Source organism: Paenibacillus sp. ALJ109b, from assembly GCF_010747435.1.
Lineage (GTDB): Bacteria > Bacillota > Bacilli > Paenibacillales > Paenibacillaceae > Paenibacillus > Paenibacillus taichungensis.
Map to the genome: position 1 here is coordinate 1 of NZ_JAAIFP010000012.1, position 57028 is coordinate 57028.

The 57028-nt window shown below is 46.3% G+C and carries 65 protein-coding genes and 1 other annotated feature; of the genes, 60 read left to right on the forward strand and 5 right to left on the reverse strand.

Features of this window, described 5'->3' with window-relative positions; all coding sequences use genetic code 11:
• On the forward strand, positions 1 to 1447 hold a 1447-nt coding region (locus G3352_RS13760), incomplete at its 5' end, for a BclA C-terminal domain-containing protein (RefSeq protein WP_163757284.1).
• 102 nt (positions 1448 to 1549) lie between these two features.
• Here G3352_RS13760 and serA read toward each other — a convergent pair.
• On the reverse strand, positions 1550 to 3145 hold the full coding sequence (gene serA, locus G3352_RS13765; protein ID WP_099858410.1) for a phosphoglycerate dehydrogenase: 1596 nt from the start codon (positions 3143 to 3145) through the stop codon (positions 1550 to 1552).
• Positions 3146 to 3345: 200 nt separating this feature from the next.
• Positions 3346 to 3576 (reverse strand) — a binding site (T-box leader).
• A 346-nt stretch (positions 3577 to 3922) separates the two neighbouring features.
• Between serA and G3352_RS13770 the strand changes: the two genes are divergently transcribed.
• The 3 genes from G3352_RS13770 to G3352_RS13780 are packed head-to-tail and all read left to right on the forward strand — an operon-like array spanning position 3923 to position 5777.
• Positions 3923 to 4516 (forward strand): CPBP family intramembrane glutamic endopeptidase, encoded by a 594-nt coding sequence (locus G3352_RS13770; RefSeq protein WP_163757285.1) that lies wholly within the window; start codon positions 3923 to 3925, stop codon positions 4514 to 4516.
• Positions 4513 to 4965 carry a hypothetical protein gene (locus G3352_RS13775; protein ID WP_163757287.1) on the forward strand — a complete coding sequence of 151 codons (453 nt, stop codon included), beginning with the start codon at positions 4513 to 4515 and terminating at the stop codon, positions 4963 to 4965. Before G3352_RS13770 ends, G3352_RS13775 begins: the two co-directional genes overlap by 4 nt.
• Complete coding sequence (locus G3352_RS13780) at positions 4953 to 5777, forward strand: metallophosphoesterase (RefSeq protein WP_163757289.1); 825 nt, start codon at positions 4953 to 4955, stop codon at positions 5775 to 5777. The genes G3352_RS13775 and G3352_RS13780 overlap by 13 nt, the downstream gene beginning before the upstream one ends.
• Before the next feature lie 107 nt (positions 5778 to 5884).
• On the opposite strand, the gene G3352_RS13785 is transcribed toward G3352_RS13780, so the two are convergent.
• The gene (locus tag G3352_RS13785; RefSeq protein WP_481856292.1) at positions 5885 to 6793 is read right to left on the reverse strand and encodes a polysaccharide deacetylase family protein; all 909 of its coding nucleotides are present in this window, start codon (positions 6791 to 6793) and stop codon (positions 5885 to 5887) included.
• Positions 6794 to 6914: 121 nt separating this feature from the next.
• Here G3352_RS13785 and G3352_RS13790 point away from each other — a divergent pair, with 121 nt between their 5' ends.
• The 18 genes from G3352_RS13790 to G3352_RS13870 all read left to right on the forward strand — a co-directional run bounded on the left by G3352_RS13790 (position 6915) and on the right by G3352_RS13870 (position 20206).
• Positions 6915 to 7271, forward strand: coding sequence for a hypothetical protein (locus G3352_RS13790; protein ID WP_163757298.1), 357 nt, complete (start codon positions 6915 to 6917; stop codon positions 7269 to 7271).
• A gap of 187 nt (positions 7272 to 7458) precedes the next feature.
• Positions 7459 to 8073, forward strand: coding sequence for a genetic competence negative regulator (locus G3352_RS13795; protein WP_091000230.1), 615 nt, complete (start codon positions 7459 to 7461; stop codon positions 8071 to 8073).
• 43 nt (positions 8074 to 8116) lie between these two features.
• Positions 8117 to 8812 carry a glutamic-type intramembrane protease PrsW gene (gene prsW / locus G3352_RS13800; RefSeq protein WP_076288920.1) on the forward strand — a complete coding sequence of 232 codons (696 nt, stop codon included), beginning with the start codon at positions 8117 to 8119 and terminating at the stop codon, positions 8810 to 8812.
• 118 nt (positions 8813 to 8930) lie between these two features.
• The gene (locus G3352_RS30900) at positions 8931 to 9101 is read left to right on the forward strand and encodes a hypothetical protein (protein ID WP_167666101.1); all 171 of its coding nucleotides are present in this window, start codon (positions 8931 to 8933) and stop codon (positions 9099 to 9101) included.
• A 122-nt stretch (positions 9102 to 9223) separates the two neighbouring features.
• Entirely contained in the window at positions 9224 to 10570 is a 1347-nt protein-coding gene (ypeB, locus tag G3352_RS13805; RefSeq protein WP_163757300.1) for a germination protein YpeB, read from the forward strand.
• A gap of 155 nt (positions 10571 to 10725) precedes the next feature.
• Positions 10726 to 11379 carry a flagellar brake protein gene (locus G3352_RS13810; protein WP_163757301.1) on the forward strand — a complete coding sequence of 218 codons (654 nt, stop codon included), beginning with the start codon at positions 10726 to 10728 and terminating at the stop codon, positions 11377 to 11379.
• Positions 11380 to 11448: 69 nt separating this feature from the next.
• Positions 11449 to 11664, forward strand: a complete 216-nt coding sequence (locus tag G3352_RS13815) for a hypothetical protein (protein WP_163757303.1) — start codon at positions 11449 to 11451, stop codon at positions 11662 to 11664.
• A 112-nt stretch (positions 11665 to 11776) separates the two neighbouring features.
• Positions 11777 to 12481: a (d)CMP kinase gene (cmk, locus tag G3352_RS13820; protein ID WP_163757305.1), complete on the forward strand. Its 705-nt coding sequence runs from the start codon at positions 11777 to 11779 to the stop codon at positions 12479 to 12481.
• The gene (locus G3352_RS13825) at positions 12478 to 13065 is read left to right on the forward strand and encodes a lysophospholipid acyltransferase family protein (protein WP_090807401.1); all 588 of its coding nucleotides are present in this window, start codon (positions 12478 to 12480) and stop codon (positions 13063 to 13065) included. The genes cmk and G3352_RS13825 overlap by 4 nt, the downstream gene beginning before the upstream one ends.
• Before the next feature lie 144 nt (positions 13066 to 13209).
• Positions 13210 to 14424, forward strand: coding sequence for a 30S ribosomal protein S1 (gene rpsA / locus G3352_RS13830; protein ID WP_163757307.1), 1215 nt, complete (start codon positions 13210 to 13212; stop codon positions 14422 to 14424).
• 184 nt (positions 14425 to 14608) lie between these two features.
• Entirely contained in the window at positions 14609 to 15931 is a 1323-nt protein-coding gene (gene der, locus G3352_RS13835) for a ribosome biogenesis GTPase Der (RefSeq protein ID WP_024630683.1), read from the forward strand.
• Between the two features lie 11 nt (positions 15932 to 15942).
• Complete coding sequence (gene plsY / locus G3352_RS13840) at positions 15943 to 16566, forward strand: glycerol-3-phosphate 1-O-acyltransferase PlsY (protein WP_076288925.1); 624 nt, start codon at positions 15943 to 15945, stop codon at positions 16564 to 16566.
• Positions 16559 to 17599 (forward strand): NAD(P)H-dependent glycerol-3-phosphate dehydrogenase, encoded by a 1041-nt coding sequence (locus G3352_RS13845; RefSeq protein ID WP_163757309.1) that lies wholly within the window; start codon positions 16559 to 16561, stop codon positions 17597 to 17599. Before plsY ends, G3352_RS13845 begins: the two co-directional genes overlap by 8 nt.
• Positions 17600 to 17698: 99 nt before the next feature.
• Positions 17699 to 17974, forward strand: a complete 276-nt coding sequence (locus G3352_RS13850; RefSeq protein ID WP_024630680.1) for a stage VI sporulation protein F — start codon at positions 17699 to 17701, stop codon at positions 17972 to 17974.
• A gap of 171 nt (positions 17975 to 18145) precedes the next feature.
• Positions 18146 to 18325: a DUF2768 family protein gene (locus G3352_RS13855; protein WP_053780676.1), complete on the forward strand. Its 180-nt coding sequence runs from the start codon at positions 18146 to 18148 to the stop codon at positions 18323 to 18325.
• A gap of 83 nt (positions 18326 to 18408) precedes the next feature.
• Positions 18409 to 19026 (forward strand): hypothetical protein, encoded by a 618-nt coding sequence (locus tag G3352_RS13860; protein WP_163757311.1) that lies wholly within the window; start codon positions 18409 to 18411, stop codon positions 19024 to 19026.
• A 16-nt stretch (positions 19027 to 19042) separates the two neighbouring features.
• Positions 19043 to 19396, forward strand: a complete 354-nt coding sequence (locus G3352_RS13865) for a 2Fe-2S iron-sulfur cluster-binding protein (protein WP_076288929.1) — start codon at positions 19043 to 19045, stop codon at positions 19394 to 19396.
• 36 nt (positions 19397 to 19432) lie between these two features.
• The gene (locus G3352_RS13870; protein WP_240343074.1) at positions 19433 to 20206 is read left to right on the forward strand and encodes a DUF3939 domain-containing protein; all 774 of its coding nucleotides are present in this window, start codon (positions 19433 to 19435) and stop codon (positions 20204 to 20206) included.
• 154 nt (positions 20207 to 20360) lie between these two features.
• Here G3352_RS13870 and G3352_RS13875 read toward each other — a convergent pair whose 3' ends face one another.
• Positions 20361 to 20750 (reverse strand): tautomerase family protein, encoded by a 390-nt coding sequence (locus G3352_RS13875; RefSeq protein WP_163757313.1) that lies wholly within the window; start codon positions 20748 to 20750, stop codon positions 20361 to 20363.
• A 456-nt stretch (positions 20751 to 21206) separates the two neighbouring features.
• Here G3352_RS13875 and spoIVA point away from each other — a divergent pair, with 456 nt between their 5' ends.
• From spoIVA to G3352_RS13900, 5 genes are all read left to right on the forward strand, one after another.
• Positions 21207 to 22685, forward strand: coding sequence for a stage IV sporulation protein A (spoIVA, locus tag G3352_RS13880; RefSeq protein WP_076288931.1), 1479 nt, complete (start codon positions 21207 to 21209; stop codon positions 22683 to 22685).
• A gap of 217 nt (positions 22686 to 22902) precedes the next feature.
• Positions 22903 to 24000, forward strand: a complete 1098-nt coding sequence (locus G3352_RS13885; protein ID WP_163757315.1) for a sugar ABC transporter substrate-binding protein — start codon at positions 22903 to 22905, stop codon at positions 23998 to 24000.
• A gap of 114 nt (positions 24001 to 24114) precedes the next feature.
• Positions 24115 to 25632 (forward strand): sugar ABC transporter ATP-binding protein, encoded by a 1518-nt coding sequence (locus tag G3352_RS13890; RefSeq protein WP_163757316.1) that lies wholly within the window; start codon positions 24115 to 24117, stop codon positions 25630 to 25632.
• Positions 25629 to 26615 (forward strand): ABC transporter permease, encoded by a 987-nt coding sequence (locus G3352_RS13895; protein WP_063566763.1) that lies wholly within the window; start codon positions 25629 to 25631, stop codon positions 26613 to 26615. Before G3352_RS13890 ends, G3352_RS13895 begins: the two co-directional genes overlap by 4 nt.
• 219 nt (positions 26616 to 26834) lie before the next feature.
• On the forward strand, positions 26835 to 27107 hold the full coding sequence (locus G3352_RS13900) for an HU family DNA-binding protein (protein WP_024630670.1): 273 nt from the start codon (positions 26835 to 26837) through the stop codon (positions 27105 to 27107).
• Between the two features lie 66 nt (positions 27108 to 27173).
• Here the strand turns inward: G3352_RS13900 and G3352_RS13905 are convergent, their stop codons facing one another.
• Entirely contained in the window at positions 27174 to 27335 is a 162-nt protein-coding gene (locus G3352_RS13905; RefSeq protein ID WP_163757318.1) for a hypothetical protein, read from the reverse strand.
• A gap of 147 nt (positions 27336 to 27482) precedes the next feature.
• Between G3352_RS13905 and mtrB the strand changes: the two genes are divergently transcribed.
• The 33 genes from mtrB to G3352_RS14070 all read left to right on the forward strand — a co-directional run bounded on the left by mtrB (position 27483) and on the right by G3352_RS14070 (position 55931).
• Positions 27483 to 27704 (forward strand): trp RNA-binding attenuation protein MtrB, encoded by a 222-nt coding sequence (mtrB, locus tag G3352_RS13910; RefSeq protein ID WP_024630669.1) that lies wholly within the window; start codon positions 27483 to 27485, stop codon positions 27702 to 27704.
• Between the two features lie 98 nt (positions 27705 to 27802).
• A complete protein-coding gene (locus G3352_RS13915) occupies positions 27803 to 28354 on the forward strand; it encodes a hypothetical protein (protein ID WP_163757320.1) in 552 nt (183 codons plus the stop codon).
• Positions 28355 to 28455: 101 nt separating this feature from the next.
• A complete protein-coding gene (locus G3352_RS13920; RefSeq protein ID WP_163757321.1) occupies positions 28456 to 29319 on the forward strand; it encodes a heptaprenyl diphosphate synthase component 1 in 864 nt (287 codons plus the stop codon).
• 15 nt (positions 29320 to 29334) lie between these two features.
• The gene (locus G3352_RS13925) at positions 29335 to 30063 is read left to right on the forward strand and encodes a demethylmenaquinone methyltransferase (protein ID WP_076288936.1); all 729 of its coding nucleotides are present in this window, start codon (positions 29335 to 29337) and stop codon (positions 30061 to 30063) included.
• Positions 30056 to 30922 carry a UbiA-like polyprenyltransferase gene (locus tag G3352_RS13930; RefSeq protein WP_063566766.1) on the forward strand — a complete coding sequence of 289 codons (867 nt, stop codon included), beginning with the start codon at positions 30056 to 30058 and terminating at the stop codon, positions 30920 to 30922. Before G3352_RS13925 ends, G3352_RS13930 begins: the two co-directional genes overlap by 8 nt.
• 2 nt (positions 30923 to 30924) lie before the next feature.
• Complete coding sequence (locus tag G3352_RS13935) at positions 30925 to 31542, forward strand: UbiX family flavin prenyltransferase (RefSeq protein WP_163757323.1); 618 nt, start codon at positions 30925 to 30927, stop codon at positions 31540 to 31542.
• A gap of 339 nt (positions 31543 to 31881) precedes the next feature.
• The gene (locus tag G3352_RS13940; RefSeq protein ID WP_053780687.1) at positions 31882 to 32856 is read left to right on the forward strand and encodes a polyprenyl synthetase family protein; all 975 of its coding nucleotides are present in this window, start codon (positions 31882 to 31884) and stop codon (positions 32854 to 32856) included.
• Between the two features lie 191 nt (positions 32857 to 33047).
• A complete protein-coding gene (ndk, locus tag G3352_RS13945; protein WP_063566769.1) occupies positions 33048 to 33491 on the forward strand; it encodes a nucleoside-diphosphate kinase in 444 nt (147 codons plus the stop codon).
• Positions 33492 to 33515: 24 nt separating this feature from the next.
• Positions 33516 to 34310, forward strand: coding sequence for a CheR family methyltransferase (locus G3352_RS13950; protein ID WP_076288938.1), 795 nt, complete (start codon positions 33516 to 33518; stop codon positions 34308 to 34310).
• A gap of 246 nt (positions 34311 to 34556) precedes the next feature.
• The gene (gene aroC, locus G3352_RS13955; protein ID WP_063566771.1) at positions 34557 to 35726 is read left to right on the forward strand and encodes a chorismate synthase; all 1170 of its coding nucleotides are present in this window, start codon (positions 34557 to 34559) and stop codon (positions 35724 to 35726) included.
• Position 35727: 1 nt separating this feature from the next.
• A complete protein-coding gene (aroB, locus tag G3352_RS13960) occupies positions 35728 to 36822 on the forward strand; it encodes a 3-dehydroquinate synthase (RefSeq protein ID WP_163757326.1) in 1095 nt (364 codons plus the stop codon).
• Between the two features lie 5 nt (positions 36823 to 36827).
• The gene (gene aroH, locus G3352_RS13965) at positions 36828 to 37205 is read left to right on the forward strand and encodes a chorismate mutase (protein ID WP_063566773.1); all 378 of its coding nucleotides are present in this window, start codon (positions 36828 to 36830) and stop codon (positions 37203 to 37205) included.
• A 49-nt stretch (positions 37206 to 37254) separates the two neighbouring features.
• Entirely contained in the window at positions 37255 to 37416 is a 162-nt protein-coding gene (locus G3352_RS13970; protein ID WP_205524871.1) for a hypothetical protein, read from the forward strand.
• A 488-nt stretch (positions 37417 to 37904) separates the two neighbouring features.
• Positions 37905 to 39476, forward strand: coding sequence for an anthranilate synthase component I (gene trpE / locus G3352_RS13975; protein WP_063566774.1), 1572 nt, complete (start codon positions 37905 to 37907; stop codon positions 39474 to 39476).
• Between the two features lie 86 nt (positions 39477 to 39562).
• Positions 39563 to 40585 (forward strand): anthranilate phosphoribosyltransferase, encoded by a 1023-nt coding sequence (trpD, locus tag G3352_RS13980; RefSeq protein ID WP_397333630.1) that lies wholly within the window; start codon positions 39563 to 39565, stop codon positions 40583 to 40585.
• Positions 40575 to 41366, forward strand: coding sequence for an indole-3-glycerol phosphate synthase TrpC (gene trpC / locus G3352_RS13985; RefSeq protein WP_163757330.1), 792 nt, complete (start codon positions 40575 to 40577; stop codon positions 41364 to 41366). The genes trpD and trpC overlap by 11 nt, the downstream gene beginning before the upstream one ends.
• Positions 41363 to 42100 (forward strand): phosphoribosylanthranilate isomerase, encoded by a 738-nt coding sequence (locus G3352_RS13990; protein WP_163757332.1) that lies wholly within the window; start codon positions 41363 to 41365, stop codon positions 42098 to 42100. The genes trpC and G3352_RS13990 overlap by 4 nt, the downstream gene beginning before the upstream one ends.
• Positions 42097 to 43296 (forward strand): tryptophan synthase subunit beta, encoded by a 1200-nt coding sequence (gene trpB, locus G3352_RS13995; protein WP_063566776.1) that lies wholly within the window; start codon positions 42097 to 42099, stop codon positions 43294 to 43296. The genes G3352_RS13990 and trpB overlap by 4 nt, the downstream gene beginning before the upstream one ends.
• Entirely contained in the window at positions 43293 to 44099 is an 807-nt protein-coding gene (trpA, locus tag G3352_RS14000; protein ID WP_090900565.1) for a tryptophan synthase subunit alpha, read from the forward strand. The genes trpB and trpA overlap by 4 nt, the downstream gene beginning before the upstream one ends.
• Before the next feature lie 87 nt (positions 44100 to 44186).
• A complete protein-coding gene (gene hisC, locus G3352_RS14005; RefSeq protein WP_163757334.1) occupies positions 44187 to 45287 on the forward strand; it encodes a histidinol-phosphate transaminase in 1101 nt (366 codons plus the stop codon).
• Positions 45288 to 45314: 27 nt separating this feature from the next.
• On the forward strand, positions 45315 to 46409 hold the full coding sequence (locus tag G3352_RS14010) for a prephenate dehydrogenase (protein ID WP_163757336.1): 1095 nt from the start codon (positions 45315 to 45317) through the stop codon (positions 46407 to 46409).
• A gap of 729 nt (positions 46410 to 47138) precedes the next feature.
• Positions 47139 to 47732 (forward strand): RNA polymerase sigma factor, encoded by a 594-nt coding sequence (locus tag G3352_RS14015; RefSeq protein ID WP_163757338.1) that lies wholly within the window; start codon positions 47139 to 47141, stop codon positions 47730 to 47732.
• Positions 47729 to 48364, forward strand: coding sequence for an anti-sigma factor family protein (locus G3352_RS14020; RefSeq protein ID WP_163757340.1), 636 nt, complete (start codon positions 47729 to 47731; stop codon positions 48362 to 48364). The genes G3352_RS14015 and G3352_RS14020 overlap by 4 nt, the downstream gene beginning before the upstream one ends.
• A 40-nt stretch (positions 48365 to 48404) precedes the next feature.
• A complete protein-coding gene (locus G3352_RS14025; RefSeq protein ID WP_163757342.1) occupies positions 48405 to 49004 on the forward strand; it encodes a histidine phosphatase family protein in 600 nt (199 codons plus the stop codon).
• A gap of 466 nt (positions 49005 to 49470) precedes the next feature.
• Positions 49471 to 50589, forward strand: coding sequence for a hypothetical protein (locus tag G3352_RS14030; protein ID WP_163757344.1), 1119 nt, complete (start codon positions 49471 to 49473; stop codon positions 50587 to 50589).
• A 44-nt stretch (positions 50590 to 50633) separates the two neighbouring features.
• Positions 50634 to 51140: a gamma carbonic anhydrase family protein gene (locus tag G3352_RS14035; RefSeq protein WP_163757346.1), complete on the forward strand. Its 507-nt coding sequence runs from the start codon at positions 50634 to 50636 to the stop codon at positions 51138 to 51140.
• Between the two features lie 23 nt (positions 51141 to 51163).
• On the forward strand, positions 51164 to 51343 hold the full coding sequence (locus G3352_RS14040) for an IDEAL domain-containing protein (protein ID WP_024630643.1): 180 nt from the start codon (positions 51164 to 51166) through the stop codon (positions 51341 to 51343).
• A gap of 163 nt (positions 51344 to 51506) precedes the next feature.
• Positions 51507 to 51929, forward strand: a complete 423-nt coding sequence (locus G3352_RS14045; RefSeq protein WP_163757348.1) for a DUF2487 family protein — start codon at positions 51507 to 51509, stop codon at positions 51927 to 51929.
• A gap of 193 nt (positions 51930 to 52122) precedes the next feature.
• A complete protein-coding gene (locus G3352_RS14050; RefSeq protein ID WP_076288950.1) occupies positions 52123 to 52665 on the forward strand; it encodes a QcrA and Rieske domain-containing protein in 543 nt (180 codons plus the stop codon).
• Between the two features lie 15 nt (positions 52666 to 52680).
• Positions 52681 to 53352 carry a menaquinol-cytochrome c reductase cytochrome b subunit gene (gene qcrB / locus G3352_RS14055; protein WP_017687726.1) on the forward strand — a complete coding sequence of 224 codons (672 nt, stop codon included), beginning with the start codon at positions 52681 to 52683 and terminating at the stop codon, positions 53350 to 53352.
• 21 nt (positions 53353 to 53373) lie between these two features.
• Positions 53374 to 54255, forward strand: a complete 882-nt coding sequence (locus tag G3352_RS14060; RefSeq protein WP_163757350.1) for a menaquinol-cytochrome c reductase cytochrome b/c subunit — start codon at positions 53374 to 53376, stop codon at positions 54253 to 54255.
• A 113-nt stretch (positions 54256 to 54368) separates the two neighbouring features.
• Complete coding sequence (locus G3352_RS14065) at positions 54369 to 54995, forward strand: DUF1405 domain-containing protein (RefSeq protein WP_163757352.1); 627 nt, start codon at positions 54369 to 54371, stop codon at positions 54993 to 54995.
• A gap of 66 nt (positions 54996 to 55061) precedes the next feature.
• On the forward strand, positions 55062 to 55931 hold the full coding sequence (locus tag G3352_RS14070; RefSeq protein WP_163757354.1) for a sporulation protein YpjB: 870 nt from the start codon (positions 55062 to 55064) through the stop codon (positions 55929 to 55931).
• Positions 55932 to 56037: 106 nt separating this feature from the next.
• Here G3352_RS14070 and G3352_RS14075 read toward each other — a convergent pair whose 3' ends face one another.
• A complete protein-coding gene (locus G3352_RS14075; RefSeq protein WP_099858391.1) occupies positions 56038 to 56907 on the reverse strand; it encodes a YitT family protein in 870 nt (289 codons plus the stop codon).
• Positions 56908 to 57028 lie beyond the last annotated feature (121 nt).

Below are 57028 nucleotides of genomic sequence, written 5' to 3' on the forward strand. Positions count from 1 at the left end.
AGCGACTGGAGTTACCGGCGATACAGGGGCTGCGGGGGTAACTGGAGCCACAGGTGTTAGCGTAACGGGAAGTACTGGAGCCACGGGTGATACAGGTGTAACCGGAGCGACTGGAGTTACCGGCGATACAGGGGCTGCGGGAGCAACAGGAGTAAACGGAATAACAGGAGTTACGGGAGAGACAGGGATAACCGGAACCACTGGGGCTACAGGAATAACAGGAGCCACGGGAGTCGGAGTCACTGGATCGACAGGGGCCACCGGAATAACAGGAGTAACCGGAGAGACAGGAATAACCGGAACCACGGGGTCTACAGGAATAACCGGAGCGACTGGAGTTACCGGCGATATAGGGTCGACAGGAGCCACCGGAATAACAGGAACCACCGGGGATACGGGCTTAACGGGTGCAACAGGAATTGGTATCAGTGGCGCAACAGGAGCAAGCGGAACAACTGGGGTTACCGGAGCAACAGGGGCTAGTGTAACTGGAGGCACGGGCGCTACTGGAGTCACTGGTGCAACAGGTGCAACCGGAATAACAGGAGTTACGGGAGAGACAGGAGAGACAGGGATAACCGGAACCACTGGGGCTACAGGAATAACCGGAGCCACGGGAGTCGGTGTCACTGGATCGACAGGGGCCACCGGAATAACAGGAGTAACGGGAGAGACAGGAATAACCGGAACCACGGGGGCTACAGGAATAACCGGAGCCACGGGAATCAGCGTTACAGGGTCGACAGGAGCCAACGGAATAACCGGAACCACCGGGGATACGGGCTTAACGGGTGCAACAGGGATTGGTGTCACTGGCGCAACAGGAGCAAGCGGAACAACTGGGGTTACCGGAGCAACAGGGGCTAGTGTGACTGGAGGCACGGGCGCTACAGGAGTCACCGGAGTTACTGGGGCAACAGGAGCTAGTGTAACAGGAAGCACAGGAGCGACAGGCGTTACGGGGGATACTGGAACGACGGGAGTAACAGGTGCTACTGGAGTGAGCGTCACAGGAGCAACTGGGGCAACCGGAGCCACAGGAACCTCTGTAACATCTAATTCAGCTTTTGGTGAAAACACAAATGGAACCATCGTTGTTATTTTGGGTGGAACACTAATACCATTACCAAACAACCAAAATATAGGCACTGGCATAACCATCAATGGAGCGAATGATACTTTCACTCTTGCCAATGCAGGGCGTTACTATATCTCTTACAAAATAAATCTGACAGCCGCACTTGCTATCCAATCCCGTATATTACTTAACGGGGCAGCAATTCCAGCGAGTGTAGTTTCACCATTACTTTCCCTCAGTCAGTTACAGTCTGACTTTATTGTGACGGTAACTGCTGGATCTACAATACAGTTCCAATTATTTGGGCTTATTGCTACAGCTGTCCTCTCTCCACCAGGAGCTACAATAAACATTATTCAATTATCTTAATGCATGAATTGCGCTCTTAAAAAAAGTTTGAGTTTTAAAAAAGAGACGAACCCAATAAGGGTTCGCCTCTTTTTATCTTATAAGTGATTAATCCGACAATAATTAATTCAGAACGATTTCAACGGCTGTATTGATTTCCTGAAGAGCTGCGAGTTGCACAAGCACATCTTTTGGAACTTCTTTGTCAACAGTCAGAATCATGATAGCTGCCCCACCAATGATTTTACGTCCGACCTGCATGGAGGCGATGTTAACTTCGTTCTCTCCAAGCAAAGTTCCAACACGTCCGATAATACCCGGTTTATCATTATGAGAAATCAGAACTTGGTGACTTTCTGGAGCAATATCCACTGGGAATTTGTCCAGACGCACGATACGCTCTCCATAACCTGCAAGCAGTGTGCCCGCAACGCGACGCTCCTCAGCATCCTGATTCGTCACAAGTGTGACGGTAATCAGATTAGTAAATCCTTTCGTCGCCGAAGTTTGGCTAACCACTACGTTGAGATCCCGCACTTTAGCCAAATGCATGGAGTTGACAATATTGGCTTCTCCGCCTAAATGCCTTGCCAGAATACCTTTTACAATGTAACGAGTCAAAGGCGAAGTATCCACTTCCGACAGATCACCAGCGTAGTCGATCCGAATCTCCTGAACTGCATTTTGAGTGATCTGAGCTGCAAAGCTACCCAGTGTTTCACCCAGTTTAAAGTACGGCTGCAGTTTGTTCATTACAGTTGGGGCTACTGCAGGCATGTTAACTGCGTTTTTGAACGGTTCATTGCGCAGAATATGCAGGACTTGCTCGGATACGTCGATCGCGACATTTTCTTGTGCTTCTACTGTGGATGCACCAAGATGAGGCGTCACAATAATGCTAGGATGATTCAGGAACGGGTGATCAGCAGCTGGTGGTTCACTCTCGAATACGTCGAATGCTGCACCAGCAACGATACCTTCATCAATTGCTTCTACAAGTGCCATTTCATCAACAACTCCGCCACGGGCACAGTTGATAATACGCATCCCTTTTTTCATCACTTCGAATTGTGGGCGGGAAATCATATGGCGTGTCTCAGGTGTTAATGGTGTGTGAACAGTCATAAAGTCGGCATTACGAATGATGTCATCTACACTAGCCAGCTTAACCTGAAGTTTCTCTGCGCGATCTTGAGTGAGGAACGGGTCGTAAGCCAGAATATCCATTCCGAATGCTTTTGCACGTTTAGCTACTTCGCTACCGATTCGTCCCATACCGAGCACACCCAACGTTTTATTTCTTAACTCCACACCCAGGAAAGTTTTACGATCCCAAGTACCTTGAATGGTTTTGGCATATGCCTGAGGAATATGTCGTGCCAGCGCCATCATCATGGCAAATGTATGCTCACATGTCGTAATCGTGTTACCGTCAGGGGCGTTAATAACAATGATACCGCGTTGGGTAGCAGCTTCCAAATCAATGTTATCTACACCTACGCCAGCACGTCCGATGACTTTAAGGTTTGTACCTGCCGTCATAATACGATCCGTTACACGAGTCTGACTTCGAACTAGAAGGGCATCATAATCGCCGATAATTGCAACAAGCTCATCTTCGCTAAGACCTGTTTTCTTCTCAACTACAACATCATTTGCATCCACCAGTTGCTGGATACCCAGATCACTAATGGGGTCCGACACTAACACTTTGTACATGGTTTCTTCCTCCTTAGGTATGTGTATCTATATCGTCAAGGTCTCACCTCACGAAAGAGGCATTCCTTAAAACCAATTAAACTCTTCCTTCCAACAACGCGGTGTCGCAGTAGAGGAGGAGGGTGTAGCAAATAGGGCGATTCCCACGTTTGTACTCTAAAATAAATCAAAAAACTCTCAATCCACATACTGCTTGCGCAATAAGGGACGAGAGTTGTCGTGGTACCACCCTAATTCACCGCCGTTTCGCAACGACAGTCTTAGCGGTCAATGAAGACCGAAGAGGATAACGGGTCTAAACCGATTGCACCTACTCCAATTTCAATGCAATAACTCAGGAGCGCTCAAGATCATCTGCCTGCCACCGATTTACACCATCCATCGGCTCTCTGTAAGACAAAGCAATGTCTTTTTTCCATCATCGTGTTTAACGTGACTAATTTTTTCATAATGTATCATGGCTGACATGAGCATGTCAATAGGCTTAAATGTTTTAATTCGATTTGCTAATGTAATTTTCTTCAGTGGAAGAGAAGGCGTACAGATGATAAAAATTGACTTCCTTAATCGATTAAAATAGCTCGATTACAAGCTGTTTTGTGAATCGGATTTTAACACATTAATGCACTAATTCATTGGATAAAACTTCGTTGGAAAACCGGGACTTGGGGCAGGCCTTGAACCTATTTGGTTTTTTGGCTATCATTTAGTATACTATCCGATTGGACAACGAAATTGTTATCCATCAAATATAAGTCAAGAGGACAGACACAGGCGATGAAAAAATTAAAGTTTCCCAAGTTCAAGATTCAGAAGGCTGAACCACAGCAGCTTACCGAGCGTTTGCTTCTGATCAATCTATACTTTACACAAGGGTTAACTTTGATCATTGGGGTTGTATGGATTTTATTGCAGAAGAGAAATCTTTTTGATGTGCTTGCGTGGCCAGACAGTTACCAGTTTATATGGTGGGGGCTTGGTCTTGCTGGCATTATGCTTGTTATGGACTTGGTGCTTTCTTATGTTATTCCTCAAGAAAGCATGGACGATGGTGGAATTAACGAGATGCTGTTTCGCAAGCGTCCAATCTGGCACATTGTATGCATAGCAGCTATCGTTGCTGTTTGTGAGGAATTATTATTTCGTGGAGCCATACAACATGCGATAGGTCCTTACTGGACAAGTATTTTATTTGCGGTCATCCATATACGCTATTTGCGGCACTGGATTCCAACTGGTTGGGTATTTGTTTCGAGCTATGGATTGGGTTGGATTTATATGCAATCCGGCACATTATGGGCGCCTATATTATGTCATTTTATTATTGATTTGGTGTCTGGATTAGCGATACGTTTTCGGAGGGGATCATGAATCAGCAATTAAGTAGAATGAAGACATACGGCAGTCAGCGCCATCGTCACTCGGATAAGACAGAGACATCTGAGCGTACTGAAGCTTCTCAAGTTAATCTGGTTGTTGAATCAGCTGCTGCCTCAGAGGTGGGTGGACTCACACCAATTACCTCGGTCTCCATACCAAGATCACAACGCAAGTCTTATACAACATCGCTGGAAAGTCCGGTTCTTCCCCGGCGGGCGCCAGCGCGTGCCAACAAAGCAGAAAAGCCATCAGAAGAATCGGTTTCCGAAGCGGGCACACTTCCTACGCGGACTGAGCTTCATCCGTCTCGTCGTTTGCACCTCAGTAAACGATTTGTTAATTCGCTTATTTTTATATTTGTTTTGCTCACAATCAGTCTGGTTTGGTGGGGGGTAAAAGGAGCGCCTTCATTGGATACTTTCCTTCCATGGCCATGGTAATACTGACCTGGTTCGTTGCCGTTATTCTGGCCGGGATTGCTTTGCTGGTTCATATGTGGCGTGAGGCGCATCTTCATCACATCGTTTCAGAAGAGGTTGAAGTTCCGAATTTGCCCTCTTCTTTTGATGGCAGCAAAATCCTGTATTTATCTGATATCCATAAACGCAAGCTGAAAAAGAATGATCTGGAACATCTTCGCAATCAGGTGGACTGGGTTATCATTGGGGGAGATGTGGCGGAAAAGGGAATTTCATGGCCCATAGTCAGACATAATATGAGCTTGTTATCTTATATTGCCCCTGTTTATACAGTGTATGGGAACCATGATAAAAGAGCAGGAACTGTGCATCTCGAACGTATATTCCGAGATACGGGCGTTCAACTCTTACAGGATTCTACCACTTACCTTCGTAAAGGCAAAAGCAAACTCTGCCTGGTCGGAGTTGATTATCGTTCACGGCGAGGCAATTCGCTGCTTGCAGAATTGGACACCAAAGATTGCAAGATTGCCATCGTGCATGATCCCATAGAGGCTCTTCACTTGAATGGACCTGTTGATCTGATATTGAGTGGTCACACTCACGGTGGGCAATTAGTATTTCCAGGCTTTGGCCCCGTCTTTCTTAACAAAGCGTATCGCTCCGTATCTAGTGGGTGGTTCTCTCTGAAAAAGGATGGTAATGATACCGAGCAAGAAGGCAAAATGCTGGTTAGCAAAGGATACGGAACCAATCATTTGCCGTTCAGACTTTGTTGTCCCGCAGAAATGCATATTATTACTTTGCGAATGCTCTCAAACAAACAGCCTTGATCCGGATAGGACCAAGGCTGTTTGTTATAACTTTGTAAGTTCCTTCGTGTCAGTTCCAATTCATCAAATAATGATATTAAACCGGATGCTGGGCAAATAATCGAAGCTCAGCGGGCTTCCAGTTCAATGGAGCGAGGGTCGACAAAAGTGTAGCCTTTCTGTTCAAGTTTGGTTAACAACTCATCCAACGCTTCAACCGTCCATGGCAACTCATGCATCAAAATATTACTGCCGGGATTTAATTGGTCCAGCACATTCTGGATGACTTTCTCCGGTTTGTTTTTGGTGCTCTTATCCCAATCCAGTGAACCATTGGACCATGTCATGTATAACATGCCGTTCTTCTTGACTGTGGCCTTTAGTGCATCATTTCCAGAACCGAACGGCGGGCGGAAAAACTGAGGTTCCACACCAATCGTTTCTTTCACAATCTTTTGCACATCGGTTACTTGTTTGGCGGCTGCCGTGGTGGACATTTTTTTCAGATCTTCATGATCCCACGCATGATTACCTATTACTTGCCCACGTTCATGAATGATCTCGAGCAACTCGGGATGACTTTTCACTCGGTATCCGTTAACAAAAAATATTGCTTTCGCATTATGTTTATCCAATGTGTCGATTAATCCATTAATCATTTTTTCTTCTTTGGGCCCATCATCAAATGTCAATAATACAACCTTGCTTTCGCTCGTCTTATCGTTGGGTTTGATGTAGTAATTGGCGTTCATGTGATACGTTTTTTCAATATTAACTTCGGCTGCTTGTGAACCGGGAGCATTATCAGTACCTTCTTTTTCGTTCAAAGATGTTTCGTTATTACTTGGTGATGCTTGATCCGATTTCGAGTCCGTTGAGGACGGGGAATCCGTGGTTTGCTTTTCGCTTGTGTCAGTGGAAGTTGGCTCATTCTGCTGCTCCTGCGTTGAAGTAACCGAATCATCATTGGGCTTCGTGGATTCAGGTGTTGATTCGACTTTGGTTCCACAAGCTGACAACAGCATGCATGCGATCATAATTAAGGCGGTGGTGTGTCTAATCATGCTTTCAACTCGCTTTCCTGTATTTATGCGGAATGAGATGAGGCACTCCCGCAAACACTAGTTGTGATTTTAACATTAAAAGGAGGTTGGTGTAATGAAGGCGTCATCCTTTTTCTGGGGAGTTGTAATTGGCGTAGCAGCCAGTTCTTGGCTGTCCAAAGGTAAAATGTCAATGCTGTCTTCCGGTTCATCCCGCAACATGATGAATCAGGCCAAACACAAAATGATGGAGATGACATTCCCCGGCATGGACGGATTCAGCTCCAAGCCAAACGAACAGAGCGGAGATTCCCACAAAAGCACGCATAAAAAAAGTGCAAATCCGATAACTCCGCAAGAAAAAGAACAGAACATGAACATGCTCAAAGATTTTATTCGCACCAATCCGGATGTTAAACAAGAAGTTGAGCAAATTTTAACTCAAACAAACACAACAGTACCGGGTTTATAAACACAAACCTCCCATTAGAATCATCCACAGTCCTGTTTTGATGTGGAATGATTCTTTTTTTGTCGATTTTACTTCGTGCATTTGCAGGTATAAAATGATAACATAACTACATAGATTTATTTTCAGCACATATTGTTTTGTGCTTCATAATCTGTTATAAGACTTGCTTATAAAGGGGAGATCCTGTATGAAAATAGAACGATTAAGTCACGATAAGATACGGATTTTCCTGACCTTTGACGATCTGAGCGAGCGCGGAATACAAAAAGAAGATATGTGGCAGGAAATACCTAAAGTTCATGAACTGTTCACTGAAATGATGGACCAGGCCTATTCCGAACTTGGATTTGATGCTACAGGTCCACTTGCTGTCGAAGTATTCGCACTTCCCGCTCAAGGGATGGTTGTCATTGTCACCCGGGGGAAATATGATCCGCAACAATATGGTTCAGGTAATGAGGATGATTTGCCTGAAGAAGTATATGAGATGGAAGTTACACTTGAGCAAAGCGATTCCATCGTCTATGCATTCAAAGATTTTGAAGTGCTAATTGAGGCTGCACATATGTTGCATCAGCACGTAACGGATGCTGGAAGACTTTATTCTTATAAAGACAAATGGTTTTTGCATTTTGAACCGGATGACTTGGATTCCACTAAACATGCAGCATTGATTGCCTTGCTTGCTGAATTCGGTGAAGGATCTTCCGTTACCCCTGCCGTCATGGAAGAGTACGGAAAGGTTGTTATGCCTGAACAAGCGGTTGAGGTTATTTGCACCCACTTCAAGCGTCAGGAGTAAGCTCTCGTTGTAATCGCGTCTTTAGTCAGAGGAGGGAATTTCGGTGCTTTTGTTTTCGGTTTTAGCGGCAGCAGTAGCTCCGGGTCTCGCCTTGTTAACATACTTTTATCTGAAAGACCGTTATGACTCTGAACCTCTTCATATGGTATTTCGAGTCTTTCTCATGGGGATTCTGATGGTATTGCCTGTGATGATTATTCAGCGTGGCATGATGATCTGGCTTGGAGATAATCCTTATGTTGAAGCCATCCTGATTTCAGGTGGGGTTGAAGAGTTCGTCAAATGGTTTGTGATATACCATATTATTTATAACCATACCGAATTTGACGAGCCTTATGATGGGATTCTATACTCCGTTGCTGTTTCACTCGGATTTGCTACAGTTGAGAATGTGTTGTATGCCTTTGCGGGGAATGCTTCCGTCTCAGCTATGTTCATTCGTGCACTGCTTCCTGTATCGGGTCACGCCATGTTTGCAGTAATTATGGGTTATTACATGGGGCGGGCCAAGTTCTCGGATGGCAAGAAGAAACGTTGGTTTCTTATGCTCTCACTCGTTCTACCGTTCTTCTGGCATGCGCTTTACGATGTCATTATGAATACGATGGTGAATCATTGGTTATGGTTCATTGCGCCATTGATGGCCGGACTATGGTACGGTGCGATGGGCAAGATTACAAGGGCCAACAATCGTTCTCCTTTTCGTTTTGTGAAGCGTGAGGAAGAGATTAAATTATAAAAATACGGACACACTGGTGGACATGGAGCGCAACCTGCGCCTGATGCCCCGGTGTGTTTTTTGTTGCAATAAAATAAAAATTCCCGGGGAAAGACAAATAGAAACGGGGATAAGCGTGATGAGAATCAAAATTAAGATCAGATGCAAGCAATGTGGAGAACGTTTTACGCTACGAGGCAAGAAGGAACGAGGAAGAATTGAGACTGGTTTTAAACAGTGTTTGTGTGATAATCGCGATCAGTTCGAAATTGAGGAAGATGGCGGCACAACCTGGGTACAATTGAATTAAAAAGAACGTTTGAGACCATGCGTGATAAGCCCGTCATTGGACAGACTGGAAATCGCATGCATAAGAGGTCTTTCTTCGATCCACAATAGAGGTAGTGGCTTAGAAGAAAGGAGACTCTACCGATGTATAAACGTTTAAGTTCAGTTATGTTTCCGATATTTGCAGTTCTGTTAATCGGTGCTCTCGTATGGGGTTACCAAGAGAACCAGGAGAAAAATGCCATTCTGATCAAGGCAGAGAATCAATATCAGCGTGCCTTTCACGATTTATCTTTTCATATGGACAAATTGCACTCCGAAATTGGGAATACACTGGCAGTTCATGCTACGTCCCAAGGGATGCATCGTAAAGGTCTGATGAACGTATGGCGACTCACCAGTGAAGCGCAGAATGAGATTAACCAATTGCCGCTTACAATGTTGCCATTCAGTGAAACGGAGGAGTTTCTTTCCCGCATCTCCAACTTTGCTTATCAGGCGTCCATGCGTGATCTGACCAATGAACCTTTAAGTGAAAAAGAAATGGGCAACTTGAAAAAGCTGTATGCGAATTCATCCGAGATCACTAAAAATCTGCAGGATGTACAGCAAAAAGTCATTTCTGACCGTTTACGCTGGATGGATGCCGAGTCGGCTATGGCAACGGAAGAGCAAACGATGGACAACACCATCGTGGATGGATTCCGGACAGTCAACAAAAAGGTACAGGAATACCCTGAACTTGACTGGGGTCCTTCAGTCTCCAGCATTTATGCCAAACGTTCGGTGAAAAAGCTGGATGGCTTACCGATGACCAAAGAGCAGATTCAAACTAAAGCTGCAAAGTTTTCCAATGCCGAACACGGCAAGATTCAAATACAGGAAAATGGTAAGGGTACAGACTGGGAATCGTACACAGCTACGATTGATCAATCCAAAGACAGTAAATTGAGTATGGACTTCACGCGTAATGGCGGTCTGCTCATCTCTTACAGTGACACTCGTCCAATCGGAACAAAGAAAGTCACACGTAAGGAAGCTATGGCCAAAGCAGATCATTTCCTTTCCAATAAGGGTTACAAAGATATGAAGGCAGTCAATTATGACGAGTTTGGCAATCTCGGTAACCTGACCTATGTGCGCAAACAAGGCGATACACTGATTTATCCTGAAAAAATGTCTGTTAGGGTTGGCCTTGATAATGGGGATGTTACAGGCTTCCAGGCAAGTGATTTTGTATATGAACATCAGAAAAAGCGGGAGATTCCAAAAGCCACACTCTCGGTTGAACAGGCCCGCAAAAAGCTGAATCCGGAATTCAAGGAGAGCTATGCTCGCAAATCACTCATTAAGAATGATTACAGCAAAGAAGTTCTGTGTTACGAATTCGGTGGACGCATCAATGGTGCAAAATATAAAATTTACATCAACGCTGATACAGGTATGGAAGAAGCCGTTGAGGAAATCAAACCGGTGAATGAGACCACATAACATCAAGAAACCGTTAGGCTGTTAAATTGCAAATAGATAACTGAACAGGCCACGCAGTGGTCTGTTTTTTGTTGTCCACTATGAGAAAGGTCATGGTATAATAGACCTTGTACATACGATTACGAAGATAAAAAGCTAAGGTGGCGGTGAACAGCTTGTTTCCCAAAATAAATGAAGTTTTATACATCCAGATTGCCTCTGCAGATGAAAAAGAGGAAAGCAAAGAATATAAATCACGTATAGCTGATGTGGATGACAATAGTTTTCTGATCGAAGTTCCGATGCAGCAGGGAAGCAGCCGGTTGAAACGGTTGTTTTTTGGTGAAGAATTGTCCATTTCTTATATTACAGAAGACGGGGTTCGTCATTATTTCAACACGTATGTGACCGGATTTGAGGAAGATGTAGTACGGCTAGTACGAATTCGCAAGCCGTTGCCGGACGACATTACCAAAATCCAGCGTCGCAGTTTTCTGCGTGTTCATGCAAACCTTGAAATGGCCATCCAGGGTGAAGATCTGACCCGTGCAGTGGGCTTGACTGAAGATATTGGCGGCGGGGGATTGTCCATTTATGGAGAACCCAATTTTGCTATTGTGGAAGGGCAGAAGCTGAAATGCTGGTTGCTTATTCCTTATCGGAATGCAGCGATTGAACATGCTAATTTTGAAGCTGAAGTGGTACGTATCAAAACACTGGAAACAGGCAGACAGCTATGCATGTTAAAGTTTGTGCAGATTACGGATTCGGAAAGGCAGAAGATCATCAAGTTTTGTTTTGAACGGCAATTGGATTATCGATCGAAATAAAGAGGATAATTGTCTGGTATAGAAAGGGACAATGCTGGGCACTGTAATGGAAAAACGGAGGTTCAGGTTTTGAACAATCGCCATGCATCCCGCAGATACGAGCGCCTATATATTGTTTTATCCAAGCGAATGGAAAGAAGGGCTCTGAAGCTGATTACAACTCTTCTTATTCTGCTTGTGATTTATCAATTATTACTTCTTGTGCCTGATATGAAAAAGAATATGACCTCCATTGATCGTCTGGAAGGAACACCAATTCAGATACAAACGGTACACGAACAATAGTATTAAGGATTTGTCTCTTTTTGCATCCATGTGTATAGTGTGGTATAATTTTGACGATGCAGGCAATGCCTGTTTTTTTATTGAGGCTTATCGTTTGAGGAGGAATGCCCCGTTGGCAAGCCAGAACACATCAGAGAACGGGAAGATGAACGTTGCAATTGACGGACCTGCCGGTGCCGGGAAAAGCACGGTGGCCCGATTGGTTGCAGAGGCGCTCGCGTATATATACGTCGATACTGGCGCGATGTACCGTGCGGTAACCTTGCATATGCTTCGAAAAGGTATTTCACCGGAAGATGTGCCAGAGGTGCTTCAGGAAACCCAAAAGCTGGTCATTGATTTACAACCGGATCCCGACGGACAGAAAGTGTTCTGTAATGGGGAAGATGTAACCTCGGAAATCCGCTCCCGTGAAGTGACGGGAATCGTGTCCCGATATGCGCAAATCGAGGGGCTGCGTACGCAATTGGTGGATACACAGCGGCAAATGGCTTTGCGCAAGGGCGTCGTCATGGATGGACGCGATATCGGAACGACAGTATTGCCCGACGCGGAAGTGAAAATCTTCATGACTGCCAGTGTGGAAGAGCGTGCACTTCGCCGCTTCAAAGAACTGGATCCCTCAGAAGGACTGACGTTGCAGCAACTTGAGCGAGACATTGCCACCCGTGACAAATTGGATGAAAGTCGGGAAATATCCCCGCTTCGTTGTGCTGAGGACGCTACAGTGCTCGATACAACCAAGATGAGCATCCATGAAGTGGTTGACAAAATCGTGTCTTATTGCACAATGGTCAGAGGAGAGATCGGTCTATGATTTACACATTTTGCAGCACATTACTGCGGATCATTTACACCATTCTTTTCCGCCTGGAGGCAGTTGGACGGGAGAACATCCCGAAAGAAGGCGGCGTACTTTTATGTTCCAATCATATCAGTAACTTTGATCCTCCAACGGTTGGTATCAAGATTCGTCGTCAGGTGCGCTTCATGGCCAAAAGCGAATTGTTTGATATTCCGGTCTTAGGCCGAATTATCAAAGCCGTAGGCGCTTTCCCCGTTAAACGTGGAGGCGTCAGCAAGGAATCCATTAAGACCTCACTCAACATTTTGCGTGGTGGAGAAGTGCTTGGCATTTTCCCTTCGGGAAGCCGACACAATGATGGAGGCATCGGCAAAAAAGGGGCAGCGAGCTTCGCTCTCCGAAGTGGTGCTACAGTTATTCCTACTGCTATTATCGGTAACTACAAGGTTTTTCGTAAGATGAAAGTTGTGTATGGAGCACCGGTGAATTTGGACGAGTTCAAGGAAGATCCTTCCGGCGATGCGCTGGAAAGAGCGACGGAGAAGATTATGTCCAAAATTAATGAAATGGTGCAAACGGGCGTACCGAGCAAGTGAGTAAGGTGACGTCGAACAACTGAGTGCATGTTTCCATTTTTTTGAGGGAAGCTAAGCTATGCATTTAGTTCTGAAAGTGTTTTGAACTCTGCTACAGGCAGGTTTGAATATAATGGGGTTTTTGAATTGAGGAGGGTATTTGACATGTCGGAAGAAATGAAAAATCAAGAAGCAACCCAAGATGAGTTGGATCAATTCGTTTCCTTGAAAAAAGGAGATACCGTAAAAGGAACCATCGTCAAATTGGAAGATAACCAAGCCTATGTGAGCATTGGATATAAATATGACGGTGTAATTCCAATTCGTGAACTGTCTTCTCTACACGTAGACAGCGCGTCTGATGCAGTTGAAGTTGGACAAGAAGTTGAAGCTAAAGTACTTAGCATCGACGACGAGAAAGAAAAACTCGTTCTGTCCAAACGTGCAATCGACAGCGAAAACGCTTGGGATCAATTGCAAAAGCATTTTGAAGACCAAGACGTATTCGAAGTTGTTGTAGCTGACGTTGTTAAAGGCGGTCTGGTAGCAGACGTGGGCGTACGCGGATTTATCCCGGCTTCCATGGTAGAGCGCCATTTCGTTGAAGATTTCAGCGATTACAAAGGACGCACATTGCGTGTTAAAGTGAAAGAGATCGACCGTGAGAATAACAAAGTGATCCTTTCCCAAAAAGACGTACTTGAGCAAGAATTCGAAGCAAACAAAGCTACGGTTATGGCTGGTTTGCAAGAAGGTCAAGTTATCGAAGGTACGGTACAACGTTTGACTCAATTCGGTGCTTTCGTTGATGTTGGCGGAGTAGACGGATTGGTTCACGTATCCGAGCTGGCTTGGACACACGTTGACAAACCATCGGACGTTCTGTCTGAAGGCGATAAAGTAAACGTAAAAGTGCTGAAAGTTGATCCTGAAAAAGGTAAAATCAGCCTGAGCATGAAAGCTGTTCAACCAGGTCCTTGGGAAACAGCTGGCGACAAATTCAACTCTAGCGATATCGTAACAGGTGTTGTAAAACGTCTGGTTGACTTCGGTGCTTTTGTTGAAATCGCTCCTGGTGTTGAGGGACTTGTGCATATCTCGCAAATCTCCCACAAACATATTGGCACTCCGCACGAAGTGTTGAAAGAAGGACAAGAAGTTCAAGTTAAAATCTTGGACATGAATCCTTCTGAGCAACGTGTAAGCCTGAGCATCAAGGAAACTGAAGAAGCTCCTGCTCAAGTGCAAAAATCAGAAAGACCTGCAAGAAACAATGCTCCACGTGAAGAAATCAACAACCCGAACGTTTCCTTGAGCAATCAAGGTCTGAGCATCACGCTCGGCGAGCGCTTCGGTGACAAACTCAGCAAATTCAAATAAGTTATACATGCATGGTTCTTAGTTATATACTGCATATTTTGCTGAACAATAAAAGCAAGATCGGCGAGCCCCAGCGGGTTCGCCGATTGTTTTTATTGCGAGTATAACGGCATGAAACGTTAGCCAAGACAGGCGTTTTTTGCTATGATGATTATCGTAAGTATGGACAGGAGGAGTGGAATGTATGGCAAGACCCGTTGTGGCAATTGTCGGGCGACCGAATGTGGGCAAATCCACCATTTTTAATCGGATCATCGGCGACAGATTGGCCATTGTGGAAGACAAGCCGGGCATTACCCGTGACCGTATCTACGGAATCGGCGAATGGAACGGTAAACCATTTAGCATTATCGATACAGGTGGTATCGAAATCGACGGCGAGGACGTCATTTTAAAATCAATCCGGATGCAGGCAGAGCTCGCCATTGAAGAAGCGGATGTTATTGTATTCATGTGTGATGCAAAAGCAGGGATTACGCAATCTGATGAAGAAGTCGCAGAGATGTTGTACCGCTCAGGTAAGCCTATCGTTGTAGCCGTTAACAAAGTGGATAATATCGGGCGCAGTGAGCTCATTTATGAGTTTTATGGATTTGGATTTGGTGATCCAATCGGAGTATCGGGAAGTCATGGAACAGGTGTAGGTGATTTGCTCGATGCCATCGTTGAGAAATTGCCTGAACTTGAGGAAGAGACTTACGATGACGATGTCATTCGTGTAGCTCTGATCGGACGTCCTAACGTGGGTAAATCTTCATTGGTGAATGCCATTTTGGGCGAAGAACGTGTTATCGTCAGTGATGTTGCTGGTACGACGCGGGATGCGATCGATACACCGTTTGAAAAAGACGGTCAGCGCTATGTGCTGATTGATACAGCAGGTATGCGTAAACGTGGTAAAGTCTATGAAACCACGGAGAAATACAGCGTGATGCGTGCGATGCGTGCCATTGAGCGTGCAGATGTTGTTCTGATTGTAATTAATGGTGAAGAAGGCATTATCGAGCAGGACAAGCATATTGCAGGTTATGCATTTGAAGCAGGCAAAGCCTCCATGTTTGTTGTGAACAAATGGGACGTTGTAGAGAAGTCTGATAAAACAATGAATGAGTTTGAGAAAAAAATTCGGGATCATTTCCTGTTTATGACTTACGCTCCGGTTGTATTTTTGTCAGCCAAGACAAAACAACGCTTACAAAAATTGTTGCCTGTGGTGCAGCGTGTGGCCCAGCAACACTCGATGCGTGTTCAGACGCATCTGCTTAACGATGTAGTGTCTGATGCAGTGGCTATTAATCCGCCACCAACAGATAAAGGACGCAGAATGAGAATCAACTATGTGACTCAGGTTGCAGTTAAACCTCCGACCATGGTTATTTTTGTGAACGATCCGGAATTGATGCACTTTTCTTATGAACGTTACCTGGAGAATAAAATTCGTGCAGCGTTTGATTTTGAAGGGACGCCAATTCGCATATTTACTCGGAGGAAGTCCGACGAAGGTTAGGGGAGAAGTTTGTGATTTTACAAATCGCAGCGATTGTACTGAGCTATCTGCTCGGTTCAATCAGCTTTAGTGTCCTCCTTGCAAAAGCACTACGGGGGATCGATATCCGTCAACACGGAAGCGGAAATGCAGGGGCTACCAATACTTTGCGGATATTGGGTAAAGGACCGGCAATTCTGGTACTGCTGTTGGATGTACTCAAAGGTATTGCGGCCGTTTGGATTGGGGTTTGGTTCAGCAATGGTTCCGATTGGATTCCTGCCCTCAGTGGTATAGCTGCCATTGCAGGACATAACTGGCCGCTGTACTTCCGTTTTCGTGGAGGAAAAGGGATTGCGACAGCGATCGGTGTGCTCGTAACTCTTGCACTTATTCCTGCGCTATGCGCCGGTGTATTTGCCATCCTGTCCATCGTATTGACACGATATGTTTCATTGGGTTCCCTTATTTTTGTAGCTTTGACACCGCTCTTCATCCTTGTGTTACCCGGATATTCGATGAGTATCTTCTGGGGAAGTCTGATTATTTGTCTGTTTGCGTTCTGGAGACATCGTACCAATATTGCGAAGCTCGCCAAAGGACAGGAAAATAAATTGGGATCGAAAAACCCTGGAGGGGGAAAACGCGTTGTCTAAAAAAGTTGCTGTTCTGGTTGCCGGCAGTTGGGGTACTGCACTTGCCAGTGTACTGGCTGCCAATCAACTGGATGTGATCATGTGGACACGTGGTGAAGACCAGGCCGCAGAGATCAATAATAAACATACAAACCAACGCTTCCTTCCCGATGCGGAGCTGTCACCCCGTATTCAGGCAACCACGGATATGGCGACGGCAGTTGAAGGGGCTTCTGCTGTGTTAATTGTTGCTCCTTCATCGGCGATGCGTTCGGTCGCTCATCAGCTTAAGGCCTATTACAAACCGGAAATGTTAGTCATTCATGCAACCAAGGGATTTGAGACAGAAAGTCTGAAACGTATGTCCACGGTCATTTCGGAAGAACTCGAATGTGAAGAAGGTCGTGTCGTTGTACTTTCTGGTCCAAGCCATGCGGAAGAAGTGGTTAAGCGTTGCCCAACGACGGTTGTTGTGGCATCACTGGATAAAGCTTCTGCGGAGGCAGCTCAAGGTTTATTTATGAATGCTTATTTCCGTGTGTACACGAATCGAGATATGATCGGTGTAGAACTGGCGGGAGCGTTCAAAAATATTATCGCACTGGGAGCAGGTATGTCAGACGGGCTTAACTTTGGTGACAATGCCAAAGCAGCGTTGTTAACACGCGGGCTGGCCGAGATCACACGCATCGGTGTGGAGATGGGAGCGAATCCGCTCACGTTCTCTGGACTCGCAGGGATCGGCGATTTGGTCGTGACTGCGACCAGTCAGCACAGCCGTAATTGGAGAGCTGGCTCCTTGCTGGGCAAAGGACAGAAGCTGGACGATGTTTTGAATTCCATGGGCATGGTTGTGGAAGGTATTCGGACCACACAGGCCGCCCACTTTATTTCTCAGAAATACGGTGTGCAAATGCCGATTGCAGATCAGCTTTATCACGTTCTTTTTCAAGAGAGACTGCCGCGGGATGCGGTTGAAGCTTTGATGGGACGTGATCCCAAGACCGAAATGGAAGTCATGACGCTTGAAACCTGGGAGCAGTGGCATTCCTGATGGTAGCGTAGGCAGCTTTCCCGAAATGAGAAGCTTCTTCACCTTTTTTGCGGTGCACTCATATTATACACATGAGTATTGCCGGAGGAGGGGAGACGAATGGCTAACAACATTTCCAAGGAAGCGCTGAAAGCGATCAACAAAAAAACAGGGAAATCGATTACGGAAGGTGCCGTCAAGAAATTGGCGAGTACAGTAAAACCGTCCACCATGCAGAATGAAGCTCAATTGCGCCAACTGATCAAGCAAGTATCCGCCATGGCAAAAGTGCCGGTATCTGAGGATACAGTTCAGGATATCGTGAGTGCCGTCAAAAAAAGCGGATTAAACCCAAACAGTATGGAATCATTAATGAAAATGATGATGAAAAAATAATAGATCGCGCCTGTGTGCAGGCGATCAGGCAAGACAAAAAGACGAGTCGGCATCTGCCGGCTTGCTTTTTGTCTTTTTTTTTGGAAAGCTGAGCAATGTTTCGTGTTATAATAGTTGCAATTGTCACAGTGTCAGTGATGAATAACGGACTGAAGGGGAGAACTCTGGATTATGAACGCGATGGACAAGATGTGGCTTTCATTGGTCGCAATCCTTATTATGGGACTATCTGTATTCCTGATTACGTTTGCTCGATCCAAAACGAAAGGTATTGTACGGGGGATTCTTTCTTTAATTGCTTTTCTCATTATGCTGATTGGCTTTTTCGGCGGAATAGCTTCTCTGACCTGATCTTTCTCGCCTGAGAGATAACATCCGCATAAACACATCATAAGAACTGACACAACGAAAACGGATGAAGGGAAGGTGAGCCGATGAGGTCGCATGAAACGGAGGATCGGATAGAGCGCTATCCGGAATTACAAGCGGCTTTGCTGGAAACGGCGAAAGCTTGGGATGCAGAGCCTTATACGTGGCTGCTTGGGGGAAGCTGTGGGTTGTTGCTCCAACAGGTAGAATTACAGCAGGCTCCCAGAGATATTGATGTTTACGCTGATATCACAGCCGCGAAGTTGCTTCATAAATCTGCGCCTGGTATGGTGCTGGACGAGCCTGTCGTAGATAAGACTGGACCTTATGCCTCGCTGCTCAGTCATTATCAGGTAGGGACTTGTGCGTTGGAACTGGTTGGTGGTTTCGAAGTGTGGTCACGTAAAAGTTGGTACCGCATTGAAATTGAGCATATATTGGCCAAGTATGCACCTGAAGCCAAAATGGGTTCTTACACATTGCGTCTAATGCCGCTTGCTCATGAGCTGTTGTTCAATCTAATGAGAGGCCGTGCCGATCGTTATGAACCCATCGCAAGACAGATTCGGCAGATGCCCGAATCACATCAACCTCTAATGACTTTATTGGGGAAGCAAAATATATGGACAAGCCGATTCAGAGCAGAAGTGGAAGAGCTTGTTGGCTTCGAATGGCCTCAGTAGGTTGGGAGGAAGAATGATGGATTACAATATTACATTTTTACCGCAAAATAAAACGATTCGGCTAAAGCCGGGAGTAACACTGCTAAATGCTGCACGTCGTGCAGGGGTGAAAATAGCAACGCGATGCGATGGAAAGGCAGCCTGCCTGATGTGTAAGGTAAAAGTGGATTCGGAACATCTTGCAGCGCTTCATCCACCAACAGATGCAGAGAAGCGTAAGCTAGGTTCGCTGCTGGATGCAGGTACTCGGTTGTCATGTCAGGCAAAGGTGCGGGGATCGGTGATGGTTCATGTTCCGGAGGACCCGCTGAAGGCAGCGATTCGTAAACAATTGGAGCGTCAGCAGCAGGAAGAGGACGATTGGTTCTAAGAATACCTGAGTGGAACGATTTCAAGGAGGATACGGATGAACGAGAATATGACGAAGGTCGCGAAACCAAGAGGGCAGAGGCGTCACTTGCATAAGATGTCCTGTCTACTCTTATTCCTATTGTTTGCTTTTACAGCAACGGGGTGTATGTATCAATCCCAGAGTAATCCTGATCCCAAAATAGCTTATAGGGAAAGCGTAAGCCGTATTCAAACTGCGGTAGAAGCATTCCAACAGGATAAGGGGGTTTTGCCCATGGTCAATGCAGATATGGAAACACCTAAATATGAAAAATTCAGAGTCGATCTGTCCAAGCTGAAACAGCAGGGGTATCTGGATGAAATACCCGGCACTGCTTTTGAAAGCGGTGGTAGCGCTTACTTCCTCATTCAGGATGAAGAAGTGAAACCAACTGTCAAAGTCATGGATCTTCAAACGGTACAGAAAGTAAATGATGTTCAGCGAATGGTCAACCAGTACAAGTCCGTACATAACAATCAACTGCCAAGTGGGGAAGAATTGTATCCGGGTCTATACGCTGTAGATATGGAACAAGCCGCACAGGCTGGAGCCCCAGCGGTTACACTGAATAGTGTATATTCGGGTCAGGAACTGCCTTTCATGATGGATGACGAGGGCAATGTCTATGTGGATTATGCTTTTGACATTATGCAGGCTATAGAGAAGTCAGATAATACTCCAACAAAAGTGGAAGATATGCGTGAATTCTTGCTGGAGCATTCTTACTTTGTCCCTGTAAAATCGGTCGCCTATACCTGGCAGAATAATACCCCGGTTGCAAAAAAGTAATAATGAGCGTTAATTCGATTTGAATGTTACGCAATCCATTGATTGTCCTTAAGATTAAAAAAGAGATATTCCGCATCACGGGATATCTCTTTTTTAATATGGTAGTCTATAGTTCAACTCATATGGCCCATAAACTATATTCAGATTACTTTGTTCAGACCTCCACTTTATAACTCAAGTCAAGTTCATCGCCGGGTAATCCCCGAATACCCCAATGACTGCGCGGTGTTTCAAATATGGTGATCTCCACATCATTAGGTGATAATTTCAATTGTTCATTCATTCGTGTGAATAATTGCTGAATGAGTTCTTTCTTGACTTGATCTGTGCGGCCTTCGAACATGCTGATTTCAATAATGGTATACGCTGCTGAACGATCAGGGGGAAAAAGAAAATCATCCGTGTCCATGGGAAAGTAACGTTGAAACTTCTTGTTCTCCGGTAATCCCACAACATCCACCATAACGGAGTGTATAACTTGTGAAAGCTGCGCTTTCAATGGGTTCAGGTGCTCACCTAGTCCATATACTTTGATCTGTGCCATGCTCATCTCACCTTTCTCAGCTCATTATCTCTGCTCTTCTCTGCTAAAAAATGCCTTACCCTCACAGTATACCTTCTGCACGGCTGGAACGGTACCACGAAAACCAAATCAACGAACCGGCATAAAAGCTTCGGCACGCTCATAAAGTAGATTGAAATAAAGACGCGCAGTCCGAGAGCGGGGCGATTCTCTTAAGGCAGATACCTTGAGAAAAAAACAAAAAATACGCGTCATAATGCTGCATACGGATACATAAGATGATACTAGTCCAATTGCATGTACGAGTTAACGCCGCTTTCGCCGGTTTCATCAGAATGCAACGTTCGGCGGCGGACGACTTCCGGGCACTCACAAAGGCGGCTCTACCGTTGCAGGGATTTCAGTCTTCTGATTGAAAAAACGAAGCGGATGCTCTTTAGCATTTTTCCTTCGGAGTAATTTAGGGAGGGGATTTCATTGGAGAAAGTGGACATTTTTAAGGACATTGCTGAGCGGACCGGAGGGGATATCTATCTCGGGGTTGTCGGCGCAGTCCGGACAGGTAAATCAACATTTATCAAACGTTTCATGGAAACGATTGTACTGCCAAACATCACAAACGAGGCAGACCGCGGGAGGGCAGTTGATGAACTGCCACAGAGCGCAGCTGGCAAAACAATCATGACTACGGAGCCAAAATTCGTACCGAATAACGCGGTTCAAATCAAGGTCGCCGAGGGACTTGATGTCAATGTGCGCCTTGTGGATTGTGTAGGTTACGCAGTGGAAGGAGCCAAGGGATACGAGGATGAGAATGGACCACGCATGATCTCCACACCTTGGTTCGAAGAACCGATTCCTTTCCAGGAAGCTGCCGAAATTGGTACACGCAAAGTCATTCAAGAGCATTCCACATTGGGTGTGGTGGTCACAACAGATGGCACGATCGCTGAGATTGCCCGGAGTTCCTATGTAGAATCAGAGGAACGCGTTATAGCCGAACTGAAGGAAGTAGGCAAACCGTTTGTACTGGTGATCAACTCGACTCGCCCTCGCAGTGAAGAAGCGCTGCAGTTGCGCAGTGAGCTTGCTGCCAAGTATGACATTCCGGTTATGACACTCAGTGCAGCTACAATGACCGAAGATGATGTGACAGGTGTACTTCGCGAAGTGCTGTATGAGTTCCCTGTACATGAAGTGAATGTGAATTTGCCGAGCTGGGTGATGGTGCTGAATGAAAATCACTGGTTGCGCAGTAACTATGAAAATTCCGTTCGCGACACGGTTAAGGATATCCGCAGATTGCGTGACGTGGATCGGGTAGTTGCTCAGTTCATGGAATACGAATTCATCGACCGAGCCGGTCTGAGTGGCATGAACATGGGGCAAGGTGTGGCAGAAATCGATCTGTATGCACCGGATGAATTATATGATCAGATCCTCGTGGAAGTAGTTGGTATTGAGATTCGAGGCAAGGATCATCTTCTGCAATTAATGCAGGAATTCTCCCATGCGAAGAGGGAGTATGATCGCTTCGCTGAGGCGCTGGAGATGGTCAAAACGACTGGCTACGGCATCGCGGCTCCATCCCTCGCCGAAATGGCACTGGATGAACCAGAACTCATCCGGCAGGGCACCAAATTCGGCGTCCGCCTGAAAGCAACCGCACCATCCATTCACATGATCCGGGTCGATGTGGAATCGGAGTTTGCACCGATTATCGGAACGGAAAAACAAAGTGAGGAACTGGTGAGGTACTTGATGCAGGACTTCGAGAACGATCCAATCAAGGTATGGGATTCAGATATGTTCGGTCGTTCGCTGCATTCCATCGTGAGAGAAGGCATTCAGGGTAAAATTGCGATGATGCCAGATAACGCACGATACAAATTGCAAGAGACACTAGGACGTATCATTAACGAAGGTTCAGGTGGATTAATCGCCATAATTTTGTAAGTCCAAAAGGCCGTAGGGGTACCCCTCGCGGTCTTTTTCTTGTTTTATTTTCATGATTCTGGATGAACTGGATAAGATACTTTAGTTTCGGATAAAAACTTAGCGAGTTTTAGCTTTAAATTACTAAAACACATTTACATACTAGGGATTAGCCGTTATATTAATATTCAACTATTGTGATCGAGATCACAGAGAGTGTGAACAGGGGGAGAAAGAGATGAGAGGGAAAAACACAAAATGGGTATGGTTGAGTGTGCTGCTTGTATTTACATTGGCGCTGTCCGCTTGCGGAATTAAAAAAGAACCTGCTTCAACTACAGCTTCCGGCGCAGCAGAGGACAAGCCTCAAACCGAAGCAGTAACAGGCCCACTCAGTGGAAAACGAATTGCACTGATTATGGAATTTAACACAGGTACGTTCTCACAGCAATATGTGCAAGGGGTTAAAGAAGAAATCGAAAAATTCGGAGGACAACTGACTACGTTTGTCGCCGATAATGATAAAGCCAAAATGGTATCGTTGCTCGATAGCGCAATTAACCAGAAATTTGATGCCATTCTAACGGATCACGGGGATTCCTTGCTGACGCCGGGCGTGAAAAAGGCAGTAAAACAAAACATTCCGGTTGTTGTGTTCGATGCAGACATTAGTGTTCCGGGAGCAACAGTGTTGTCCCAGGATGATCAAAAGATGGCTGAACTTACGCTGGAGCAAATGAAAAAAGATATTAACGGACAAGGCAATATCGTAAAAGTATGGGTTGCCGGCTTTGCACCAATGGAACGTCGTCAGGTTGCTTATGGCAAGTTCCTGAAAGAGAACCCGGACATTAAGGAGATTGCCACGTTTGGCTCGGCTCAGAACCCGGCGCTGGATACACAAGCCAAAATGGAAGCGATTCTGAAACAATATCCAAAAGGTGAAATCACAGCGGTATGGACAGCATGGGATGAGTTCGCTAAAGGTGCAGCACGTGCCATTCAGCAAGCAGGACGTGACGAGATCAAGGTATATGGTATTGATATGAGTGATGAAGATTTGCAGATGATCCAGGATCCGAAAAACCCTTGGGTAGCTTCCGCAGCGGTTGATCCAACAGACATTGGACGTGTTCAGGTTCGTTATGCGTACCAGAAGCTGAATGGGGATGAGACAGAGGATCAAGTGGTTCTCAACCCGGTTTATGTACAGCGCGATGCGCTGCCTGACAAACAAATCTCCACTTCAGAGCTGTCTGAGTATGTTGAGGGCTGGGGAGGTAGTACACAGGGAATCAAGGATTGGATGTCGGAATACGGAGTTACTGCTAAATAAAACAGCGTAACGGAGGCGCGCCGCAAGGCGCGCTTTTTCCAACCATGATGTAAATATAACTAACTACATGAGAATAGTGATACTCCCGGAGGGGAGCGATTGGAGGTTGGCGTCATGAGTACTGCACCGATTCTGCTTCAAATGGAACATATCCACAAGCAGTTTGCAGGCATTCCTGCACTGAAAGACGTGGAGTTCTCCGTGAAAGGCGGGGAAATTCATGCGCTGCTTGGTGCGAATGGTGCCGGCAAGAGCACATTGATGAAAATTCTATCTGGTGCCTATCAACTGGATCAGGGCACCATTCAATTAAGTGGGCAAACGCTTCATCTGAATTCACCAGGCGATGCCAAAGCGAGTGGAATTCACTGTGTGTACCAGGAGGTGGATGCTGCGCTGGTTCCCCAATTGACAGCTGCCGAGAACATTATGCTGGATCAATTGGCGTCGCCGAGTGGAGGTTGGTGGAAAAGCCCGCGGAAACTGCAACAGCGTGCGGCTGAAGCTTTGCAGCAATTAGGAGCGGCTATATCCGTTCACAAAAAAGTAGCCGACCTGACACTCGCGGAGAAGCAGATGATTCTGCTCGCACGTATCCTGATTCAGGATGCCAAGGTCATTATTTTTGATGAACCAACTGCACCGCTGAGCCAGGAAGAAACGGATGCTTTTTTTCGAATCGTTCATTTATTGAAAGAACGCGGAGTGGCATGTATTTTTATTACGCACCGTCTTCCTGAAGTTACAAGTCACTGTGACCGCGTTACCGTTATGAGAGATGGACAACATGTGTTCACGGGTGAGGCAAAAGAGCTTACGATTAATGATCTGGTGACGCAGATGCTCGGAAAACCGTTTGAGGAAGAGTTCCCCAAGACAGAAGCACCGGTAGGTGAAGTGCTGCTGGAAGCAAGAGGACTTCGGCGTGGAGTCCGGGTCAAGGGCGTGGACCTGTCTGTTCGTCGAGGCGAAGTGCTTGCTGTGGTAGGGCTTGTAGGTGCGGGGAAAACGGAATGTTCCCGCTTGTTGATTGGTGCAGATCGGCTGGAGAGTGGAGAGATTCGGCTTAACAATCGTGAACTTCGTCTTTCCCAACCAGCTGATGCTGCGGCTCAGGGCATTGTCTCCGTGCCTGAGGAACGGCGGAAACAGGGGATTTTAATTGAGGAAAACGTAGAACGGAATTTGAGCCTGCCTTTGCTTGCACGTCTTAGTAGATTAGGTTTTGTAAGTCGAAAGCGAGAGCGTGAGAATGCGGAATCTTTGGTGCAGCAGCTCGGTATCAAAACATCGTCAGTGCGGCAGGAAGTGAAGTATTTAAGCGGTGGCAATCAGCAAAAGGTGGCCATTGGCAAATGGCTGAATGCGGACGCAGACGTCTTTATCTTTGATGAGCCGACAAAAGGTGTGGATATCGGCGCCAAAAGTGACATCTTTCGCATCATTAACGAACTGGCTTTGGCGGGTAAAGCTGTTATCTATTTCACGTGTGAACTGGATGAAGGATTGGGCATTGGTGATCGAATTGCAGTCATGTGTGAAGGAACTATCGTAAAGGAATTCAAACGGGGCGAGACTAACCAAGAACAGCTGCTATACTATGCAAGCGGTGGACAAGAGGTGGGAGCATGAAGGATAAATCATTGGATTTTGCGTTCCGTTATGGCGCAATTATCGTTATTATTGGTGTTATAGCATTTTTCGGTATTAAATTGCCTTATTTCTTCACATATAGTAACTTGACCGATATTTTGGGTTCAATCTCTATCGTGACATTTGTGGCGATTGGTGTTACCTTATCTCTCATTGTTGATGGATTTGACCTCTCGGTGGGGGCTACCGTCTCGTTAACTACTGTCGTTACTGCTTCATTGATGATTTGGTATCAGCAGCCGCTGGCAGTTGTCATTATCGTCCCACTAATTATTGGGGCTGTGATTGGTTGGCTTAATTCCTTGCTCATTGTGAAACTGCGTATCCCGGATCTACTCGCTACACTTGCCACGATGTACATTATCGGTGGAATTCATAAAACGTATGCTCAAGGATACACGATCTATAACCATATGCAGTTTCCTGACGGAAGCAAGGCTGCCGGAGAGATGGACCCCACATTTCTGCAGCTTGGGCAGGGAAAATGGCTGGGAATGCCGATTTCGGTCATCCTGCTGCTCATTGCGGTTATCGGTGTGCATATCTTTTTGACCTATACGAAGTATGGGCGCCAGATGTACGTTACGGGGGGCAATGAAGAAGCGGCACGCCTATCCGGTATCAAGGTGAAAAAGGTGCGTACACTCGCTTATGTAGCTGCTGGAGTGTTTGCTGCAATCGGCGGTATTATCTATGCATCCAAAGTAGGTTCAGGGCAAATAGATGCGGGTTCTCCGTTGTTAATGGAATCCGTGGCTGCTGTGTTTGTCGGATTTTCCGTATTTGGTGCAGGTAAACCAAACGTGATCGGAACATTCATCGGTTCGGTTCTGATTGGTGTTCTGGTGAACGGTTTGACAATGATGAATGTTCAATATTTCACGCATGATATTGTAAAAGGTGGGGTGCTCGTGCTTGCCCTGGCGGTTACATTTTACGTGTTAAACCGCAACCGCACTTGAAATTGTGTGCTGTCTGTATTAGTATAAAATTTGTTCGGCGTCTGAAACAACCTTTGTTTCAGGCGACATTCTGCCAGAAATGACTGTTGACCGCAGGCCGAGATTTCTGTTCATCACGCTCAAGATGTACGTAGATTTTTGTGTATGAACGTATATTTCGCTATAAAACGGAAACACAGTATAACATTCAGGACATTGATTCAGGAGGTGAAAAAACAAATGAACAAATCAGACTTGATTACACACGTGTCCGAAGCTACTGAATTGTCCAAAAAGGATGTAACGAAAGCGGTTGATGCCGTATTCGAAGCAATCTCTGAGGCTCTTCAAAGCGGAGACAAAGTACAATTGGTTGGTTTTGGGAACTTCGAAGTTCGCGAGCGCTCTGCACGTAAAGGACGCAACCCGCAAACAGGTGAAGAAATCGAAATTCCTGCGAGCAAAATTCCTGCATTCAAACCAGGTAAAGCGCTCAAAGACGGAATTAAATAAGATTTCTACATATTCCATATGTCGACAAAAAGACCGTGACTTGTTCACGGCCTTTTCTTTTGTCCTTTAATCATTTTTCTTCCTGCCATCTTGCAATTCCGGATCATCCGGTTGCTGTGCATAGGCAATCAGAATAAGCTCTTCTCCAGCTGCTGCGGACAGATGCTGTTCGGTTTCTTTTAACTTGTGAACATGCTCGTCTGTCAGTGCTGCGGGAATGTACTTCATATAGACTCTCCTTTCTGTGGCTGGATCACTTGTAGTATGACCTGGGAGTAAAAGATTATTGCGCTCCATTCACATAAGGGCTGGTTGACAAATGAAACAATCTTTATCATCATTAACGCTATTGAACTAGGAGAGGGGATGTGCGTGATGGATCATCCAACCGGCAGTGATTATATCGTAATTAAGGCGGAGGAGAACGGTGTTCAGGTGATCGGCTTAACCCGAGGTCAGGATACCCGCTTCCACCATACGGAGAAGCTGGATAAGGGGGAAGTCATGTTTGCCCAGTTTACCAATCATACTTCCGCCATTAAAATCCGTGGAAAAGCCACGCTGATTACGAAGCATGGACAGATTCAGTCGGAATAATGAAAATTGCAGGCATAGCCTGCTTTTTTTCATTGTACAATGAGGTATGAGCCTTTACCGGACAGACTACACTAACGGGTAAGGGCAGGGAGGCATTTATGAAACCGCGGATGATCGTGACTGCTTCAATGCTGGCAACGGTTGCGGCGGTCCTTCTACTTGTTGCCATACAAACCTTACATATGCGTACCTGGGGTGGTGAAAACGTACAGCCCGTTTCGGCGACACAGCATCCCGTCCAGTTAACGGAAGACAATTTGGTGGACGTACTGAGCACTATGAAATTATCGACACCCATTGCCAGGGTGGAGTGGAAACAATCCATTTTGACACTTGATCTAAAGGTTACCGGAACCAGCACAAGTTACACCGAAATCTATGGAAATATGGCCGCTGTGGCAGATCTGGGCTTTCGAAGTCTCGATAACGTGGAACAGGTGATGCTGCGTGTTATGGCAGAGGATGAATGGCTTCACAAAAGACATTTATTGCTCGCTGCCGATTTTCGGCGTGGGGAATGGCCGATGTATGCAATCGAAACGCTTCGAGACTGGAACAGTCCGATCCTCTCGGACGAACTAAAGGACTGGTTTCACTTGATGGAGACCGAACTTTGGAAGAAGCAATTCGAAATGTCAAGTCAGGGGTAATAGAATAGCATGATTCAGTGCGTGCCCGATAAACATATGCTATAATATATAAGATTGTAGTGCAGAAATGGTTTAACAATGTAAAGGCTCGGAGGCTGAGAATGAATTCATATCGCGTACCCCAACTAGCAAAGAAATATACGGATTACGACATGATTCGACAACATACGGAAATCCCATCATTTCCGGATAGCCGGGCTCGTCTGCTGCAGGTATTTGTGGGCCGCACAGACGAAAAGGTTCATGATGAGCTATATGCTCTCGCAACCTCGCTCGTTCAGTTGGCCATGGATACGCATGATCGAATCGATACGATATCTGGAGAGCGTAGAGAACTGGAAATGCGCTCACGCCAGCTGAACGTGCTTGCCGGAGATTATTTCAGTAGTCGTTTCTATCAGTTACTTGCCCATGCAGGTAAAATTGAAATGATCGGTAAACTTAGTGGTGCTGTATCCGAAGTGAATGCACGCAAGATGACGCTGTATGAACGGATGAAAAAGCTTCTCGTTTCGGCTGAAGAATACTTGCGTGAAACAGTACAGCTGAGGATGCAGCTGTTTCTTTCTTTTACAGGCATGATCCGCGATAACGAAGCATCGCTATGGAACGACCTGTTGGCCGAATTCAGCTATTGCGAGGCAATTATGGAAGAGCTGCGTCGGATGAATGACGAACAGAGTTTTTATCACAGTTATGCTTTCTGGCATATTTACGAGTACGGTAATGACGATGAGCGGAAAATGCTGCGTCAGCCTGAGCCGGATACAAGAGCATGGAGCGGTATGGTGCTGAAGTATCGGATCGGCGAGTTTTTGCTGGACAAGCTTCGTGAGTGTACACACCGTATACAACTGTTGCTGCAAGACGAGGGAGATCAACTAGGCCTGCATGAGATCAATGCAATCCTGGAGCCTTACCTGACGTATTTGCAGCCTTCACATGCGGCAGTTAGGGAAGATTGAGGGGGAGACAGACGAATGGGGAGCGGAGAGACCAAACCTAAAGAAGAATTTGTCCATTCTGTTTTTCAGAGTATAGCTGGTAAATATGACGTCATGAATGATATTCTGAGTTTCCGCAGGCACAAAGCTTGGCGTAAATTTACCATGAAGAAAATGAATATGTCCAAAGGCGATACCGGTCTCGATTTGTGCTGCGGCACGTGTGACTGGACACTTGCCATGGCCCAAGCAAGTGAAACGGGTCACATGCATGGACTTGATTTTAGCAGCAATATGCTGGAAGTTGGACAGACCAAAGTTGATGCTGTAAACCGTCAGAAACAGATCACGCTGGTTCAAGGCAATGCGATGTCACTTCCCTTTGAAGACAATTCATTTGATTATGTCACCATTGGATTTGGCCTGCGCAATGTACCGGATCTCAGACAGGTTCTATCAGAGATGAAGCGTGTAGTGAAACCGGGAGGCATGGTAGTTTGTCTGGAGTTATCTAAGCCGACATGGCAGCCATTTAAAGCTATTTATTATTTTTATTTCGAACAACTATTACCGAACATTGCCAAATTGTTTGCCAAACGTTATGAGCAGTATAAATGGCTGCCGGACTCGCTGGCACTTTTTCCAGGGAGGAAGGAACTGGCCGACATTTTTGCAGAAACCGGATTAAAGCAAGTGCAGGCCTATCCTCTGACCGGAGGTATTGCGGCATTGCATATTGGAACCAAGGAGAATCAGCATGTTTAGGAAAATTCGCATCTTTTTAGAAATGATTAAGATTGAACATACGCTTTTCGCATTACCTTTTGCATTTATGGGGGCCATTCTCGGTTCCATGGTAGTGAATGATACATTCCCGACCTGGATGCAGATAATGTGGGTATTACTGGCTATGATTGGTGCAAGAAGTGCTGCTTTTGGCTTGAACCGCATGATTGACCAAGCCATAGATAAGAAAAATCCACGTACCGCAATGAGAGCAATTCCGGCCGGTTTGTTGAAAAACGGTGAGGTCGTTATTTTTATCATAGTATCATTTGTGCTCTTGTTCTGGGCTTCATCCAACCTTAACGTGTTATCCATGCAGCTGTTGCCGATAGCTGTATTTATGCTGGTATTGTATTCATATACCAAACGTTTCACCTGGTTGTGCCACGTAGTGCTCGGTATGACCATTGGTCTGGCTCCACTAGGGGGTTGGGTAGCGGTAACGGGTACGATGGATTGGACAGCGATTGTACTGTACGTTACGATTGTGTTCTGGACTGCAGGGTTCGATATCATCTATGCATGTCAGGATCTGGATTTTGATCAGGGCGAAGGTCTACATTCCATACCTTCCCGTTTTGGTCTTAACAAATCATTGCAGATCGCAAAGTTCTTCCACGTGATTACCGCAATCGGTTTTCTTGCTTTGTTATTGTTGACTGATCTGAGCTGGTGGTATGGTGCCGGAATGCTGATTACTTATGGTATCCTCTTCTATGAACACTATATTGTATCGCCAAATGACATGAGCCGTGTGCAGACCGCATTCTTTACAATGAACAGTGTGCTCAGTCTGGTTGTATTTACATTTACTTTAATTGATCTGGCGGTGAAATAAAGATGCAGCAGCCGGACAATAAACGACTAGTTGTCGGAATTACCGGGGCCAGTGGAAGTATATATGGCATCAGATTAATTGAAACGCTGCTTGATCTTGAATACACCGTGCATCTGGTGATCTCCAATGCTGGGTGGCGTGTATTAAAAGAAGAAATGGACTGGGATGTTACGAATCGGGACCGTGTGCTGGAAGAAAAATTCGGCAGCCGTTCGGGTTCCCTAATCTATCATCCCGTTAGTGATATTGGTGCCTCCATCGCAAGTGGTTCTTTCTTGGCAGAAGGCATGATTATAATGCCGTGCTCCATGGGAACTCTTTCATCCATTGCACAAGGCTCGTCGGACAATCTAATGTCCCGGGCTGCTGATGTCATGATGAAAGAGGGAAGAACGCTGATTTTGGTGCCACGTGAGACGCCACTGCATGCAATCCATCTGGAAAACATGCTGAAGCTCTCACGGCTTGGTGTCCGAATGATACCAGCCATGCCTGCTTTTTATTACAAACCCCAAACGATGGACGAGTTGATTCTATTTCTGGTGGGTAAAGTGCTTGATAGTCTGCGCATCCCGCATCAACTTTTTACCAGATGGGGAGAACCGGATGAACGGGGATAACTTTTTAGCTTCCTGCAATTTTGAATCTGCTGACCGAATTGCAGGGGCAATTTGCTGTCCCCCAATCCCGGGGTATTGGTGAGCGCTGATGGTGATGTTTGGATGGAACCACAGCCTTGACCCATGCTCCGGCAACTTCTGTACTTATGTTTCAGAACAAGTCGCAGAGTTTAATTCCCGGATGTCGGCCTTGACATTCGAAGAAGAGTAGTACGTCTCAGAAGAACACAAGCAGGAAAGGCAAGCCCTGGTTTTTCGTTATGCCTGCAGGCCCGACTTGCTGGAGGGGAAGGTAAGCATGGATTTATGGACTGACAATACGCTGACACGGGTGAACGAATGAAACTATTGGATATTTTCGGGTTGTTAAAAAAAGACATGGACTACATTGAAAAAGAGTTATATCGCAGTGTTCAGGGAGAACAGAAGCTGCTAAGTGAAACGTCACTTCACCTGCTCAAGGCAGGGGGTAAGCGTTTGCGTCCGGTATTTGTGTTACTCGGTGGGAAATTTGGTACATACGATATTGAACGTCTGAAGCTGGTAGCGGTTCCGTTGGAACTAATTCATTCGGCTTCACTGGTTCATGATGATGTTATTGATAATGCCGCGACACGAAGAGGTAAACCAACGGTGAAGTCCAAATGGGATAATCGGATTGCCATGTACACCGGAGATTACATTTACGGTAAGGCGCTTGAGATGACTGCAGGCCTGTCCGATCCGGCGATACACCGTATTCTGGCCAAAGCGATGGTGCAGATGTCCATTGGTGAAATGGAGCAAATTCGGGACTTTTTCAATACGGGACAAAGTGTACGTAACTATCTCTTGCGAATTCGTCGCAAAACGGCGCTTCTTATTGCTGTCAGCTGCCAGCTGGGGGCGCTTGCTACTCGTGCGCCGGAACATGTATCTTCGTTGCTGTACACCTATGGTTACAACGTGGGTATGGCGTTCCAGATACAAGATGATGTACTTGATCTGGTTGGTACCGAGAAGCAATTGGGCAAGCCTCCAGGGAGTGATATGAAGCAGGGAAATATCACGCTGCCTGTACTTTATGCATTGCAGGAACCTAATTTGCGTGAACCTTTGCTGGAGGAGATAACCCGCGTTCAGCACGAGGAGGGACGGGCGAGTGCATCCGATGCAATTGGCATGATTCGCCAAAGTCAAGGAATTGCTAAAGCAGAAGCCCTGGCTGACCGATATATGAAGAAAGCGCTCGATGCTCTGGATCAACTACCTAACATCAAGACCACCAAAAACTTGCGTGATATCGCTCATTTTGTGGTAAAACGTACGCATTAATATGTTTGAACATTAGACTGCTATGGACGGGCATCTTTTCATGAATGCAGTTCCTCGTGTAGCTGTCTCTTACTCAAAAATAACATTCATGTGATATTCCTCATTGGGAGGATTTGGACATGTATGTTACAATCAAAGGGATTGCGTTTACATAATGAAATAACTTTGAACCGTGAGTGAGGAGTGAGCCTATGGATCGTACATTTTTGATGGTGAAGCCGGATGGTGTGCAGCGTGGATTGATAGGGCGTATCGTTAGCCGTCTGGAAGACAAAGGATTTAAGTTGGTGGCAGGCAAGCTGGTGCAGATGTCTGAAGATCAGGCCAAACGCCATTATGCTGAACATGAGGGGAAACCGTTCTTCGATGATCTGGTTCGTTTTATCACATCTGGACCTGTATTTGCTATGGTCTGGGAAGGTGACGACATCGTGGCACTTGCGCGCATCGTAATCGGGAAAACCAATGTGAAGGAAGCGGCTCCGGGTACAATTCGCGGAGATTTCGCCAGCCACACACCGCATAATCTGATTCATGGGGCGGATTCACCGGAAAGCGCCACTCGTGAAGCAGCAAACTTCTTTACTCCGGATGAGCTGGTAACGTACGACAAGAGCATCGCAGCCTGGTTGTAATTTTTTAGCCAGAAGGGTGATACGATGCTGGAGCAGGAACAACTACTAGACCCGGATTACGCCGGATTTATTCGGAAAATCAAAGAGAGCACAGGCATTGATCTTGCTCAATACAAGGAAGGCCAGATGAAAAGACGGCTGACCACACTTCGTAACAAAAACGGATTTCATACGTTTTCTATCTTTTTTGATGCCATGCAAAAGGACAAGTCCTTGTTTTATGAGTTTCTGGATCGCATGACCATTAACGTCTCGGAATTTTGGCGTAACCCTAATCGCTGGGAAGTACTGCGGGATGAAATCCTGCCTGAGTTACTAGGTCCGAAGCGTGGCGTTAAAGTGTGGAGTGCCGCTTGTTCCACAGGCGAAGAACCTTACACGCTAGCGATGATTCTGGACACGATGGGCATTCTTAAGGGAAGCTCCATTACGGCAAGTGACTTGGATGAAGGTGCTCTCGCCAAAGCCAAGGAAGGGCGTTATATGGAACGCTCGCTTAAAGATGTTCCGAAGGAAACAGCCAATCGATACTTCAAGCAGGATGGCTTGGTGTACCGTATTGATGAACAATTGAAAAGTTCAGTTAAGTTCATGAAGCAAAATCTGTTACTGGATCGTTTTGACGAAGGATATGATCTGATTGTGTGCCGCAATGTCATGATCTATTTTACCGAGGAAGCCAAAAACCTGTTGTATCACAAGTTTGCAACAAGTTTGCGTCCCGGTGGTATTTTGTTCGTGGGCAGTACGGAGCAGATTTTTTCCCCAGGACAATATGGTCTGGAGACAGCGGAAACATTCTTTTACCGCAAAAAATAATTTTAATTATTTCATAACCGTCTGGCGTGCACATGTATATGTGTCCAGGCGGTTATTTGCATAATGGATGAAAGGATATCTCTCAGACACGTCGAAATCTCATTCAATTACCATTCGGGTCCAATCTATTTAAGGACAAGAAACGACCGGCTTTCTTGTCAAAGCGGGTCAGCTATACTATAATAAGCAAAGAAATTATGGGATTTTAGCAATGTGAAGTTTAACAGTTTAAAGGGGGAACGTATTATGAGTTTACGCTATTTAACCGCAGGGGAGACGCACGGACCCCAATTAACCGCAATTATTGAAGGATTGCCAAGCAATCTGAATATTGACTTTGAAGAGTTGAATTTTCAGCTTCACCGCCGCCAGAAGGGATATGGCCGTGGACGTCGGATGCAAATTGAGAAGGATCAAGCCAATTTCGTTGGTGGTATCCGTCATGGATATACAACAGGTGCTCCTGTAGCATTGGTTGTTCAAAATAATGACTGGAAACACTGGCAGAATATTATGAATATTGAGCCGATTGAAGGCAGTGACGAAGAGAAACGTCGCGTTCATCGTCCACGTCCGGGACATGCTGACTTGAATGGTGGGCTCAAATATAACCTGAAAGATTTGCGTAATGTACTGGAGCGTTCCAGTGCCCGTGAAACAACGGTGCGTGTAGCATGTGGTGCTATTGCACGTCAATTCCTTGCTGAATTCGGAATCAAAGTAGCTGGACGTGTGCTCCGTATCGGAGAAATTGAAGCTCCTTATCAGGATCTGCCGATCGATGAGCTGATCGAAGTGACAGAAGCTTCTTCCGTACGTGTGACCGATGCAGAAACCGAGAAGAAGATGGAAGCCTACATTGATCAGATCAAGCAGGAAGGCGACTCCATCGGAGGAATCGTGGAATGTATCGTTGAAGGTGTACCTGTAGGGCTTGGTAGCCACGTACAGTATGACCGTAAACTGGATGCACGGATTGCTCAGGGTGTAATGTCCATTAACGCATTCAAAGGTGTGGAAATTGGTATCGGTTTCGAAGCTGGAACGATCCGTGGATCTCAGGTGCATGATGAAATTGTGCATAGTGAAGAACGTGGTTATCACAGAGCTACCAACCGTTTGGGTGGATTCGAGGGCGGAATGACTAACGGTATGCCAGTTGTGGTACGTGGGGTTATGAAACCTATTCCTACGTTGTACAAACCGCTTCAAAGTGTGGATATCGATACAAAAGAAGCATTTACAGCTCAGGTTGAGCGTTCTGATGCATGTGCTGTTCCGGCAGCTAGCGTTGTTATGGAGCATGTGGTAGCCTGGGAAATTGCAAAAGCTTTCCTTGAGAAATTTGGCGGAGACTCCATGGAGGAAATTCGCGCAAACTTCGCTAACTACAATAATCAACTGGAGAATTACTAAGATGCGCCAGCTGACAGTGCAGTTGGAGGAGCGCTCTTATCCAATCCTAATTGGCAGCGGCCTGTTGTCTCAAGCACCTCAATATTTTGAGCAATATGGCTTAACAAAAAAAAGCCCCTTACTCATTATTACTGATGATCATGTGGCACCCAAATACTTATCCAATTTGGAACAAACGCTGAGTACGGCTGGTTTTACAGTCGTCTCCGCAGTTGTTCCATCGGGTGAAACATCGAAATCCCTTTCGGTATATCAGGATATGATGACTGTCGCCATCGAAGGCAAACTAGATCGCAGTTCGGCGATTGTTGCTCTAGGCGGGGGTGTAGTAGGGGATCTGGCTGGTTTTGTTGCTGCTACATATATGCGTGGAATCAAGTTTGTACAGGTGCCTACGACGATCCTGGCGCATGACAGCAGTGTTGGCGGCAAGGTAGCTGTCAATCATCCGCTGGCTAAAAATATGATCGGTGCATTCCATCAGCCAGAGCTGGTACTCTATGATGTGGATACGCTTCAAACCTTGCCGCCACGCGATGTCTCGGCTGGTTTGTCAGAGATGCTGAAGCACGGACTCATTAGGGATGAAGCTTTTGCATACTGGTGTGAGGAGCATGCGGATGAGTTGCTTGCCCTTGATTCAGAGGCATTGGGATATGGCTTGGAACGAGGCTGTGGTATCAAGGCAGAGATTGTATCACGTGACGAACGTGAAAATGGAGAACGTGCATTGTTAAACCTGGGTCATACGATTGGTCATGCTATTGAAGCGATTGCCGGTTACGGCGAATTTCTACATGGTGAAGCCATCTCGATTGGTATGGCGGGCTCGGCATTGCTCGGCGAGAAGTTGGGAGCCCCAGCAGGACTCTATGACGATACGGTTCGCATGTTGCGTTCATTGCGCCTTCCGGTGACGATGCCAAAACATTTGGATACAGATGCATTAATGGATGCAATGATGCACGACAAAAAGTTCCGTGAGGGCCATATGGTCTTCATTATTCCTGACCGGATCGGCGCTGCCAGAATTGTAAAGGATGTACCGGTTACGGCAGTACGCGAAGTCATTGAAATGCTCAAGAAGGGAGATTAAAAGCGATGGTTACTCGGGGAATTCGCGGGGCTACTACGGTCACGCATAATAACGAAGAACATATTTTGAAAGAAACGGCTGTACTTTTGCAGGAAATCGTGGATCGTAACGAAATCCAACCCGAAGATATTTGCAGTGTCTGGATTACGATGACTGGAGATCTAGATGCAGCTTTCCCAGCAAAGGCAATTCGCCAGTTGGATGGCTGGGAGCTTGTACCTTTGATGTGTGCATTAGAAGTTCCGGTTGCAGGCGCCTTGCCACAGTGCATCCGTTTTATGGTACATGTTAACACTGCAAAAGGTCAGAATGAAATCAACCATGTGTATCTTAACGGTGCACAGTCTCTGCGTCCCGATTTAGCGGCACCTTCCAATTCGTAAGATTAGAGTGGTTGTCAAATCATTCGGAATGATGTATAGTGAGAACCAGTTGAGTAGAGTAGAGATTGAGCTGAGAGCAGCTGAGATGAGTGGAGTATATAGCAGAGTCCAGCGGGTGGTAACCGGAGCAACAGAAGCCGGTCAACTGATTCGCGGTACGTCGTGCTACGGAATTATTAGAAACAGGATGAAGGAATGCAAACGTGTCTAGCGACATCGTTTTGTTTAGGTATAACACGACCGATATCCTCATGCATTTCATGAAAGAATGAGTGCAATGGGTGAGAATCAGTGTATGCCGGTACATTTCCTTTGTATTTGATGGATTTATATTACATCCATACAACAGCCTGTGTGATAATTCGGTAAGGATGCATGTATAGGGACTTGTTATTTATGAAACACCAACCTGTTGAAACAGCTTATAACCAAACCTCTACCTGATGGTAGAGGTTTTTTTGTTGTATATTGAATTGTTTCTTCTACCCATATAGGTTCAACTAAACTTATTACACAAAAACGGAGAGGACAGAAATAACCTGAAGAAGCGGAGCGTTCGCCTTTATCACCGGATTTTCCCTTTAGAAAGGGAATCAAAAAATCTGGGGATAACAGCGATCGGAAGGTTGTTCTGTCATCGGAGTGCTCAGTGTAAACCTCTTTAGTTGAACTTATATAAATCTGAAAGGACGTGATCTGATGATAACGCCAAACGTTAATCAAGTACTGAAAATGTCGAATGAATATAATCTGATTCCGGTAGTCAAACGGATTCTGGCAGACATGGAGACCCCGATTCGGATTTTCCGCCGTTATGCTGACAACGACCGGGCATTTCTGCTGGAAAGTGTGGAGGGTGGAATTCAATGGGCGAGATATTCCTTCATCGGTACAGATCCGTTCCTGATGATCTCCGCCAAAAAAGGGCGGATCGTGGTAGAAGAAGCGGGTCAGATTCGAGAATTGCCAGGCAAACCGATTGAAGAACTCAAAGCGCTGCTGCGCAAGTATCGCAGTCCGAAAGATGATGAACTGCCGCCATTTACAGGCGGGGCCATCGGTTTCTTTGGATACGATCTGCTGCAATATTATGAGAAGCTTCCGGCCCACGCGCTGGATGATCTGAAAATGGATGATATTCGCTTCATGTTCTGTGACCAGATTATTGTGTTTGACCATGTGAAGCAGCAGATGCTGCTTGTGGGCAATGTACATGTGAAAGACGGTGCAACGGATGATGATATCCGTCAAGCTTATGCTTTAACTTCTGAGAAGCTGGAACAGGCGGCTGAACGCTTGCAGCAGCAAGGACCAGGGGAAAACCTGAATCCGCGTTCCATTCCAGGAGACGTGGAACTGGGGGATATTCGATCCAATCTCACGAAGGAACAGTTTATCGGGAATGTAGAACAGGCCAAAGAGTACATTCGGGCAGGAGATATTTTTCAAGTGGTGTTATCCCAACGTTTCCATATTGATACCGAAGTTTCTCCGCTGCATGTATATCGCGTGCTTCGGACGTTGAATCCATCACCCTACATGTATTATCTGAAGATGGACGATGAAATTATCGTAGGGACTTCACCGGAAGCGTTGGTAAAAGTGGATGGAAACCGCGTAGAGACACGGCCGATTGCGGGAACTCGTCCAAGAGGAGCTACGGAAGCAGAAGATCGTGCATTAGCGGCAGATCTGTTGCAGGATGAGAAGGAACGTGCGGAACATCTGATGCTTGTCGATCTGGGGCGTAATGATCTGGGACGTGTGTCTAACTTCGGAAGTGTGAAATGTGACATGTTCATGGAGATTGAAAGATATTCCCACGTCATGCACATGGTGTCTAACGTTACAGGTGAGCTTAGAGAAGACAAGGATTTCTTTGATGCATTTCTTTCATGTTTGCCAGCGGGGACGGTATCCGGTGCGCCGAAACTGCGTGCGATGGAGATTATCGCGGAACTGGAAAAAGAAGCACGGGGTGCTTATGCAGGTGCTATCGGTTATCTTGGTTTCTCAGGAAACATGGACTCCTGTATTACAATTCGAACGATTATTTTCAAAAAAGGAAAAGCTTATGTGCAGGCTGGAGCCGGAATCGTATGGGATTCGGTGCCTGAGAATGAATATGAAGAAACAGTTAATAAAGCCAAAGCGCTGCTGAAGGCGATTCGCACAGCAGAAGCGATGTTTCCTGCCAAAGAGAAGGATCACACCTTGAAACTTGCCAACGCCGATTATTTTGTTACCCCAGCCACGGCTGCACAAAACTGAGAGAGGAGAGACCGGAAATGAATATGAACCCAGTCATGAATGAAGAATCAGAGCGATTTGTAACTAAAGATAGTCATGCGGAAGGGATGAAGAATGGCCTTGCCAAAATTTTGGAGGGAAGCCATCTGGAGCAGGCAGAAGCGCGCGACTTAATGTACTCCATCATGAGAGGTGAGGCCACTCCGGCTCAAATCGGAGGTTTGCTTATGGGCTTGCGGATGAAGGGGGAAACGGTGGATGAAATCACGGGGTTTGCCGAAGCCATGCGTGGACAGGGCGGACGGATCCTAACCGACGGCAATGGACTGCTGGACACCTGTGGAACAGGTGGTTCAGGTATTCATAAGTTCAACATTTCAACGGCATCGGCCATCATTGCTTCAGCAGTATCTGTCCGGGTGGCGAAGCATGGTAATCGCTCTGCTTCAGGTAAAGCGGGCAGTGCGGATGTACTTGAAGCATTGGGCGTGAATATTCATCTGGACGGAGAGCAGGCGAGACAATGTCTCGATGAGATCGGAATCTGTTTTTGTTTTGCTCAGGTGTACCACCCTTCTATGAAACATGCTGCTGCGCCAAGAAAAGAGCTGGGTGTGCGTACGATCTTTAACATGCTCGGACCTCTAACCAATCCTGCGGGAGCGGATCGACAATTGCTTGGTTTATATGACCGCAGCCGGACACCGATGATCGCTGAAGTGCTGAATCGTCTGGGGCTGAAAAGAGCTTTGGTCGTAGCGAGTCATGATGGACTGGATGAAATCAGCATCTCTGCACCTACACAAGTATCCGAACTGCGTAATGGTGAAGTGCATACGTATGACATTGATCCACGTGATATGGGATTATCGTTACATCCGCTGGAATCGGTTCTTGGAGGAGATGCGGCTCAGAACGCCGAAATTATTAAAAGGATCTTCCAGGGAGAACGGAGCGCATACCGCGATGTCGTTCTGTTGAATGCCGGGGCGTGCATCTATGTATCCGGTCTAGCGAATACCATTGCAGAAGGTGTGTTGATGGCGACAGAAGCTGTAGACTCCGGCAAGGCTGCCGGGAAGCTGGAACAGTTAATTCATACAACGGAGGCGTACAGTCATGTATCTTGATCGAATCGTAGCAACCAAACATAAAGAAGTTGAAGTTCTCGCCCAAACATTTCAGATGGACGATGCGCTGAAAAAGATAGAGGCATTACCCACTACTCGTGGATTCGAACGTGCTTTATCAGAGAGACGTAACCGTAAGCTGGGTCTCATTGCTGAAGTGAAAAAGGCTTCTCCGTCCAAAGGACTGATTCGTCCTGATTTCCATCCAGTAGAAATTGCTTCCGCATACGAACGAGCTGGAGCGGATTGTATATCCGTATTGACCGACGTTTCTTATTTCCAGGGAAATAGCGAATACTTGCAGGCCATTCATGAAGCTGTGAACATACCGCTACTGCGCAAGGATTTTATTATAGATGAACGACAGATTGCCGAGGCAAGGCTGCTTGGCGCGGATGCCGTTTTGCTGATTGCGAGCATTCTGACACCCGAACAAATGCGTCAATATCTGACATTTGCCAAGAGCCTGGGTCTTGATGCATTAATTGAAGTCCATGACCGTGCTGAACTGGAGCAAGTACTTGGTATTCCTCAGGCAACACTTGTGGGCATCAACAACCGCAATCTTAAAACGTTCGAAACGAGTCTGAACACCACATTGGATTTGATGAATTTGATTCCGGAGGGTGTAACATTAATCAGTGAAAGTGGAATTGACGGTCCTCAGCCATTGGAATCTCTTATTGAGGCAGGTGTGCATGGTATCCTTGTTGGGGAGCACCTGATGCGCAAAGACAATGTTGAGGCTGCGGTATATGAACTGATGGGACCAAAAGCATGAATGCAATCAATCATGACGGCACAAGCAGCAGAGACGTGGATCTGCGAAACCGGCCGGCAGCGGCTGTAAAAATATGTGGACTTCAGGACGTTGAAGTGCTAAAATCGATGATAAACTTGCCTGTGGATTACGTTGGTGTTGTTTTTGCCCCATCCCGTCGCCGTATTACACCTGAACAGGGTGCGGAGCTAAGAACGGTTCTCTTGGACTGGACGATGTTCGATCGGCCGAAGCTGGCGGGTGTTTTCGTGAATCCCACGCTCGAAGAGCTGGAAAGCATCATGCAGATTTCACGCCTGGATGTCATTCAGCTGCACGGACAGGAATCGCCGGAATTTTGTGAACAGGTGAAACAGCGCTTCGGTATCGAAGTGTTCAAGGCTTTCTCTTTTCCAAAAGATGAAACAGGTTCATTAGCTGACGATACCGCCTTACTGGCACTTGATCCATATAAAAATGTGGTGGACGCCATATTGCTCGATACGTTTGACCCGCTCTATGGAGGGGGCTCCGGTAAAACCTTTGCCTGGGAACGAATTCCTTTCTACGCCGAGTGGGCAAGAAAACATGGAATCGTGTTGTTCGTGGCAGGAGGATTACAGCCGGATAATGTGCAACAACTGATACAGACATATGCACCGGACGGCGTCGATGTATCCAGCGGCGTAGAGTCCGAAGGTGTGAAGGATATTGCGAAAATTACAGCATTTGTAGAAAGGGTGAAGCAGGCATGACACATCAATTGCCGGATCAACACGGGCGTTTCGGTCCCTTCGGAGGCCGCTTTGTACCTGAGACACTAATGAACGCTCTGATCGAACTGGAGGAAGCGTATAGCCACTTTTCCGAAGATGAGGAATTCAACAAGGAACTGAATTACCTGCTAAGCGAGTATTCTGGACGGGAAACGCCTTTATACCATGCAGAGCAATTGTCCCGCCGCTTGGGTGGACCCAAAATTTATTTGAAACGTGAAGACCTGAACCATACAGGAGCGCACAAGATCAATAACGCTATTGGACAGGGATTGCTGGCTAAACGGATGGGGAAAAAGAAAGTCATCGCCGAAACAGGTGCGGGACAGCATGGCGTTGCCACGGCAACAGTTGCTGCATTGCTGGGGCTTGAATGTAAAGTGTTTATGGGTGAAGAAGATACACAGCGACAACAATTGAACGTATTTCGGATGAAGCTGCTTGGAGCAGAAGTCATTCCGGTGACATCTGGCACGCGTACATTGAAAGATGCGGGTAATGAGGCGCTTCGCTACTGGGTTAGTAATGTGGAAGATACCTTCTACGTGCTTGGATCCGTAGTCGGTCCTCATCCGTACCCAATGATGGTACGTAACTTCCAGCGAGTGATCGGTGATGAGACACGGCGCCAGATTCAGGAGATTGAAGGACGGTTGCCGGATGTGATTGTTGCAGCTGTAGGCGGCGGGAGTAATGCAATCGGTATGTTCTATCCGTTTATTGGCGATCAGGATGTGAAGCTTGTTGGAGTTGAAGCAGCAGGTAAAGGGGTGGACACCGAGTTCCATGCGGCTACGATGAGCAAAGGGACACATGGTGTATTCCAGGGTTCGATGAGTTATCTACTGCAAGATGAATATGGACAGGTTCAGCCAGCCCATTCCATTTCAGCGGGACTTGATTATCCGGGGGTTGGTCCTGAGCATTCCTATCTCAAAGATATTAAACGTGCCAAATATGTTCCGATTACGGACCAGGAGGCATTGGATGCCTTGCAGTTGCTAAGCCGAACAGAAGGCATTATTCCCGCTTTGGAGTCAGCCCATGCTGTTGCGCAGGTCGTCAAGCTTGCGCCTGAACTCAGCGCTGATGATATCGTTGTGATCTGTCTTTCCGGTCGTGGTGACAAAGACGTTGAATCCATTATGAAATACACAGGAGGGGACTTGGCATGAACCTGATGGACCAGACCTTCCAGCAATTGAAAGAACAGAACCGGACAGCACTTATTCCATTCCTTACGGTTGGAGATCCAGATGTGGACACCACGGTGGAGATCATTAAGGAACTGGAACAGGCTGGAGCGGACATTTTGGAACTCGGTGTTCCTTATTCTGATCCGCTAGCAGATGGACCGGTAATCCAGCGTGCTTCCGAGCGTGCATTGAAAAGTCAGATCACAATTCGGACTTGTATGGAGACAGCAGCAAGAGCGCGTGCTGCGGGTGTGAAATTACCTTTTGTACTGTTCACCTACTATAATCCGGTGTTACAGACGGGACTGGATGTATTTTTTGACGAGTTGATCAAACATGAAATCAGTGGCATGATCATCCCGGATCTTCCGATTGAGGAAGCGGAGGATATGCGACGCCGTGCGGATGCTGCAGGTGTGCATTTGGTTCCGCTCGTAGCCCCTACGTCCAACGCGAGAATCGAGCGTATTGTTACGGGAGCACGTGGTTTCATCTATTGTGTCTCTTCTCTGGGTGTCACGGGAGAGAGAGCTTCCTTTTTCGATGGAGTAGAGAGCTTCATTGAAACTGTAAAGAGCCTGACAGATCTTCCGGTCGCTGTTGGCTTCGGCATTTCCAGTCACGAGCAGGTAGCTCGTTTCTCCCGCATCTGTGATGGTGTTGTTGTTGGTAGTGCTATCGTTCGTCAGGTGGAAGAAGCTATACCTCTTCTTGGAAATCCGGATACGCGTCAGGCAGGACTGTTGCAAATTCGCAACTTTGTGGCACAATTAAAAGGATAGGGATTCAATGATGTTACATCCCCAGGGCATGCTCAGCACAGGCTGAGGCATGTCCATAACTATTTCAATAACAGGAGGCGGTCGGATTTGAAACCGAAGTCCCAGATTGTCAATCTGCCTGTATATAAACCGGGCAAACCGATTGAAGAAGTGAAACGTGAACTGGGTTTGGAGCAAGTGATCAAGCTGGCCTCCAATGAAAATCCATATGGAAGTTCGCCTGCTGCGCTTGAAGCAATCACCAGAGAGTTGGTCAATGTAAGCATATATCCGGATGGGAGTTCCACGGAACTTACTGAAGTGCTGGCGAAGCATCTGGGAGTGGAGCGGGATAATCTGATCTTTGGTTGTGGATCGGATGAGATCATTGCGTTGATCACTCGTGCATTCTTCCTCCCGGGGGACGAGAACATCATGGCTGACCAGACGTTCTCTGTATACAAAAGTAACGCTGACATCGAGGGTGCTGTCAGCATTGAAGTTCCGCTCAAAGATGGAACTCATGACCTGACTTCCATGCTGGCGCAAATCAATGATAAGACCAAAGCGGTCTGGGTGTGTAACCCCAATAATCCAACCGGTACAATTATCTCAGAGCAGGAATTGACGGCATTTATGGATCGTGTACCTTCTCATGTGATGGTTGTGCTGGATGAAGCTTATTATGAATTCGTAACGGATGAGGCGTATCCACAAAGTGTTCCTATGATTGAGCGTTATCCTAACTTGGTCATTTTGCGGACGTTCTCCAAAATCTATGGCCTGGCTTCATTGCGTATTGGATACGGTATTGCACGCCCGGAAGTGATCGATCTGATCAACCGTGTACGTGAGCCGTTTAACACTTCACGTTTCGGTCAGGCTGCGGCGAAGGCTGCACTTGAGGATCAGGCTTTTGTCCAAGAATGTGCGGAACGTAATGCGGTAGAACGAGCGTATTTGCAAAATGAATTCACACGGTTAGAACTGCCGTTTTTCCCTTCGCAGGGTAACTTCATCATGGTTGATCTGGACATGCCATCTGCAACGGCGTTCCAGTCGCTTTTGAAACAAGGCATTATCGTTCGTCCTGGATTCCATGTATATCCAACATACATTCGTGTGTCCGTCGGAACATCAGAACAGAACCGTGCGTTTGTCACGGCACTGAAGAACACGCTGGCTGAGAAGGCGGTAGCACGCCCTTAAATCTGGCGATGAAAAGAGTGAGGACCCATGAAACTAAAAATTGCAATGATCGGTGTAGGGCTCATCGGCGGTTCACTGGCGCTTTGCTTCAAAGGCAAGCCTGGCGTAACGGTGATGGGCTATGCCCACCTGCCTGAACTGAAGGACAAGTACATAACGAGTGGTGTAGTGGATGATGCTACGCTCTCTCTGGAGGAAGCGGTACAGGATGCCGACTTTATTTTTTTGTGCGTACCTGTTGGGCTGCTCGAATCCTATTTTGGACAATTGGCCAAGCTTCCCTTGAAAAAGGGATGTATTATTACGGACGTAGGAAGCACAAAGGCGTCCATCGCAGCTTGTGCTGAGCATGTCCGCATGAGTGATGCATACTTTATTGGCGGTCATCCGATGGCCGGATCTGAGCGTGCAGGTGTGGATGCAGCCTCGGCTGTATTATTTGAGAATGCATACTATGTCTTGACCCCTTCAGAACAAGTACCTGAGGAAGCTTATGACAGGTTATCTGATCTTCTTGCGTATACACGCGCACAGATTGTTCGTGTAGAGCCGCTGCTGCACGATGACATAGTGGGAGCGATCAGTCATTTGCCACATGTTATTGCAGTTGCGCTGGTGAACCAGGTGCGTGAATATAATGAATCGAACCCTTTGTATAAAATGCTGGCTGCAGGCGGTTTCCGTGATATTACTCGGATTGCCTCCAGTGATGCCATAGTATGGAGAGATATTCTGCTGAGCAACCGTGAGGTGCTGCTGGGCTTGCTGAAGGACTGGAACGGCCAAATGACGGCTTTCACCAAAATGCTGGAGCAACAAAATGGTGAGGGCATTGAGGAGGCGTTCCGTCAGGCACGCGAGTTCCGCAGTGTGCTGCCAGAACGACGGAAAGGCATGATCTCGTCGTTGTATGATCTGTATACGGATGTACAGGATGCACCGGGGATGATCGGCAAGATTGCCACCGAGCTTGGGGCGAATGATATTAACTTAAGCAACATGGAGATTATTGAGAACCGGGTCGATGTGCCGGGCATTATGCGTTTGTCGTTCCGGCAGGAAGAAGAAATGGAACGTGCCAAAACGTTGCTGGATTCCCTGGGGTATCAAGTGTGGGTTTAGGTTATTGGAAGGGGGCGAAAGCCCTCTTTTTTATGTTGAAAATTAGCTGTTACAGGACATGTTCTAAAAAAGGACAAAAAAAAGACCGCTTACATAAGCGGCCATTGCTCACGTGGAGCAATACAGTTATTGGATAGGAGTGGAGAGAAACCATACTGTACTTTTATTATATGTATCCGTTTTCATTTTGTCAACACTTTGAGTAAAATTGTTTGAATTAATTATAACTTTCGTAAATTAAGGAAATATAATCCTTGCATAAAGTGAGTTGGAAATGCATTTTGTCCATTGCCTGATGATCGGAAATAAGGTTTAATGGTGCAATTGCTAAAAATATGTTATAACGAAATTCTGTGAAATTTTAAAATTATTTCTTTATTCACGCAAACTTTTTGAGGCCTTGGTTCGTCCAATATATGAGTGGCTTCACAAAAGGGATCAAATTGAAGTCATGGACGAGAAAATGGTTGCATAATAATGACTGGTCGGGCTTCAACGGAAGCCATGGATTTGCCAGGATGATGCAGACCGTTGTACAATAAATACTGTTAATGTAGAAACGTTGGGGAAATTGCCATTACATAGGGGAATTTGGCGGGAAAGCCTGTTTTGGCGCTGAACGCTGTTTTATGCGGTGAAAACCGCAACTTTTTTGTGCTCGTTCGGTAATACATGGATAGAGTCGAACGGGGAGAAGCACATGGATGGGCGAGGAGGGGTCGCACTCAAATGACGGATTCCCAGTTGATTCGAGAGATCAAGGAAGGTAACCTGGAGTTATATTCCGAGCTGATGAGTCGTTATCAGCGTAAAATACTGGCTTTCGTATATCATATGTTGAAAAGTTCTAATATGGAGCTGCTTGCGGAAGATCTCTGTTCTGAGACTTTCTATAAGGCGTTCCGCAGTCTGCACTCATTCCGTGAGGTGGATGCCTCATTCTCAACCTGGTTATATACCATTGCGAGAAATACGGTACTGAGTGAGCTTCGCAAACAGCGTAGTGGAAGTGTTCCACTTGAAGAGAGCGGTTTTGTACCTGTTGCTCCTTCGGAGAATGCGCCAGAGCACGCTGTATTGCGCAGTGAGCGGGTGATGCTGGTTAGGGATGCAATTAACAATTTACCGGAGAAGCAGCGTTCTGCGATTATACTCCGTGAGTATGATCAACTAGACTACCAGGAGATTGCAAATATTCTTGGGCAGAGCGTCAGTTCTGTAAAATCGTTATTGTTCAGAGCAAGGTCAAGCGTAAAAACTCAATTGGAACCTTATTTCTTCGAACCGGTCTACGAGCCATATGAAGGGATGAAGAACAGATGAATTGCAATGAAGCCCAGGAACTGTTTGCACTGGTCTGGGACTTGCCGGAAGCTCATCCTCAGCGGATTGCATTTCATGCTCATCTCGCTGGTTGTGAAGATTGTTCGCAGCAATTTGAAGTTTGGGAAGAAGCTCAAATTCTGCTGCACAGCATACCGGTTCCAGTGACAGAACAGCAGGCAGAGAGAGTGAACCGTAATGTTATGGACCGGATCTACGCGGAGTCTCCATGGCTATTGCCAGAAGAGGCAAAGGTTAATCGTTTCTCTGCTGTGATCCGCAAGCATATGTCTTTGTGGATTGCTGCGTTCCTGGCAATTTTTTTATGCAGCTTTCTGTACATGGCGATGTTTAAGCCGGACGTATCAGAAGCTGAGCAGACCAGCGTGGTCTCTACGGGTATTTTGGAGACAGGAGTAGCAGGCAGTGATCCTTCTTCCTCCGGGTTGTACAAGTACAACATGACTGGAGCGGATAGAGGGAGTATTATTGAGCCTTTCGTTGTGAGCATGGGCCCAGCGTATCCCCAGTACTGGATGGCGTTGTCGCTGCTTGCAATAGGTATGGCTCTGTTCTCTCTTGGGCGGATGCATCGTTCAACAAACAAACGCAAACAAGGTGCACGTGCTTAGGTAAAGCTTTCGTTCACCGTATAGAGAAATGAGGGATGAGATGCGCATTGGGCTTATTCGTCACGGTCTAACCGACTGGAATGCAGCAGGGCGTATTCAGGGACAGACAGACATACCTCTGAATGCGGAAGGTCGTGAGCAAGCTGAGCGTCTGGGTAGACGTTTGCTTACCGAAGAGTATCGCTGGGACCACATCATTACGAGCGGGCTGTCCAGGGCTCAGGAAACGGGAGAGATTATTTCCGCGCTATTGAATGTTCCTTTGCTTGAGCCGGATGCACGCTTGAAAGAGCGTGCCTTTGGTCAAATTGAAGGTCTGACATCCGAAGAGCGTGTGGCTCGTTGGGGCGCTTCCTGGGAGACGCTTGATTTGGGACAGGAACAGATTGCTGATATTCAGACACGTGCATTGGGCTTTCTGGAGGATTTATGGGAGGCTCATCAGGACCAAAATGTGCTGATTGTCTCCCATGGCGCTTTTTTAGCCAGTCTGCTATCAGCTTTGTATAAAGACCGCTATACGGAACGAATTGGAAACTTGTCGCTTACGATCCTGGAGAAGGAACGTGACGATTGGAGTCCATTGCTTTATAACTGTACACGACACCTTTCATTGGATCTGGCAAAACAACCTGAGTAATTAACTCAGGTTGTTTTTTTGCGTTATAGCAATGTGTAACTGCCATTCTATAGAGATTGAAATAAACATTTACACAAGAACGGAGAGGACAGAAATAACCTGAGGAAGCGGAGCTAAAAGCTTTCTGAAAGAAAGCTGCATCGTAAGCATACGCTTCGCCTTTATCCCCGGATTTTCCCCTTCGAAAAAAGGGAATCCAAAAAATCTGGGGATAACAGCGATCAGAAGGTTGTTCTGTCATTGGAGTGGCAAGTGTAAATATTCTTTAGTTCAATTTCTATATGATTTTGAACCTCTCATTCTTCTTCTGAGCAGGCAACTTCGGGCATAGTATGGTTAAAACATAAAAGATTTGCAAAAAAGAGGTTTAGATCATGGGAATTCCGTCAACGATGTTTACAAAACCAAACTACTTCAGGCCCCGAATCAACAGCCAAAAAGTAGTCAAGGGCGAGGCGATGGACCCATGAATCTAGCGGATATGCTTACTTTTGCCGATATCGGCCAGCTTAATCGAATAGCAGACTATTACCAGTGCGAGTGTAAGCCCAATTCCAAACATGAACTCATCCAGAGTATTCTCACTACATTGGGCAGCAGACCTTTTTTTGAGCAGCAAGTTCGCGAACTAAATCAGGTAGATCTGCGATTTTTGAACAACTTGCTGTTTGATACCCGCCAATACTTCGGTATGGAGGAACTTGTCGCCATTGCTCGTCAGTCGATGGATAAAAAAGATAGCGAGGCTGGAGCCAGCCCGCGTGATCTTATCGTACGCTTCACGAAGAGTGGGTGGTTGTTCAATGGCACAACTCAACAAACCAGGTATCTGTATCAGGTACCTAAGGATTTGCAAATGAGATTTCGGGATGTGTTATCCACTCACCTGAAAGCAGGCATTGCACAGACGAGCGAGCCTCCCGTTTACAGGGATGAATACCATCTACTCGCAGACGACCTGAAACTGTTTCTCCAATTTGTTCAGCAGCATGAAATAGCACTGAACGCAGAAGGCATGATGTATCGCCGTTCTCAGCAACAGATCATGGAGCATTTGCATGTAAGTGAAGCGTTGGTGGGTAAGGCTGGATGGAGATTCGGTTATGGTCGTTCGTTTAAAGACTACCCCGACCGATTTGCGTTCATCTATGATTACGCTTTTCATCATCGTCTGGTCCGTGAAGAACAGGGCACGCTGAAATTAACACCTTCCGGTGAAGACAAGCTGGGGGCAGAGAAAACAGCTGAGATGATACAGCTATTTCGGTTTTGGTTAAGACTTTATAAAGGTGCTATTCCCAATCTGTCCTCGATTGTGTACTGGACAGGGGAATGTGCAGCTGGCTGGTCCACAGCAGAGTCTTTGTTCCGCCAGATTGGTCCCTATATTCAGCCGTTCTATTATGACACTGCCGAGACGATTTATGACAACAGGATACTCAAAATGATGCTGCATCTAGGCATGCTTCGTATTGGAGAACATGCAGATGGACGAACAGTACAAATGACAGCATGGGGTTCACGCCTTGCGTCATCCTGTCGCTCGCTGTCCGGGGATATTACCCCCGTTATGTTTGACAAGTGAAGGACAAGTTGCTAAAATCACTCCCAAATTAAGGAGTGATACTTATGATAATTCCATACAAAGGTATGCAACCCCAGTTACACCCTTCGGTATATATGGCTGAAGGCGCAAAACTTATAGGTGATCTGACAATGGGTGAAGAATCTACGATCTGGTTCAATGCTGTGCTGCGCGCCGATCTGGCACCCATTATAATTGGACGGCGCTGTAATATACAGGATAATGCTGTTGGACATGTCAACACGGATCAACCTTTGATTTTGGACGACGATGTATCGGTAGGGCATTCTGCGATTATCCATGGATGTCGTATCGGAACAGGTTCGCTGATTGGTATGGGCGCTATCCTTCTCAATGGAGCCGAAATTGGTGAATATACGCTGATCGGGGCCGGTTCTGTTGTAACTGAAAATACTAAAATACCGCCTTATACCCTTGCTTTGGGCACACCAGCCAAAGTGATACGTGAGTTGACTGACGCAGATCTTGAGCGGATGTCGAGAACTACACTAGGTTATGTTGCCAGAGGAAAGGAGTATAGGAGCTCTTAAATCCGTTTTGGAGGTGCATCCTATTGGATAAAATGAAAGTTACGTATGAAGTCATGTTGGGGCTGGCTGCTGAGATGGTGTGGGACGACGCGCTTCGTAAACAGCGCAGTGAGAAGCTGTATATGGAAATCGATAAGGCTTTGGCTACCGGAGACGAAGTAGCTTTCCGGAATCTGACGGATGAACTGAAAGCCATAAACTGATGAGCATGTAAAAATAATATATAAGACAGGAAATGCGTGAAACACGCATTTCTTTTTTGTGTTCTTCATCATTCTTAAGCGGAAAAAGTATGAATCTCTGGATTTATAATATACGCTCATATATAATATGGGAATAAAATGGATAGAGAGGGGAATTAGGGAATTGAAATTCAGTGAGGTGACTCAAGACAGCTGGGCGGAACTGCAACTCTATCTGGATACATGCCTTATTCCATATACAGCCCTGACGGGCAAGCAGTCCCCGGTTGAAGCAACTGAGGCGTTGGAGCGGCTTAGAGATTTTTTGGATCTGGTGGAGATTCCTTTTAAAGGGCGTATCATGACTTACCCTGCATTCCATTATGCGTGTCCGGATATGTCAATGGCATTAAATACCTTATCCGAACAGCTCAAATCCTCCGGTTTCAAATATGTGGTTATAATGTCATCTGATGGCGAGTTAGAACAGACCCACATCACCTCTGCAGATTTGGTATTAAGTCGTTCTGTTTTAATTCAAGAGGTTGGAGAAGAGGGGATTTCGCGTTTTGTCGGGGAAAAAATCCGTGAGTTATGGAAAAGATGACCTACCTGTGACAAATGTGACAATTTACCAACATTTTTTTAATAACGCTTACAAATGAACCTTAAAAATGTGTGACAAATTCTTGACGGTGTTCTAGGGCTACTATATGATTATGTATGTTCTAGTAAGTCGTGGAATTTCTGATAATGAAAACGATTGAGAGAGTTGGCTGAAAAAGGGGGTTGGAGACAGTATGAGCAGTGAGCATGACCAGCACGAAGCTTCGATGAAATTGCCAAGCCGCATGGAAATGTCACGCAGGCAGTTTTTGACGTACACGCTTGGTGGAGCTACAGCCTACATGGCCGCCGGTGCAATACTCCCCATGGTCCGTTTTGCGGTGGACCCGATTTTGCAGCACAAGGGAGAAGGCACCTCTGTCAAAGTAGCGGAAATCAGCAAAATTACGAATGAACCTCAAGAATTTACGTTTGAATTGAAACAGCAAGACGGTTGGTATTTGAGCAATGCTTCGTTAATCGCCTGGATCAGGAAAGATGAGCAGGGCAAAATCTATGCGCTTTCACCCATTTGTAAACATTTGGGATGTACCGTAGGTTGGAACAGTGATAAGCAATATCCTGACGAATATCATTGTCCGTGCCATGGCGCGCATTATAACAAGGAAGGCAAGAACCTTGCCGTAGCCCCGAAGCCGCTTGATGAGTATGTGGTTAAAGAAGATCAGGGTTGGGTTTATCTGGGCGACATTATTCCGAACACCCGAGTCAAATAGGAGGCGTGAACGCAGATGTTTAAAAATGTCTATGACTGGATTGACGAGCGTCTCGATATCACGCCAATTTGGAGGGACGTTGCGGATCATGAAGTTCCAGAGCACGTAAACCCGGCTCATCACTTTTCCGCATTCGTGTACTGCTTTGGTGGATTGACGTTCTTTATCACTGTTATTCAAATTTTGTCAGGGATGTTCCTGACCATGTATTATGTGCCTGATATTATTAATGCTTACGCCAGTGTTGAGTATTTGCAGACTAAAGTAGCCTTCGGCCAAATTGTACGCGGGATGCACCATTGGGGAGCCAGCTTGGTTATCGTTATGATGTTCTTACATACGATGCGTGTGTTCTTTACCGGCTCTTACAAAGCACCACGCGAGATGAACTGGGTTGTCGGCATGCTGATCTTTTTTGTCATGCTGGGTCTGGGGCTTACCGGTTACCTGTTGCCTTGGGATAACAAAGCCTACTTTGCAACCAAGGTTACTCTGGAGATTGCTAATACGGTTCCTTGGCTGGGACCGATCATTAAGGAATTCCTGCAAGGCGGAACTATTGTAGGTGCGCAGACGTTAACACGATTCTTTGCCCTGCACGTCTTCTTCCTTCCGGCTGTGCTTCTGGTGCTTCTGGTCGGTCACTTTATTATGATCCGCAGACAGGGCATTTCGGGACCACTATAATCTGAGAAGGGAGGAATCGACATGGCTCACGGACACAAGTCAGATGACCAGGAAAAGATTATCTTCGTCGGGGACTCACGCGTCCGTAAAGGAGCGGGGTTTATAACTCCACCGGATTACACGGCGTATCCCGGCAAATCAGAGGCTTTTATTCCTAACTTCTTGCTGAAGGAATGGATGGTTGGTGTCGTTGTACTGGTTGGTATTCTGGTATTAACGATTTCGGAACCTGCACCACTGGGCTATCCGGCCAATCCAAGTGCATCGGTTATCCCGATGCCGGACTGGTACTTCCTTTTTCTGTATCAGTATTTGAAATACCCATATGCCTCAGGTGATTATGTCCTGCTCGGGGTACTTGGAGTCAGCGGAGTTGCTTTCGGTGCTTTGTTACTGGCCCCTTTTCTGGATACAGGCAAGGAGCGGCGTTTCTACAAACGTCCGATTGCATCATCACTTATGATTCTATCGGTGATGGCCGTTTTCTACCTGACCAATGTTGCATGGACACACTACGCGCATGAGTTGGAAGCAAGCGGCCAAAAGCCGGAACATATTCAGCGTGAAGAAGAAGCGCGTGAGAAACACGCGCAGGGTCTTCCTACGTCGAATGCGGCAGGTCAAAAAGAAGAAGTGGCGATTGTTGAGAAGGATGACCCTGCGATGGAAACCTTCAAAAAGGCCGGATGTATCGGATGTCATGCGGCTGATATGAAGGGAGCAGGAGGGCCTTCGCTTCGGGGTGTGGGCGACAAACACAGCCAGGAAGATATTCTGACCATTATCAAAGAAGGATATAACTCAATGCCCGCAATGTATGATCAAGCCATCGCCCAAGGTTTGACAGATGATGACATCAATCACTTGGCGGAATGGCTTGCGAAACAGAAGGCAGAACAGTAAAATCGAAATAAGCAATGAAACCTGATCGTTTATGCGGTCAGGTTTTTTTGAGGCGTTTTTCGCAACATCATCTTTTGGAACGCAGAATACACATAATGGAAGGGGCAGAGCATGTGGCTTTATCGTACTTTTGGAGCCGGGAATTTCTAACAAACCGTTACTTCCTGTGGCTTCTTTTTTGGTGTAACGCATTAGGAACAGTATATGGATACATATGGTACGGGGATCAATTGGAATATACGCTGGCACAGCAACCACTATGGCAAATTGTGTTTGTGCCGGACAGTCCGACAGCGAGTCTGTTTTTTACACTATCCTTATTGTGGATTTTGTACAAGCCGAAATCGAGGCTTCTGAATCGGATTGGACATGTCATACAGGCGCTTGCTGTGGTTACTTCGGTAAAATACGGCGTATGGGCAGTCTCCATCATTTTTGCAGGCTGGATGCAGGGGGGCGCACAGAACTGGCAGGATTGGATGTTAATTGCGTCGCATAGCGCCATGGCTGTAGAGGCTTTGCTGTATGTGAGATTCTTTGGGTTCCGTTGGGGTGCTTTGGTGATTGCTGCCTTGTGGACACTGTTAAACGATACAATGGATTATACCTATGACATTTTCCCTTGGCTACCTGCATCGCTGATGGACCATCTGGATGGTGTACGCAACTTCACCGTGGGACTGACGCTAGTGAGCATTCTCTGTGCGTGGCTTGCCTTGAGACAGGCCAAACGGGCCTGATTTCATCATGTAAGCTTGTTCTAAGGAACTCTTCCCTGCCATACATTGATGGTGGGAGGGATGTCCATGAAGAGAACGTTCAGGATCAAAACTGGATTTATGGTGGTGTCGTTCATGACTCTACTGTTCTGGACGAACTTGTCATACAGCGTATCGGCGGAAAGTACAGGTGCGAATGGAAATACAGATCAGCAAGTATCAGCCAAAAATTCAATTGAGCAATTAAATGAAGAAGCGGCCCTGCTGTATCGACATGCCTTGGAGAATGATATTGAAGAGGTTAGAGGCAGTATTTTGCGAATCAGTAAAGGTCTGGAGCATATATCCTTTGAGGGTCAGACGACAGTAGAAGGCATTCATGCCCTATCCGAGACCATTGTTGAAGTGAAAGAAGCTGCGGTCAGGGTGAAAAGTGATGATGCGTCTTTGCAGAAGGCTTCTGCCAAACTTCGACTTGCGGCAGATAGTTTCGCCAACCCGGCCAAACCTCTATGGCTCCAGTATTATAAAATTGTAAAAAATGATATTGATGCGCTGTCAACCGCGGCAGACCAGCAGTTAAGTTCGGCGATAATAGCAAGCCGCTATGCCTTGCTGGAGGAACATTACGAGACGATCCGACCTGCGGCGATGATCCGCCGTGAACCTTACGAGATCGCCCAACTGGATGCCTGGCTGTCTCATACCAAGGGTCTGACTGAGGCCAAGCAGACTGACATTGCACAATTAAAGAGTATGGTAGCCCATGGTGAAGAGTTGGTGAACCAGTTGTTTGGTCGTGAAAAGGACGAAAGTGCCTTTGTGCCGTTTGTTCAGGGGCCCAATCGGAGGGCGGCTGGATTGCTGATTACTTCCATAATCATAGCAGCACTAAGTTATGCAGGTTACCGTAAATATCGGGCACAGCAGCAAGGCATTTTTCCGTTTCGGCGTTAAGCCATTACTGTCATCACAATATGATAAAGACCTCTGTCTACAAGGAAAGCCATTCCCTGGCTCTTCTCTTGAGGATAGAGGTTTTCTTTTTGTACAAGTATAAAGTTTAGCTTTCCTTAAATCCTTCACCATGTACGTCATGCACATCGCTAATAATAACAAATGCTCTAGGGTCAACTGAACGCACAATCGTCTGCAAACGTCTGAATTCCTGCCTGGAAATGACACAGTAAGCAACATGTTTGGCTTGTTTCGAATACGCACCAATGGCTGGAATGAGCGTTACGCCGCGATCCATATCACGGGTAATCAAATCTGCAATCTCAGGTGCATGATCACTGATGATCATAAATGCGCGGGCCGAATAGGCCCCTTCCTGAATGAAGTCGATTACTTTAGAGGCGATAAATACAGCTACAAGGGTATACAGTATTTTTTCTTTGGGAATGTAAACGAGGGAGATACCAATAATGATGAAATCGATACCTAATAGTACACGTCCCATACTCCAGCCATATTTTCGATTAAGAATGCGGGCAATGATGTCAGATCCACCTGTCGTTCCGCCCCAGCGAAATACGATTCCAAGGCCTGCTCCCAGTGTAACTCCAGCGTAAAGCGCTGCAAGTAAAAGGTCATTCTCGGTATGCAGCGGTTCAATCCAGCCAAGATCAATCATTTTTTCAAATAACCACAGGAACACCGTAAGCGCTCCTATACCCACGCCTGTATAGATCATCTGTCTGCCGCCCAAAATCTTGAGCCCCACTAGAAAGAGTGGAATATTAACGACCAAGGTTGTAAGCGAAGGAGAGATGTTGAATGCATAATTCAGCAGGACCGTAATCCCGGTTACGCCGCCTTCCATGAGCTGGTTGGGGATGATGAAGTACAGAAGTCCAAAGGCATACAATGCCGTACCCAATAGGATGGGGAGAATCAATTTGAATTGAACCCAGGTTTTGGAAGTGCTCATAAGTTCCCTCTCCGTTTTACAAATTAGAATGAGAAAGCAATCATTCCCATCTTAGTATACCTGTTTATTGATTCTTTAAAAATGATTTGTCGTTTATGATGGTGGAAGTGAATCTAAATAA

Excerpts from the sequence above, each read along its gene's own strand:
- trpC (WP_163757330.1), top strand. The coding sequence starts at position 40,575 with ATGTATCTTGATCGAATCGTAGCAACCAAACATAAAGAAGTTGAAGTT.
- G3352_RS13900 (WP_024630670.1), top strand. The coding sequence starts at position 26,835 with ATGAACAAATCAGACTTGATTACACACGTGTCCGAAGCTACTGAATTG.
- G3352_RS13780 (WP_163757289.1), top strand. The coding sequence starts at position 4,953 with ATGGCCATGGTAATACTGACCTGGTTCGTTGCCGTTATTCTGGCCGGG.
- G3352_RS30900 (WP_167666101.1), top strand. The coding sequence starts at position 8,931 with ATGAGAATCAAAATTAAGATCAGATGCAAGCAATGTGGAGAACGTTTT.
- aroH (WP_063566773.1), top strand. The coding sequence starts at position 36,828 with ATGGTTACTCGGGGAATTCGCGGGGCTACTACGGTCACGCATAATAAC.
- G3352_RS13770 (WP_163757285.1), top strand. The coding sequence starts at position 3,923 with ATGAAAAAATTAAAGTTTCCCAAGTTCAAGATTCAGAAGGCTGAACCA.
- G3352_RS13855 (WP_053780676.1), top strand. The coding sequence starts at position 18,146 with ATGAACGCGATGGACAAGATGTGGCTTTCATTGGTCGCAATCCTTATT.
- G3352_RS14060 (WP_163757350.1), top strand. The coding sequence starts at position 53,374 with ATGGCTCACGGACACAAGTCAGATGACCAGGAAAAGATTATCTTCGTC.
- G3352_RS13940 (WP_053780687.1), top strand. The coding sequence starts at position 31,882 with ATGAAACTATTGGATATTTTCGGGTTGTTAAAAAAAGACATGGACTAC.
- G3352_RS13935 (WP_163757323.1), top strand. The coding sequence starts at position 30,925 with ATGCAGCAGCCGGACAATAAACGACTAGTTGTCGGAATTACCGGGGCC.
- trpB (WP_063566776.1), top strand. The coding sequence starts at position 42,097 with ATGACACATCAATTGCCGGATCAACACGGGCGTTTCGGTCCCTTCGGA.
- trpE (WP_063566774.1), top strand. The coding sequence starts at position 37,905 with ATGATAACGCCAAACGTTAATCAAGTACTGAAAATGTCGAATGAATAT.
- trpA (WP_090900565.1), top strand. The coding sequence starts at position 43,293 with ATGAACCTGATGGACCAGACCTTCCAGCAATTGAAAGAACAGAACCGG.
- G3352_RS14050 (WP_076288950.1), top strand. The coding sequence starts at position 52,123 with ATGAGCAGTGAGCATGACCAGCACGAAGCTTCGATGAAATTGCCAAGC.
- G3352_RS13825 (WP_090807401.1), top strand. The coding sequence starts at position 12,478 with ATGATTTACACATTTTGCAGCACATTACTGCGGATCATTTACACCATT.
- G3352_RS13920 (WP_163757321.1), top strand. The coding sequence starts at position 28,456 with ATGAATTCATATCGCGTACCCCAACTAGCAAAGAAATATACGGATTAC.
- G3352_RS13865 (WP_076288929.1), top strand. The coding sequence starts at position 19,043 with ATGGATTACAATATTACATTTTTACCGCAAAATAAAACGATTCGGCTA.
- G3352_RS14010 (WP_163757336.1), top strand. The coding sequence starts at position 45,315 with ATGAAACTAAAAATTGCAATGATCGGTGTAGGGCTCATCGGCGGTTCA.
- ypeB (WP_163757300.1), top strand. The coding sequence starts at position 9,224 with ATGTATAAACGTTTAAGTTCAGTTATGTTTCCGATATTTGCAGTTCTG.
- mtrB (WP_024630669.1), top strand. The coding sequence starts at position 27,483 with ATGGATCATCCAACCGGCAGTGATTATATCGTAATTAAGGCGGAGGAG.
- G3352_RS13875 (WP_163757313.1), bottom strand. The coding sequence starts at position 20,750 with ATGGCACAGATCAAAGTATATGGACTAGGTGAGCACCTGAACCCATTG.
- ndk (WP_063566769.1), top strand. The coding sequence starts at position 33,048 with ATGGATCGTACATTTTTGATGGTGAAGCCGGATGGTGTGCAGCGTGGA.
- G3352_RS14020 (WP_163757340.1), top strand. The coding sequence starts at position 47,729 with ATGAATTGCAATGAAGCCCAGGAACTGTTTGCACTGGTCTGGGACTTG.
- G3352_RS13790 (WP_163757298.1), top strand. The coding sequence starts at position 6,915 with ATGAAGGCGTCATCCTTTTTCTGGGGAGTTGTAATTGGCGTAGCAGCC.
- trpD (WP_397333630.1), top strand. The coding sequence starts at position 39,563 with ATGAAGAATGGCCTTGCCAAAATTTTGGAGGGAAGCCATCTGGAGCAG.
- G3352_RS13850 (WP_024630680.1), top strand. The coding sequence starts at position 17,699 with ATGGCTAACAACATTTCCAAGGAAGCGCTGAAAGCGATCAACAAAAAA.
- qcrB (WP_017687726.1), top strand. The coding sequence starts at position 52,681 with ATGTTTAAAAATGTCTATGACTGGATTGACGAGCGTCTCGATATCACG.
- G3352_RS14075 (WP_099858391.1), bottom strand. The coding sequence starts at position 56,907 with ATGAGCACTTCCAAAACCTGGGTTCAATTCAAATTGATTCTCCCCATC.
- G3352_RS14070 (WP_163757354.1), top strand. The coding sequence starts at position 55,062 with ATGAAGAGAACGTTCAGGATCAAAACTGGATTTATGGTGGTGTCGTTC.
- serA (WP_099858410.1), bottom strand. The coding sequence starts at position 3,145 with ATGTACAAAGTGTTAGTGTCGGACCCCATTAGTGATCTGGGTATCCAG.
- der (WP_024630683.1), top strand. The coding sequence starts at position 14,609 with ATGGCAAGACCCGTTGTGGCAATTGTCGGGCGACCGAATGTGGGCAAA.
- G3352_RS14015 (WP_163757338.1), top strand. The coding sequence starts at position 47,139 with ATGACGGATTCCCAGTTGATTCGAGAGATCAAGGAAGGTAACCTGGAG.
- G3352_RS13775 (WP_163757287.1), top strand. The coding sequence starts at position 4,513 with ATGAATCAGCAATTAAGTAGAATGAAGACATACGGCAGTCAGCGCCAT.
- G3352_RS13860 (WP_163757311.1), top strand. The coding sequence starts at position 18,409 with ATGAGGTCGCATGAAACGGAGGATCGGATAGAGCGCTATCCGGAATTA.
- G3352_RS14025 (WP_163757342.1), top strand. The coding sequence starts at position 48,405 with ATGCGCATTGGGCTTATTCGTCACGGTCTAACCGACTGGAATGCAGCA.
- G3352_RS13930 (WP_063566766.1), top strand. The coding sequence starts at position 30,056 with ATGTTTAGGAAAATTCGCATCTTTTTAGAAATGATTAAGATTGAACAT.
- G3352_RS13925 (WP_076288936.1), top strand. The coding sequence starts at position 29,335 with ATGGGGAGCGGAGAGACCAAACCTAAAGAAGAATTTGTCCATTCTGTT.
- G3352_RS13870 (WP_240343074.1), top strand. The coding sequence starts at position 19,433 with ATGAACGAGAATATGACGAAGGTCGCGAAACCAAGAGGGCAGAGGCGT.
- G3352_RS13915 (WP_163757320.1), top strand. The coding sequence starts at position 27,803 with ATGAAACCGCGGATGATCGTGACTGCTTCAATGCTGGCAACGGTTGCG.
- G3352_RS13890 (WP_163757316.1), top strand. The coding sequence starts at position 24,115 with ATGAGTACTGCACCGATTCTGCTTCAAATGGAACATATCCACAAGCAG.
- G3352_RS13885 (WP_163757315.1), top strand. The coding sequence starts at position 22,903 with ATGAGAGGGAAAAACACAAAATGGGTATGGTTGAGTGTGCTGCTTGTA.
- rpsA (WP_163757307.1), top strand. The coding sequence starts at position 13,210 with ATGTCGGAAGAAATGAAAAATCAAGAAGCAACCCAAGATGAGTTGGAT.
- G3352_RS13895 (WP_063566763.1), top strand. The coding sequence starts at position 25,629 with ATGAAGGATAAATCATTGGATTTTGCGTTCCGTTATGGCGCAATTATC.
- G3352_RS14030 (WP_163757344.1), top strand. The coding sequence starts at position 49,471 with ATGAATCTAGCGGATATGCTTACTTTTGCCGATATCGGCCAGCTTAAT.
- G3352_RS13905 (WP_163757318.1), bottom strand. The coding sequence starts at position 27,335 with ATGAAGTACATTCCCGCAGCACTGACAGACGAGCATGTTCACAAGTTA.
- aroC (WP_063566771.1), top strand. The coding sequence starts at position 34,557 with ATGAGTTTACGCTATTTAACCGCAGGGGAGACGCACGGACCCCAATTA.
- G3352_RS13950 (WP_076288938.1), top strand. The coding sequence starts at position 33,516 with ATGCTGGAGCAGGAACAACTACTAGACCCGGATTACGCCGGATTTATT.
- G3352_RS13785 (WP_481856292.1), bottom strand. The coding sequence starts at position 6,793 with ATGATCGCATGCATGCTGTTGTCAGCTTGTGGAACCAAAGTCGAATCA.
- G3352_RS13990 (WP_163757332.1), top strand. The coding sequence starts at position 41,363 with ATGAATGCAATCAATCATGACGGCACAAGCAGCAGAGACGTGGATCTG.
- aroB (WP_163757326.1), top strand. The coding sequence starts at position 35,728 with ATGCGCCAGCTGACAGTGCAGTTGGAGGAGCGCTCTTATCCAATCCTA.
- G3352_RS13795 (WP_091000230.1), top strand. The coding sequence starts at position 7,459 with ATGAAAATAGAACGATTAAGTCACGATAAGATACGGATTTTCCTGACC.
- G3352_RS14035 (WP_163757346.1), top strand. The coding sequence starts at position 50,634 with ATGATAATTCCATACAAAGGTATGCAACCCCAGTTACACCCTTCGGTA.